We start from the raw sequence: 48287 nt of genomic DNA, 5'->3' as shown, positions 1-48287 counted from the left end.
GGGGGGGCCCCCCCGCCCCCCCCCCCCGCGCCCGCGTCGTCAGGTCCCTGGGACGACCTCGAACGGCGACTCAGTCAGAGGTGATGTGGACCGTGACCGTGCCGTACGCGTAGGCGTGCCGCGCGTCGCCGTAGTACTGGACGGTGTACTGGACGTCGCCCTTGGCCCTCGGACGGTCGGTGTAGCTGAACGTGCCGTCCGCGGCGACGTTCGCGGAGCCGATCATCGTTCCCTCGCCCGTCGAGGGGTCGTCGATCCGCCAGATGTCGACGGTGGTTCCCGCGCCGAATCCCACGGGCGCTTCGAGCTTGCCGGTGAGGGTGAGGTTCTGGTTCCGGGGTGACGAGGCGGGTGCCTGCACGGTGACGGTGGTGGCGAGCTGCGGGAAGTCCAGGACCTGCAGCGACAGGGACGAAGAGCTGCTGTCCTGGGTGACGGCGAAGATCCGGCTGCCGTCCGGGGACCAGGCCAGACCGCCGGACTGGAGTGTGTTGCTGGTGTAGGGGGACGCCGCCGGGAAGTCCCAGCTCTTGAAGGCCGTGGAGTCGCCCGGCGTGAACAGGTAGACGTCGGGCGAGGTGGCGCCGTTGATGCCCGCGGCGATCGTGCCGTCGGGGGCGACGGCCACCGCGTCGGGGTAGTGGCTGGTGGTGTAGGTGCCGTCGTCCGACAGGTCGGCGGTGCGGAACGCCTGGTGGTAGTAGGGCGAGGCGCAGGCGACGACGACCCGCTCGGCGTCCGGCGTCAGGGCGAGGTCCTGAAGGCTCGAGCACCCCTCCGCTCCCGGATCGACGCGCCGGGCCTGTGCGTTCGCCTGGCCGGTGCTCACGTCATACACCGCCAGGGTGGCGGCGTTGCCGTCGGACTCGGCGGCGACGAGGGTGTCCGGATGCTGCGGTGTGGCGGCCAGGCGGGGCGAGCCGCGGAACGTGTCGAGGCCCTGGCCCAGGGTCACGACGGGCTGCGCGCCGCTGAGGTCCAGGGAGCCGAGGGCGCCGTGCCAGGTGTCGGTGCTGTAGCCGAACCAGAGCTTTCCGCCGGCCGGCGCGAGGGAGGTCGGGCCGGCGTAGACGCCCGCGCCGGTGCCGGTGTCGTACCGGGCGGTCTCCTGCAGGGTGGCGGTGTCGATCGCGGCGATCGCGCCGGCGTCGCGGAGTGCGACGTACAGCGTCTTGGAGTCGCTGGAGAGCGTGAGTCCCCAGGCGCCGGCCTCACCGCTGATCTGCTTCACGACCTGGCCCGTGTAGTCCGTCACCACGACGCTGCCACCGAACGGGTCGCTGAGGAACACCTGCTGGTGAGCCGCGTCGACAGCGATGTCACGGTACGAGCTGATCGGCAGGGGGGTACTGGTGTCCGCGGCGGCCGTGGTCGCTCCGAAGCCGAGGAGCGAGAGGCCCAGGGCCGCGGAGAGTGCCGCTCTTTCTGCGAACTGTCTTATGCGCACGTGTTCGATCGCTTCCTTCGGTGAGGACGTCTGCAGGTGAGCTCCGCGCAAGGCGGCGGCGAGCAGGGCGGTTCGGCGCCTCGCTCGTCGCCGCCACTGTCTTGATCGACAGGCGCCACTTACCCAGCGCAGAGGTCCGGCGGGACGTCACACGGGGGCCAGGGTGATCGCTGTCGCCGTCCCCAGGGCGCCGTCCGTGGGGATCGTGCGCACGGTGGTGTCGCGGTCGGCGACGAGGCGGGCCAGGGCGGCGGCGTCCGGTTGCAGGCGGCCGTGTTCGAAGAGGACCAGGGTGACGCGGGTTCCCGGGGGCGGGGCCATGCCGCGGTACTGGGCGTAGGTGACGGCGTCGCAGCCCGAGTACCAGCCCATCTCCGGTTCGTAGCCGGTGACCAGCAGGCAGGGGCCGTCCGTCGCGAGCCGCTCGGCCACCGGGACGGTGGAGCGGCTGAGGTGGTGGGGGCCGGGCATGGCCTGGTGAGCCACCACCTGGGCCGTGCCCGCGGTGGTCAGGCCGGCCAGTCCGGCGACTGCGGCGAGCAGGCCCCTGTTCCTTCGCCCGGTCAGTTCCGTCAGGGCCTCGACTCCCAGGACGGTGAGCAGGATGACCGGGAGGTAGACGAACCGCGGTTCTCCGTCCGTCACCAGACCGAGGACGACGAAGACGAGGACGGACGTCGAGCCGAGGAACACACGGCGTCTCGCGCGCGCCCCTCCGTCTCCGCCGCGCAGGGCGCGTACCGCCAGGAGCAGCCCGCCGGTCATGACCACCGCTCCCAGGTCTCCGGCCAGGCGGTAGGGGAAGATCGCCAGGTAGTAGACGAGACCGTCGCCCACGTAGACGCGATTGGCCTGGGAACCCGCCCACAGGATCAGGCCGAGCGGCGATCCGGTGACCCACGTGGCGTGGACGAAGTGCGGCAGCAGGCCGAGCGCGAGGACGGCCAGCGCGGCGGCGAGGCGACGGCCCTGGGCGAGCCAGGCGCGCGGGCCGTAGGCGAACAGCGCGGCCAGGGCTGTCGCGAGGAGGTTGCCCGCGCTGCCGTAGCGCAGGTGAAAGGCGACCACCGCCACGGCGGCGGCCAGGGGCAGGGCGTGGGAGTGCCGGACTTCCTGGGCTCGCGTGAGGAGGAAGACGACGAGCAGCAGCAGGCCGGTGGTGCCGATGTCGTTGAGGAACTCCGGTACGCGGCGCAGGAATCCGAGGCCGGACAGCAGGAGAAGGACGACGACCACGGCACGGCGGGGCGTGGTCCAGTGGGCGGCGACGAGATAGGTCGTGGTGAGGGTGAGGAGGGTGAGCAGCAGGGCCACCGCGCGCAGGCTGCCCACGTCGTCGTGGACGGCGAGCGCCAGGCGCCCCAGCGCGGGGAGGCCGAGGGGGCGGTAGGAGCCCCAGCCCGCGTCGGGAGTGCCGTCGGCCCAGGAGCGGGCCTTGTTCGCGTACACGGCCTCCTCGTGTCCCAGGTACGGCTCGTGGTCCTGGAGCACGGCCCAGATTCCGGCCGTCATTGTCAGCGCGGCCACGAGGTACGCGGGGCCCGGTATGCGGCGCAGCACGCGGGTCGCCCGTCGCAGCGGCCGGGGAGGGTCGGCCTGCCGCCACCTCGGGCGCGCGAGCCACCAGGCCGGGGCCGCGCCCAGCAGGAAGGGCCAGGGCTGCCGGCCGGGCAGCGGGCCGCCCAGGCCGGCGATCAACAGGAGCTGCTGGCCCACCGCGGCGAGAGTCAGCGCGATCGCGACGACGAGGGCCGCTCGGGTAGTGCTCCTGATTGACATCCCTGCCACGCCTCCACCATGCTTGTACTAATTAATTAATACAAGCACACTGAGATCGTGGAAGGTGACGTGGTCGAGTACCGGATCGACCGTGGCAGCGGCGTACCGGCCTACGTGCAGATCGTCGAGCAGACCGAACGGGCGCTCCGGATGGGCACGTTGAAGGTCGGGGACAAGCTGCCCACGGCCAAGGAGGTGGTGGCGGCGACCGCCGTGAACCCCAACACCGTGCTCCGGGCCTATCGCGACATGGAGCAGGCCGGCCTGGTCGAACTCCGCCGGGGGCTGGGCACTTTCGTGACGCGGTCGCTCGCGCGGCCCGGCGCGCAGGACGACTCACCGCTGCGCGCGGAGCTCACCGACTGGACGGCACGCGCGAGGGCGGCGGGCTTGGAACGGGCCGACATCCTGGCCATGGTCACAGCCGCCCTGGACACCTACGACACCGAGCGACACAGCCACACCCCGGGCGACCGGGAGCAGAAAGAGGAGGACGCATGACCGGGCCTGACGCGCCGGCCGCACTGCGCGCCACGGGACTCGGATTCCGGCACCGGGCGCGCGGCGGCTGGGCCCTGCGGGACTGCGGGTTCACCGTGCCCAGCGGACGTGTCACCGCTCTCGTCGGACGCAACGGCGCCGGCAAGAGCACCCTGCTGCACCTGGCCGGCGGCCTGCTGCGCGCCGACGCCGGAGAGCTGCGGGTACTCGACGCCGTGCCGGGCACACCCGAGGCCCGCGCCCGGGTCGCCCTGCTCACCCAGGACAAGCCGCTCTACCCCCGCTTCACCGTGGCGGACACCCTGCGGATGGGCGAGAAGCTCAACTCCACGTGGGACCGGGCGGCCGCCGAGCGGACCGTCCGCGAGGGCGGCATCCCGCTCACCGCCCGCGTCGGCGAGCTGTCCCCCGGGCTGCGCACCCGCGTCGCGCTCGCCCTGGCGCTCGGCAAGCGGCCCGAACTGCTGCTGCTCGACGAGCCGATGGCCGACCTCGACCCCGTGGCACGGGGCGAGATCATGGCGGCGCTGATGACCGAGGCCGCCGAGCGCGGCACGAGCATCGTGCTGTCCTCGCACGTCCTGCCCGAACTGGAGCAGACCTGCGACTGGGTACTGGTGCTGCGGGAGGGCCGCGTCGAGCTGAGCGAGGACGCCGACGCGGTGCGCGAGAGCCACGCCGTGCTGACCGGGCACGCCGACCGGGCCGACACCCTGGCCGAACCGCACACCGTCGTACAGCGCCGAACCAGCGGCAGACAGCTGACCGCCCTGATACGGCGGCGCGGACCGCTGCGCGGCGACTGGCACGTCCAGCAGCCCCGGCTGGAGGACATCCTGATCGGCTACCTCCGGGCCGGTGACACGGTGCGCCCGGCCGACGCCGAGCGGACGGAGGCAGCGGCGTGAAGGGCTCCCTCTGGCTCGCCTGGCGTCAGCAGCGGCTGCTGGTCGGCGTCGGCGCCGTCGTACTGGCCACCGTCGCGGCGATCGCCGCGTACTCCCGCTCGGACATGCTGGACGCGCTGCGCAGCGGGCTGTTCGACCACTGCGGCACCGGGCCGCTGTACTGCACGCAGTCCGGCACCGGCCTGCCCCTGCTGCTGGACGTGGAGCCGCTGAAGTACCTCGGCGCGCTGAACATCGCCCTGCCCGTCGTCATCGGCGTCTTCTGGGGCGCCCCCCTGCTGGGCCGCGACCGGGAACTGGGCACGCACCGCATGGTCCTCGCCCAGGGCGTGAGCCGCGGCCAGTGGTTCGCCTCCCGGATGGCGCTCGCCGCGGTGACCACGGTGGCCGTCTCCGGCGTGCTCGCCGGGTTGTTCGCGTGGTGGTGGCGCCCGGCCGCGGACCGGAGCTACGGCCTGTTCTGGTACGAGAACACCGCCCTGAGCGGCTCGGGCCCACGCGTCGTGGCCGCGGCCCTGTTCGGCCTGGCGGCCGGCACGCTGCTGGGCCTGGTGGCCCGCCGGGTTCTGGCCGCCATGGGCCTTACCCTCCTGGTGACCGGGGCGACGACCCTCCTGCTGGAGTGGACGCACCGCACCCGCCTGCTGGTCCCGCCGCACACCTACACCAGCGCCGGCAGCACCCCCAAGCCGCCCATGGGCGAGAAGTGGTCGACCGGCCACTACGGCCTGGTCACCGCCTCCGGCCGCCGCGACGACGTGATGAACTGCCCCTTCCCCTCGGGCGCCCAGCTCAGGGAGTGCATGGACCGGCACGGTTACGTCGCCCGCTTCTACGAGGCCAACCCGGCCGGCGACTACTGGATGCTCCAGTGGGCCGACACCGCCGTCCTCGGCGGCCTCGCCCTCCTGCTCACGGCCCTCACCGTGGTGCTCCTGCGCCGCCGCGTCTGACCGCGCCGCCCCACCGCACCTGTCATCCCCTTCACCCGCTGACCCCGGGACCCCCTTCGTCAGGGTCCCTTGTCCTCGATCCCTTCTCCGGGGTCGCCCATGCACGGAGGTCGCTTCGCCATGCCCGCAGACGCCAAGTCACCGAAGAAACTGCGCAACAACCGCGCCGCCCTCACCCACAAGGCCGGCTACGCCCTGCGCCACCCCGGCCGTGTCGGCCCGTACCTGCGCCGGGCCGGCCGGGACGCCTGGCTGCGCCTGAAGCACCCCGACCACGTCGGCTACTACCGGGCCGTGATGGCCTCGGACACCCGCCGCAACCCGGAGGCCGCGGTCGGCAGCCAGACCCACGACCGCTGGCTGGCGCTCGGGCAGATGCAGTTCGACTACCTCGTCGAGCACGGGCTGCGCCCCGGACACCGCATGCTCGACATCGGCTGCGGCAACCTGCGCGGCGGCTGGCGGTTCATCGACCACCTCGACACCGGCGACTACTACGGCATCGACATCTCGCCCGACATCCTCATCGCCGCCAAGCGGACCCTCTCCGAGCGCCGGCTCCAGGACAAGCTGCCGCACCTGACCATCACCGGTGACCTCACCCTGGACTTCCTGCCCGGCGACCACTTCGACGTCGTCCACGCGCACAGCGTCTTCTCGCACTCGCCGTTGGACGTCATCGAGGAATGCCTCGCCCACGTCGGACGCGTGCTGACCGACACCGGGTTCTTCGACTTCACCTTCGACCGCACCGAGGGCACCGAACACCAGGTGCTGCGCGAGGACTTCTACTACCGCACCGAAACCCTTCTGGCCCTGGCCCGCAAACACGGTCTGCACGCCCGCTTCATGGAGGACTGGGAGGAACGCCCGCACGGTCAGTCGAAGATACGCGTCAGCCGAGGCGCCGCGTCTCGCTGATCAGCGGCGGAGGGCTGCGCCGAGCCGGTGGTGGAGCGCGTCCGGCCGACTACGACCGGGGCCGCGGGCCGGGATCCGACCTCACGGTCACCTTGCCCACCCGCACCTCATGCCGGTCCGGCGTGGACGCCCCTCCTGCCGCCGGCCGGGATGCCGCGGTCGGGCGTGGTCAGCCGAGGCACAGGACGAGTACGCAGAGCTCCGACGGTGCGGTGGAGGCGGGTGCCGGGTTCGCCTGAGACGTTCCCGGGGTCGTGGTTCCCGGGTCGGTGGCGTCGGTGGCGGTGGCGGCGGACCCCTGCGAAGTCGTCGTGTCCGCCGCGCCGCTGCCGCTGTTGCTGCTGCCGCCGCTGTAGCTGTCGGTGCCGTCGTACGCCGTTCCGCCGGAGGAGCCGGCGGTGGACTGCGACTGTGACTTCGACACGGTCACCGTACGAGGAGCGGCGGCGGCGTCCGCCTGGGCGTGCGACGGCGTGGTGGGGAGCGGGGCGCTCGCGTGCTGCCGGCGCGGTGTGTCGTCGGATATGGGTGTCTGGGGGGCAGACGCGGGCGAGGAGCGCTGCGCGTCGGGCTGTGCCGCCGTCGGGAGGTAGTCCTGCGCCGACTGTTCCTCGAGTGCGCCGTTGCCGGGGTCCTTCGGCGCCGTGGCCGCCTGGGTGTGGTCGCCGGACTGCCGGTCCATCGAGGCCAGGGTCAGACCGCCGCCGACGAGCGCGACGGCGGTCGCGACCACGGCCCGGCGCTGGCTCTTCTTCCAGCGGGCGCGCTGCCGACGCCGAGCGGCCCGCCCCTGCGGCGCGACCGGCACATCCTCCAGATCGCCGGACGGGTCGCTCGGCGGGGCCGCCTCCTCGACGCCGGACCGGAGCGCCGCCGCGTCCACCTCGTCACCGGGCCGGTCGTCGAGCCACGTGTCCCAGGCCGTGGGCTCCGGTGCGGCCGTCGTACGCAGCGACACGGTGGAGACCGGGGCCGGGACGATACGGCCGCCGGTGGTGGCCGGGGCGATGTCGGGGGCGTAGGCGCCGCACCCGGGACACACCAGGGCGCCGTTGAGATGCCGGTGACACGAGGAGCAGTAGTCCATCTGTGGTCTTCCTGAGTTGACGTGCCGTCGACCCGCCAGGCCACGGCCCGGTCACGTTCGTACGTGGGATCGAGCGGCTCGTAACACTAACGACGCCTTCGGAAAGCCATGTGCAGTCCGTGTGAGGCTCCTGCACGGATTCTCGGCGGCACCTCGCGGTGTCAGGAGAACGGCCGCTGCACCCCCCTTTTCCTGAAAGAAAGTCAATTCCCGCTCGGTAGGCTGGCAACTCCTGTGCACAACCCAGGAGTTGAAGGATCGGTGGACCGCTGTTCATTCCTCACCGCGGTCATCGATCCGGACTCCGCGACCCAGAGGGAACTCATGCGTAAATTGACGTCGGTCGTCGCCGGCGCCGTGCTGGCGTTCGCCGCGATGGCCGGGACGATCAGCACGCCCGCGCAGGCGGCGACGGAGCTGGAATACGTGGCTCTCGGTGATTCGTACGCGTCCGGGGTCGGCGCGGGGCACTACGACAGCTCCAGCGGTGACTGCAAGCGCAGCCTGCTCAACTACCCGTCCCAGTGGGCGGCCGCGCACCCGCAGTACAAGCTGAAGGACGTCTCCTGCAGCGGTGCGACCATCGCGGACGTGCGGAACAACCAGCTGTCCGCCCTGAGCGCCGGCACCAACTTCGTCACCCTCACGGTGGGCGGCAACGACGCCCAGTTCTCCTCCGTGGTCCAGGCGTGCCTCACCCAGAGCGACAGCTACTGCAGGACGGCCACGGACTGGATGTCGTCCTACGCGAAGAACCAACTGGTGACGGAGCTCGCGGGCCTCTACAAGGACATCAAGGCCCGCGCACCGAAGGCCCTGATCCTCGTCCTCGGCTATCCGCAGACGGTCTCCTCGTCCGGGGTCTGCCCCGTGATCGACCTCAGCCCGGCCAAGCGCACCGCCATGAACGGTCTGGCCGACGCGCTGGCCGAGGGCACCAGGGCCGCGTCGGTCAAGGAGCCGGTCTACTTCCTCGACATGCGTGAGCCGTTCAAGGGTCACGGGGCGTGCGGCGCCGACCCGTGGATCAACGACCTGACCGACCCGGCCTCGGTCTTCCACCCCAACCTGGCGGGTTACATGGCGGGCTACGCCGCGAAGCTCAACGCCACCTGGGGCTGATCCCCCGGCCGCCCGGGACGGACGGGACCGTCCCGGGCAGCCGCGCGGTCGCGGCCCACGGCGTACCGTGAGAGTCGGAATACTCGGACAAATGGCGCGACTCCGAAGGGACCCGGAGTGTGATGCCATGCTTCACCGCCGCACCGCCCCGCCCGGTGGCACCGGAGACATCCTGCGGACGCTCGCGGAACTGACCAGCCGGATACTGGACCGGATCAAGTTCCAGCAGGCCCGCGTGGAGCTCGCTGCCGCGCTGCAGCGCCAGGTCCTCGCCGCCGAGCTGCCGGTCCTGCCCGGTCTGCAGGCGGCGGGACGGTACGTGCCCGCGCGGACCGGGCTCGACATCGGAGGCGACTGGTACGACGGCTTCCTCATGGTGGACGGCTCGGTGGGTTTCGCGATCGGGGACGTGCAGGGCCACGATGTCGAGGCCGCGGCGCTCATGGGGCAGGTCCGCGCCTGCCTCAGGGCCGTCGCGACGGCTGCCACGGACCCGGCGGAGGTGCTCCGGCGCACCAACGACGTGCTCGTCGCCATGGACTCCGGGCTCTTCGTCACCTGTACGTTCCTGCGCTTCGACCCGGCCACGGGCGAGCTCGCCGAAGCTCGCGCCGGGCACGTGCCCGCCGTCTGGGCCAGGGCCGACGGCCGCTGCGACATCGTGCTGAACGACGGCGGTCTGCCGCTGGGCATCCACGCGGGCGAGAGCTACCCGTCGACCCGCCGTTCACTGACCGACGTGGGCGCCTTCGTGCTGATCACCGACGGCGTGGTGGAAGGCCCCGGCTACCCGATCGACGAGGGGCTCGAGCGGGTGGCGGCACTGGCCGGCAGCGCCTGTCGCACCGACCCCGACGAGCTGGCCGCGCGGATAATCGAGGTGGCGGACTTCACCCGCCACAGCGACGATGCCGCGGTCCTCGTCCTTCGCTACGGAGGGCTTCCGGAGCAGCGGCAGGGCGAAGGGTGAGCGGCATGCGCGGCCTGAACGACGTGTCCGACGCCGGTCCGGCACGCCCGCCCCGGCGCACCGGGGGCAGGCGGGCATGACCGGTGCGGCACGCGGTGCGCGGCTGCGGCCGTACGCCGTCGAGGGCCTGCGACTGGCCGCCGTGGCGGGCGCCTACTACGTCAGCGCCAGAATCGGGCTGCAGCAGCAACTGGTGCGGGGGCAGGTCACGCCGTTCTGGCCGCCCACCGGCATCGCCCTGGTCGCCCTGATGCTGTGGGGCCTTCGTGTGTGGCCGGCCGTCGCGCTCGGGGCGTTCCTGGTGAACGTGACGCTCGGGCCGTCGATCCTCCCCGTGCTCGCCATCACGGTCGGCGACACGCTCTCGCCGGTGTGCGCCTTCCTGCTCCTGCGGCGCGTGGGATTCCGTACCGCTCTGGACCGGCTGCAGGACGCTCTGGCGCTGGTCTTCCTCGGGGCCCTGACCGGGATGCTGCTCAGCGCGACCGTCGGCACGGGGGTACTGGTGGCCTCCGGTGCGCTGACGTCCCAGGACTTCTGGCCGGCCTGGTCGGTGTGGTGGACGGGCGACGCGATGGGTGTCCTGGTGGTCGCGCCGCTGCTGCTGGTCGCGCGCAACGCCTGGTGGCCGAGGGGGGTGCCCGTGCTGCGCTGGGCCGAGGCGGTGGCCCTGCTGGGCGGTACGGCAGCGGTCACCCTGGTGGCCACCAACAGCTCGGTCAACCTGCTCTTCCTCGTCGGCCCCTTCCTGATCTGGGCGGCCTTCCGTTTCCAGCTGGCCGGCGCGGCGCCCTGCGTGCTGTTCACCTCCGTGATCGCGATCCACGCGGGGGCCGAAGGCTCGGGCCCCTTCTCCGGTCACGATCTCCTCGCCCAGATGGTCATCCTGCAGGCCTTCAACGGCACCGTGTCGCTGACCGCGCTTCTGCTCTCGGCGGTCATCACCGAGCGGGACCGCACGCTCCGGGAGATCGAAGAGGCATGCGACCGCCTGACGGAGGCGCTGGCCCGGCTCGCGCCGGACGAGGCACTCGACCAGTGGCCGTCCTCCCGGCCGGAGGAACGGGATCACCGCAAGCGGAACCGCCCTTGACGCGCCAGGGCCCGACGTCACCGGCGTTCCGCTCGAGTGTCGGCTGAGCCAGGAGCCGCCCTAGACTCGAGGGAACGGTTCGGGGACGCGGGGCGCGGGCTGGGAGCCGGCCAGCCGGAGCGGGAACCGAGGGGGCGGCCACCCCAGGAGGACGCGATGTTGCGGCACACCAGACTGGCCGGGGAATCGGCGGAGTACCTCGAAGCCCGCGAAGAGCTCCGCACGGCCGAGATCGACCTCATGCGCCACCGCGAGAAGGTCGCGGCCCTACGACGGGCCCTCCCACAAGGCCCGCCCGTGGACGACTACGTCTTCCTGGAGGGCCCCGCCGACCTCGACGCGGGCGACACACCGGTCCGTGAGGTCACCCTGAGCGGGCTGTTCACCGCCCCCGACCGGCCACTGATCGTGTACCACTTCATGTACGGCAAGCTGCAGACCAGCCCCTGCCCGATGTGCACCCTGTGGATCGACGGCTTCAACGGCATCGCCCGCCACCTCGCCCGCACAGCGGACTTCGCCGTCGCCGCGGCCGCCGACCCACCCACCCTGCGGGAGCACGCCCGCGACCGCGGCTGGCAGCGGCTGCGTCTGCTGAGCTGCGGCGACAGTACGTTCAAGTACGACCTGGGCAGCGAGGACAAGGACGGCGAACAGGACTCCACGGTGTCCGTCTTCACCCGTGACGGCGACGGCACGATCCGCCACTTCTACTCCGCCCACCCCCGTATGGCCGACGACATCGACCAGCGCGGCATCGACCTCCTGACCCCCGTCTGGCACCTCCTCGACCTGACCCCACGGGGGCGTGGGGACTGGTACGCGGGCCTCGACTACTGACCGTCTTGTGCCTTCTCGGACGGCGAGGGGGGTCGAGCAGTGGGGAGCCGGTCACCACCCGGTGAACAGCAGGTGGTTCAGGAGCAGCGCGAGCAGCGCCTGGGCCGTCAGCCAGGCACGCGGACGAGTGAGGAACGCACAGGCCGGGAGCAGCCACATCGCGAAGGGGAGCCAGATGCGTTCCGTCTCCGCCTTGCTCATGCCGGACAGGTCGGCGACCAGCAGGGCGAGGAGGGCGGCGGACACGAGGAGCGCGAGGCGAACCTCGGCGGTCCGGTCGGGGAGGTCGCCGCGGTGCCGGACGATCACCGCGCCGGCCCGCCGCAGCCCCGCCGCCGTCGCCAGGCCCGTGATGAGCACCGTGCAGGCCAGGTTGGCCCACACCCAGTAGCCGTAGGGACGGATGCCGCCCACCCCCTGGTGGTAGCGCGTGACCAGCAGGCGGTACGCCTCCCACCAGTCGAACCCGGCGAGCGTGAACGCCGTCGGGACCACGGCCGGCCCGGCGAGCAGCGGCACCAGCAGGGCCGGGCGTCCCCGGATCCCGTGCCGGCCGAGCGTCAGCACCGCCGCCGCGATCAGTGCGACGAGCGTGAGGCCGTACGACAGGTAGCAGGTCAGGCCGAGCAGCAGACCGGACGCCCCCATCCACAGCAGGGACCGTCCGGTGACCGCCAGCGCCAGCAGCGCCACCGCCCACGCCGCCACCGCCGCGAAGTAGGCGTCGGCCGAGGTGCCCATCCACACGGCGGCCGGGGCCAGGACGAGGTAGGGCGCCGCCCTGCGCGCGAGTGCCTCGCCGGCCAGGGCCCGGATGGTGACCAGCACGGCCAGGCAGGCCGTCGCCCCGACGGTGATGCACCACACCCCGGCCCAGCCCCCGCCCCCCAGCCCGATCCGGTCGAGCAGGACGAAGGTGAGGGTGGCGGCGGGCGGGTGTCCGGCGATGTGGGCGGGCCAGTTGTCGGGGGAGTGCAGAAGGATGTGCTGGGAGAAGTCCCGCAGGGCTGCCGGGATGTCGTGGAAGCGGTCGACGACCTGGAGGTACTCGTGGCGGGTGGTGAGCCTGCCCGCGACGCCCCGGTGCCAGCCGTCGACCAGGGCCAGGGAGAAGATCCACGCCGTGGCCGCCCCCCATGTCGCCGGCAGCAGGGCCCGCCAGGGGAGACGGGCCGCGAGGGTGGGGCCGTACGCCACGGTGGCGATCGCCACGAGGACGGCCGCCGGAGTGCCGGGGCCCAGGTGGGGTTCCCAGGACGCCAGCAGCGGGGGCCAGTGGACGAACAGCGTACGGCTGGTCCCCTGGATGTGGCGGCCGACCAGCACGGCCGCCGTCACGAGCAGCACGGCGGCACCGGCGGTGTACAGATCACGGCGGAGGCCGCGGGGCACTCGGGAGTGCGTGGCGTCCGGCTCGGCGGAGGGCAGGGTGCGGATCACATCGGCACGCTAGGCCGCGCGGACGGTCACGGACCGCCGTCCGGGCCCGATGTCAGCGTTTCGTCATGGGTCGAGCGCCCTTTCCCGGGGTGGTCCCGGCCTACGGTCGGCTCATGCGAGACGATCCACGCGATCCGCGGCTCCCCACGTCCCCCGGTTTCTGGCGCAGCCCCCTGCGCGGCCCCTGGTTCACCTCTGTGCTGGGCCTCGTCCTGCTCGTCGGCATCACCGTGCTCTTCGTGACGGGCCTGGTCTCGTACGCCGCCTACAACCCGGACCTGTCGCCGGTGAACGACAAGACCCCGGACAAGGGGATCCTCGGCTTCTACCTCTTCGCCTGGCCGACGAACCCGCACTGGCTGTACCGGCTCAACCAGGGCGTCCACGTCACCCTCGGCATCACCCTGATCCCCGTCCTGCTCGCCAAGCTGTGGTCCGTGGTGCCGAGGCTGTTCGCGCTGCCCCCGGCCCGCTCGCTCACGCACGCCCTGGAGCGGATCTCACTGCTGCTGTTGGTCGGCGGCGGGCTGTTCGAGTTCGTGACGGGTGTGCTCAACGTCCAGCTCGACTACGTCTTCCCCGGCTCCTTCTATCCGCTGCACTTCTACGGGGCGTGGGTGTTCTTCGCCGCGTTCGTCGCCCACGCGCTCCTGAAGATGCCCACGGCGCTGCGCAACCTGCGGCGCCTGCGGGAGGAGAAGAACGACCTGGTGTCCCCGCGCCCCGCCGAGCCGACCGTCTCCCGGCGGGGTGCCCTGTGGTTCGTGGGGGGCGGCGCGCTGCTGCTGTTCGTGACGACGGTGGGGCAGAACTTCGGCGGCCCGCTCCGGCGCACCGCCCTCCTCGCCCCGCACGGCGGCGGCGATCCCGGCAGCGGCCCGAACGGCTTCCAGATCAACAAGACCGCCGGGTACGCCGGGATCGTCGCCGCGGAGACGCGTGAGGACGCGTGGCGGCTCGTCGTGACGGGGCGCACGGGCACGGTCCGCCTCCGCCGGGACGAACTGCTCCGACTCCCCCTGCACAGCGCGGCCCTGCCCATCGCCTGCGTGGAAGGCTGGTCGACGTCGGACCAGTGGTGGCGCGGGGTGCGGCTGCGCGACCTCGCGGCGCTCGTCGGGTACGACGAGGGCAACCTGCCGGACGTGTTCGTCGAGTCCCTCCAGCGGCACGGCGCCTTCCGGCGCGCCGCCCTGCGCGCGAACCAGGTGGCCGACCCGCGTTCCCTGCTCGCCCTGTACGTCAACGGCGAGGAGCTGTCCCCCGACCACGGCTACCCGGCGCGGATCATCGTGCCCGCGGCGCCCGGTGTGCTCAACACCAAGTGGGTGGCCCGGATGACGTTCGGAGACCTGTGATGCGCCGGCTGCGGATCCCTGTCGGGAGTCCCTTCCACCTTCTCCTCCTCGTCTGCTCGTTCGCGCTCGCCGCCTACGCGGGCGTGCGCCTCCTCGCCGACGACTGGTTCGGCGTGGTGCTCTGGCTCGTGGGGGCGGCACTGCTGCACGACCTCGTGCTGCTGCCGTTGTACGCGGCCGTGGACCGGGCGGTCGTACGAGGCCTGGGAGCGGCCCGGCGGCGGGAGTGGGTGCCGTACGTGCGCGTGCCGGCGGCCCTGTCCGGGCTGCTCCTGCTCGTGTGGTTCCCGTTGATCAGCGGCATGGTGGAGCGGCGCTACCGGTTCGGCACCGGGTTGCCGGCGGACGTGTTCCTCGCCCGCTGGCTGCTGATCACCGCCGTCCTGTTCGGTGGCTCGGCGCTGCTGCTGGCGCTGCGACTGCTGCGGTTGCGCAGGGCGGCGAAGCGCCGTCCGCCGGCCGTCCACTGATCGTCCTGCTTCCAGCCCCGTGCGTACCGGAGCAGGGCCCGCGTGCCGAGCCGTGCCCAGGGGAAGGGGGCGGCGGTCGCACCGCCGTCGGTGAGGTCGACGACCCGCACCTCGGAGCGCTCGTCGACGTCCACCGGGGCGGTCTCGGCGATCAGCAGGCCGCCGGGGCGCAGGAGCCCGGCCACCCGGTCCAGCAGGGCGCGTGGATCGCCGCCGATGCCGACGTTGCCGTCCATGAGCAGGACGGTGTCCCAGCGGCCCTCGCCGGGCAGCGGCTCGAAGACCGAGCGCCTCAGCGCCTGACCCCCGAGCCGCACGGTGTGGTCGACGGCGGCCTCGCTGACGTCGATGCCGAGGACGGCCCGGCCCCGGGCGGCGAGTTCCGCCACCAGCCGCCCGGGCCCGCACCCCACGTCCAGCACGGTTCCCTCGCACCGGTCCAGCACGTCCCGGTCGACCACGTCGGCGCCGGCGCACCAGCGCTCCACCTCCAGCGGCAGCAGCCAGCCGTCGGCGCGGCGCAGGAACAGCGGGCCGTGGCCGGCGCGCAGGGCGGCGGCGTAGGGGTCGGCGGCCGCCCAGGCGAGGGCGGTGGCGGGCGCGCGGCTCACCGGGGGAAGACCGGGCGCGGGGTCGGCTCCGCGGCGACAGGCCGGGATACCCGAGGAGAGCCCGGCCGCGCGTCGGGTGGAGCGTCCCCTCGCGTGTCGGGTGGGGAGTGCGGTGCGGCGGCCGGTGGGCGGTTTCGTCGCGCGTCTTGGGGGGAGTCCGGTGCGCCGGCTGTTGGGCGATTTCGTCGCGCGTCCTGGGGGGAGTCCGGTCCGCCGTCCCGTGGGGAGTTCGGTTTGGAGTCCGGCCCCGTGGCCGACTGCGGGTCCGGTCGGGTGTCCGGCCCCGTTCCCGGTTGCGGGTACGGTTCCCTGATCGGCCGTGCGTGCGGCCCGGCCGCCCGCAGCGAGTACGGCCGCGTGTCCGGCCCGGTGACCGGCCGCGACTTTGGCCCCGGCACCGCCGTACACCGGGCAAGCCGCGCCGCGAAGCCTCCCTGTGGGGCCAGGGCGGCGACGGCGTGGGCGTCGGCGGCGGTGTCGACGTCGCGCAGGCACGGCAGATCGCGCACCCGCAGACCGGCGGCGGTGAGCCGGCCTCGTTGGACCGCTCCCGTCGTGGAGGTCGACATGGGCACGCCCCGCAGCAGGGCGGGATCGGGCTCGGCCAGGCCGAGGGCCCAGAAGCCACCGTCCTCGGCCGGGCCGAACCACGCGTCGCAGTCGGTGAAGTCCACGGTGAGCAGTTCCGGTGTCACCTGGGGGGTGTCCATGCCGATGAGCAGGGCCGGGCCGTCGCAGCGCGCGAAGGCGTCCGCCAGCCGCTCGTCCAGCCCGCCCGCGCACTGCGGTACGACGTCGAAGCCGGGCGGAAGCCAGGGGCCGGGGGCGCCGTCGAGGACGAGGACGCGCCGGGAGGCGGGCGTGGCCGCCACGGCGTGCAGCGTGTCCGCGAGGGCCGCCTCGGCAAGCTCCGCCGCTTCCCCGGGCGTGAAGGGCGGGGTGAGCCGGGTCTTCACCCGTCCCGGCCGTGGCTCCTTGGCGATGACGAGGAGCGCGGGCAACGGACTGGAGGGACTCAGGGGGCTCAACGGACGGTTCCTCCTCCGTGCGCGGGTGTCTCGCTCAGCACGCGGCTCATGTCCCGTACGGCCTGCCAGGTGCCGCGCCAGGTGCCCGTCACCTTCGAGGCTCCGGCGCGCGGCAGGTACGGCACGTCGTGCTCGGCGATCCGCCAGCCGGCGTCGGCCGCGCGGACGACCATCTGGAGCGGATAGCCGCTGCGCCGGTCGGTGAGGCCGAGAGCGAGCAACGGCTCGCGGCGGGCGGCGCGCAGGGGACCGAGGTCGTGCAGGCGCAGCCCGGTGCGGCGGCGCAGCATCCGCGCGAGCGCGAGGTTGCCGGCCCGGGCGTGCGCGGGCCACGCGCCCCGGCCCTGCGGACGCCGCCGGCCGAGCACCAGGTCGGCCTCGCCGCCCCGCACTTCGCGGACGAAGGGGACGAGGAGCGACGGGTCGAGGGTGGCGTCGCAGTCGCAGAAGCACACCACGTCGGCGGTGGCGGCGGTCAACCCGGCGTGGCAGGCGGCGCCGAAGCCCCGGCGCGGCTCGGTCACGACGGTCGCGCCGTACGCGCGGGCGACCGCGGCAGAGCCGTCGGTGGAACCGTTGTCGACGACGAGGGCGCGCCAGCCCGGCGGGATCCGTTCGAGGACCCAGGGCAGGGCCTGGGCCTCGTCGAGACAGGGCAGCACCACGTCGACGTCTGAGGATGTCGTCGTCACGGTCCTCACCCTACGAATGCAAACCGGGCATATCGGACTCCTGGTCCTTACGAAACGCGGACGTCAGAGGCCAGGGCGGTGCTCGGGCGAGGCACCGGCGGCCGCGCGGTGCCAGGCTGGGGGGCATGCAGCAGCAGCCGTACGAGCCCCTGCGGGCACAAGCCGCCGGCGGGTCCCCCCGGATCCTGGTCGTCGACGACGATCCGACCGTCGCCGAGGTCGTCGCCGGGTATCTGGACCGCGCCGGTTACGCCGTCGACCGCGCCGACGACGGACCGACGGCCCTCACCCGTGCCGCCGCGCACCGGCCGGACCTGGTCGTGCTCGACCTGATGCTGCCCGGCATGGACGGTCTGGAGGTGTGCCGGCGGATCCGCGGTCACGGCCCCGTGCCGGTCATCATGCTCACCGCCCGAGGCGACGAGGACGACCGCATCCTGGGCCTGGAAGTCGGCGCCGACGACTACGTCACCAAGCCCTTCAGCCCCCGCGAGCTGGTGCTGCGCGTGGAGTCGGTGCTGCGCCGCAGCCGCCCCGCCGCCATCGGGCACCGGCTGGGGGCGGCCGGCCTGACCGTCGACCCGGCGGCCCGCCGGGCCACCAAGAACGACACCGAACTCGCCCTCACCCTCCGCGAGTTCGACCTGCTCTCCTTCTTCCTGCGCAATCCGGGGCGGGCCTGCAGCCGCGAGGACCTGATGCGCGAGGTGTGGGGATGGGACTTCGGCGACCTGTCGACCGTCACGGTCCACGTCCGCCGCCTGCGCGGCAAGGTCGAGGACGACCCGGCCCGGCCCCGCCTGATCCAGACCGTGTGGGGCGTCGGCTACCGCTTCGACCCCACCGGGCAGGCCGCACAGGAGGAGACCGGCTGTGCGTGACACCCTTCTCATCGCCCTGTACGCCTTCGCCGGCGCCGCCGCCAGCGGCCTGGTCGGAGCGGGCGTACTGCGTCTGATCCGGCGCCGCTCGCTCACCGCCTCGCTCACCGTGGTCGCGGCGGTCGGGGTCGTCGCGATGCTCGCGGGCACGCTCGCCGTGGCCTGGGCGATGTTCCTCTCGTCGCACGACCTGACCGTCGTCACGACCGTCGTCGCCATGGCGGCCGTCGTCTCCCTGGCCACCGCGCTGCTGCTGGGCCGCTGGGTCGTGGCCCGCAGCCGCGAACTCGCCGTGGCCGCACGCTCCTTCGGCGACGACGGCGACTTCGCCGCCCCCGACGGCCCGGCGACCGCCGAACTGGAGTTCCTGAGCCGCGAGTTGGCGGCCACCGGCGCCAGACTCGCCGAATCCCGTGCGCGGGAACGCGCGCTGGAGACCTCCCGGCGGGAACTCGTCGCCTGGATCTCGCACGACCTGCGCACCCCGCTGGCCGGACTGCGCGCCATGTCGGAGGCCCTGGAGGACGGCGTCGCCGCCGACCCCGACCGCTACCTGAAGCAGATGCGCACCGAGGTGGAACGCCTCAACGACATGGTCGGCGACCTCTTCGAACTCTCCCGCATCCACGCCGGCACCCTGCCCCTGACGCCCACCCGGATCTCCCTCTACGACCTGGTCGGCGACGCGCTGGCGGGAGCCGATCCGCTCGCCCGGGAACGCGGGGTGCGGCTGGTGGGAGGCCGGATCGAGCCGGTGCCGGTGGAGGTGGACGGCAGGGAGATGAGCCGCGTACTGGGCAACCTGCTGGTCAACGCCATCCGCCGGACCCCGGCCGACGGCACGGTCGCCATCGCCGCGGAGCGCTCCCCCGAGGGCGTGGTGCTGTCGGTGACGGACGGCTGCGGCGGCATCCCGCCCGAGGATCTGCCGCGCGTCTTCGACACCGGCTGGCGCGGCACGCACGCCCGGACGCCTCCGGCCGGCGCGGGCCTGGGCCTCGCCATCGTCCGGGGGATCGTGGAGGCCCATCAGGGCAGCGCCACCGTACGCAACATTCCCGGCGGTTGCCGTTTTGAGGTGGTGCTGCCCGTCGCCGCTTCCTGAATGCGGGCAGCACCACCGGTCCACCGCGACCGGCAGGGGGCTATGCGCCCCGCATGCCGGCCCGCGCGAATTCCGCCATCCCCGGCTCGAACCCGACCTCCGGCTTCCACCCCAGCTCGGCCCGCAGCCGCGAGGAGTCCGCGGTGATGTGCCGGACGTCCCCCAGCCGGTACTCGCCGGTGACGACGGGCTCGGGTCCGCCGTACGCGGCGGCCAGCGCCCGTGCCATCTCGCCGACGGTGTGCGGGTCACCGCTGCCCGTGTTGTACGCCGTGAGCACACCCCGGGCGGCCGCCGCCTCCAGCGCCACCGCGCCCGCCGCCGCCACGTCCCGGACGTGCACGAAGTCCCTGCGCTGCCGCCCGTCCTCGAAGACGCGCGGCGCCTCGCCCCGGGCGAGCGCCGAGCGGAAGAAGGAGGCCACACCGGCGTACGGGGTGTCGCGCGGCATCCCCGGCCCGTACACGTTGTGGTAGCGCAGCGACACCGCCGATCCGCCGGTGCAGCGGGCCCAGGCGGCGGCCAGATGCTCCTGGGCGAGCTTGGTCGTCGCGTACACGTTCCGGGGATCGGCCGGGGCGTCCTCACCGACCAGCCCGGGGGAGAGGTCCTGCCCGCACACCGGGCACGCGGGCTCGAACCGGCCCGCCTCGAGGTCGGCGACGGCACGCGGCCCGGGCCGTACGACCCCGTGCCGCGGGCACTCGTACCGCCCCTCCCCGTAGACCACCATCGACCCGGCCAGCACCAGATGCCGTACGCCTGCCTCCGCCATGGCGGCGAGCAGGACGGCCGTACCCAGGTCGTTGTGCGAGACGTACTCCGCCGCGTCGGCGACTCCGTTGCCGAGCCCGACCATCGCGGCCTGGTGGCACACGGCGTCCACGCCGGGCAGGGCGCCCGCGACGGCGGCCCTGTCCCGCACATCGGCGCCGGGATCCTCCCGCACGTCGAACACGAGCGGCTCGTGCCCGCGCTCCCTGAGCGCGGTGACGACATGGGACCCGATGAACCCGGCACCGCCGGTGACCAGTACACGCATACGGTCACGCTAGATCCGCACCGCCGCCGCGCCACGGGACCGCGCCCGTACGTCATGACTCCGTAAGGCCTGCGCGGGTGCGTCGGACCGGGACAAACCGGGCTTCCCGCGAGACGCTGCCCCCATGACCACCCCACCCTCCGCCGACGTCCCGGGCGATGCCGCGTACCGCTACGACGACCTGACCGCCCTGTACATCAACTGCACCCTCAAGCCGTCCCCGCAGCTCAGCCACACCCAGGGCCTGATCGACAGGAGCGCGGCGATCATGATGTCGTGCGGGGTCACCACGTCCGAGATCCGTGCCGTCGACCACGACATCGCGCCCGGCGTCCACCCCGACATGACCGAGCACGGCTTCGTGGCGGACGAGTGGCCCGCGCTGTACGAGCGGGTGATGGCCGCGGACATCCTGGTCATCGCCGGGCCGATCTGGCTCGGCGACAACAGCTCGGTGACGAAGAAGGTGATCGAGCGTCTCTACGCCTGCTCCAGCCTCCTCAACTCCCAAGGGCAGTACGCCTATTACGGCCGTGTCGGCGGCTGTCTGATCACCGGCAACGAGGACGGCGTGAAGCACTGCGCGATGAACGTCCTCTACAGCCTCCAGCACCTCGGCTACACGATCCCGCCCCAGGCGGACGCCGGCTGGATCGGCGCGGCCGGTCCCGGGCCGTCGTACCTCGACCCGGGCTCGGGCGGCCCGGAGAACGACTTCACCAATCGCAACACCTCCTTCATGACCTGGAACCTGATGCACCTCGCGGCGCTGCTGAAGCGCGCCGGAGGCGTCCCCGCCCACGGCAACCAGCGCTCGGAGTGGGACGCCGGCTGCCGCCCCGGTGCGGACAACCCCGAGCATCGCTGACCGGTTCCGGGGCGGACGCGAGGGTGCGCAGGCAAGCGGTGCGTCATCCGCCGCGCAGCCCCGGGAGGCCGCCCCGTTCCCGCGAGCCGTCGGTCCCGGCTCGCGTCGACCGCGAGGTGCACGAGCCCGGCGGCAAGCCGAACGGCGCCCGTCCCGACGGGACGGGCGCCGTTCGTGGCCGGGCCGGGCGAGTTGTGCTAGCCGGCCATGGAGGGGGCGTAGGGGGACAGGGCCGGAGCGAGTTGCACTCCGGGGGCCAGGCCGAGGGCGGTGAGCGCGTCGGGCAGGCCGTGTCCGACGCGTGCCGCCTCCATGGTGCCGGGGGCGGCCAGCGGGCGGCAGCTGGCGGCGATGATCTCGAACAGGTGCCGCACCCGGCCGGGTCCGCGGGGCAGCAGCTGGCCGTGGAAGTCCTCGTGGTGAGCGAGGACGAGGGCCGCGAGACCGGCGACGTGGGCCGAGGCCGTGCCGGTGCCGTCGAGGGCCGCGTATCCGCCCTGCGGCGAGCACGACAGGACGGCCACGCCGGGGGCGGCCGCGTCGACTCCGGGGCCGTAGCAGCTGAACGGCGCGGCGAACAGCCCTTCCGGGGTCAGCGGCGGGCCCACATGGGTGGCCTGGGAGCTGTCCGGTGGGAAGGATCCGAAGACCCCGAGCGCCCCCACGGCGAACACGGTGGGCAGGGAGGCCGGGAAGCAGACCGGTCCGCCGGAGTCGCCCGCCGGGGCGACGCAGGCGATGCCCGCCGCGCCCGCGTCGGCCAGTTTGCGCGAGACCAGCGCCGACGGGTACGGCGTCGCCACGGCGATGTGTGCGACGTCCACCTCGCGTTCGATGCAGTGGTCCAGGGCGGCGATGAGGTCGCTGAAGCAGCCGCCGGGCAGCACCTGGCAGACCTCGATCTCGGCGTCGACGGCGGTGCCGATGACGCCCTTGCCGGTGTCCGCCCCGGCGATGACGCCGGCCGCGTGGGTTCCGGTGCCCACCGTGTCGTGCGCCCAGCCCTCCTCCGTGCCGCGGACGAGATCGACCCCGCCGCGCACCCGCTGCTTCAGGTCGGGATGCTCGGCGGCGACGCCGGAACCGATGAGCGCGATCCGGATCCCGAAGGCGCGGAACGTGGGAGGCAGCCGGTCCAGCCGCATGGCCTGCTGGCCCCAGCCGTACTGCTGTCTCTCCTCCAGGCCCGGGTACAACTTGGCCAGCGGCGTGAGGGTGACGAGGTTCTCCTCGCTCGCCGACAGCTCCGGACGGTTGATCCAGCGGTCGGAGTAGCCGCCCACCGGCCGGACGTACAGGGACTGGACGGACTCCACGGTGTCCGAGGACAGCGTGACGGTGACCGTCCCGTCGGCCCCGGTGACGCCCTGGCCGGGCCACGACGACCCGATGAGGAACACTCCCGCGCCGGCCAGCGGTTCCCCTTCCGGGCCGCAGACGCGCAGCGAGATCTCCACAGGCTGCTCCAGCGGCAGGACCAGCCCCGGATCGCGCAGCGGCAGGACCCCCGCGGCCGGCGGGGCGGGGATTCCCCCCGCGGACAGCGGCAGGTCCGGCTCGATGTGCACGTGCAGTGTCCGCATCGCCGGCAGTTGGGTCTCGGGTGCCTCGACGACCGCGATCTCCGGGCAGGAGGGGGCCAGCCCGGCCGACTGCAGCTTCTCCGACGGCCGGAGTCTGCGGGTCACCGTGACCTCGGGCATCCGGTCCAGCCGGTCGCACACCGCGTCCATGCCGAGTTCGGGCACTCCGGGTGGGAGCAGATGCTGCGGCAGCGGTGTCACCATGTACCGCTCCCGGCGCGGCTGCACCTGGATCGGTGACCGCGCGCCCTTCGTACGCGGCTCCTTCTCCCTGTCCACGGGTCCGGGTGCGGGGCCGCCGGCCCCCGCGCCGCCCCCGGACCCGCTCGCGCGGCTGTTTCCGGGCCTTTCCTTGACCATCACGTCCACCTTCACCACGCTTACGTCGTAAATCGTGCTCCTGATCCGGGTGACGGGGCAGTCGGCGCCTCCGCCGGGAAACGCTTCCACGGAGAAACGTTTCCATGGTGACGCGGTGCGCCCGGGTACTGCTCCGGGCGCACCGCTTCACGCTGCCCTGGCTAGAGGTCAGCCGATACCGAACGGCTGACCCATCTGGCCGTAGCCGAAGCTGGGCTGCTGGTACTGGTGGCCGAACCCGCCGCCCCACTGCTGCGCGCCCTGCTGACCCTGCTGGCTCTGCTGGAGCAGCCCCACGATCGCGGTGGGCAGCGCCTGCTGTACGGACTGCTCCACGGCGTGGCGGATGCCCGCGTGCAGCGAGCGGTGCAGCGCCAGCGCCAGGTACGGGTGCGCCTGCTGGGCCATGCCCGGCTGCTGCTGCACCTGCTGCTGGATCTGCTGGATCTGCTGGAACGTCTGCTGCACCTGCTGCGCGACCTGCTGGGCCGTCTGCTGGCACGCCTGCTGGATCGTCTGCTGCACCAGCTGCGCGATCTGCTGCGGGCCGCCGAGCTGCTGGCCGCCGAGCTGCTGGCCGCCGAGCTGCTGGCCGCCCAGCTGCTGACCGCCGAACTGCGTGCCGTACTGCTGGAGGGGCTGAGGACCGGTCATCACCGACATGGATGCTCCTTCCGGTGTACTACGGGAGTGCCAATACAGGTTTATATCGGCACTATCGGGATAATTCCGACGTCCTGAAGCTACGGGTGCACAGTCACGCTCGCAATCGGGAGGGTCACTCTCCGTGATGCAGGGGGGCGCTCTGGTGCCCTCGCACGAGGCGCGCCCGGGTGCGCCGGCTCCCCCGGCTCGTACATTGAGAGGTGGGAAATCCGGGGGTCCGGGATGGCGGGCAGCAGCCATGCAGACATCGAGAAGCGCGTCGCGGATCGACTACGCGGCACTGTTCGCCGCCACGCCGAGCCCCTATCTCGTCCTCGGCCCGGATCTGGTGATCGTCGACGTCAACGACGCGTATCTGCGGGCGACCCGGCGTACCAGGGACGACCTGGTCGGGACGTACATCTTCGACGCCTTCCCCGACAACCCGGCGGACCCCGACGCGGACGGGGTGAGCAACCTCAGCGCCTCGCTGCACCGGGTCCTGGCCACCCGGCAACGCGACACGATGGCGCTGCAGAAGTACGACATCCCCGTCGTGGACCGGCCGGGCGCCTTCGAGGAGCGCTGGTGGTCCCCGATCAACACCCCGGTCACCGCCCCCGACGGGACCGTCGCCTGGATCATCCACCGGGTCGAGGACGTGACGGAGTTCGTCCACTCCGTCCGCTCACGCCGGGAAGAGGCGCACGACGAGCCGCCGGCCTCCGGCAGGAAGGTCCAACTGGAGGCCCTCGAGGCGGAGCTGTACGCCCGGGCGCAGGAGCTGCAGCGCCTCAACGAGGAGCTGCGCCGGGCCCACGCCCGCGAGCGCCAGGTCGCCGTCACCCTCCAGGAGGCGATGCTCACCTCCCCGGACCTGGTCCGCCACCCCGACATCGGGGTGCGGTATCTGCCCGCCGTGGGTTCGCTCAACGTGTGCGGCGACTGGTACGACGTGATCGACCTGCCCGACGGCTCCTTCGCGGTGTCGGTCGGCGACGTCGTCGGCCACGGCCTGGAGGCCGCCGTCGTCATGGGCATGCTCCGCAGCGCGCTGAGCGCCGCGACCCGTACCGTCGAGGGCCCCGCCCAGGCCCTGGAGGTGTTGTGCCGGTACGCCCTCTGCGTGGACGGGGCGCTCACCACCACCGCGGTCCACGCGGTGATCCACACGAGTGAACGCCTGATCGCCTACAGCAGCGCCGGCCACCCGCCCCCGATCCTGCTGCACCCCGGCGGCATCTGTGACCTCCTCGACCAGGCCACCGACCCGCCCCTCGGCGCGCACGCCGAGCACGTCCCCCGGACCGAGGCGCAGGTGCCCTACGCCGTCGGCGACACCCTCATCCTCTACAGCGACGGGCTCATCGAGCGCCGGGGCGAGGACATCGACGCGGGCCTGCACCGTCTGTGCGACGCGCTCTCCCACTCGGCCCACCTCGGCCCCGATCACCTCACGGACGCGCTCCTGGCCCGCTTCGGGGTCAGTGGCGGCGCCCGCGACGACATCGCGCTGATCGCCGTACGCCTCTGACCGCGCGGCGCTGAACGTGGCTCACCCGGTGGGCGGTCGTTCGCCCGGGTCAGCGGGTGCCGCCTCTGCGCAGGACCTTGTCCACACCGACGGCGACGACGACGAGGGTCCCGGTCGCGACGTCCTGATAGAGGCTGTCGATGCCCGCCTGGGTGAGGCCGGAGCGGAGCACGTTGACGATGAGCGCACCGATCAGCGTTCCGACGACGCTTCCCCGGCCGCCGAAGAGGCTGGTCCCGCCGATGACGACGGCGGTGATGCTCTCCAGGTTCGCCGCCTGGTACGCGTTGGGGTCGGCGTTGGGGATGCGGCCGAGGGCCGCCCAGGCGGCGATGCCGTAGAGGAGACCGGCGACGACATAGACCGACAGGACCGTGCGCGGGACGTTGATGCCGGTCAGACGGGCGGACTCGGGTGCGTTGCCGACGGCGTAGATGTGCCGGCCCCAGCCCGTCTTGGTGAGCACGTACCAGAAGAACGCGTACAGCCCCAGCAGCAGGAACGTCCCCCAGGTGACGAGTACGCCGCCGAGGTGGACGCCCTGCCCCCAGAAGTCGAGCAGATCGCTGGTCACCGGATAGCTGCGGGAGTCGGAGTAGAGCCTGCTCGTGGCGTAGACGACGCTCAGCGCGCCGAGGGTGACGATGAAGGGCGGCAGGCCCACCCTGGCCACGAGCAGGCCGTTGACGAGCCCGAGGAAGGCCGCCACGACCACGCCGAGCAGCAGCGCCGCCGCGGGGTCGCCGCCCTCGAAGACGAGCTTGGCCATGACGATCGTGCCGAGCACGGCGATGGCCCCGTTCGCCAGGTCGATGCCCGCGGTGAGGATGATCAGGGACTGCCCCAGCGCGAGGATGCCGATCACGATGGTCTGCTGCAGCACCAGCGAGAGGTTCCCCGGCGTCATGAACGTGTCCGTCGTGAGCGAGAAGACCAGTACGGCGACGGCCAGGGCGGCGAGGGGGCCGACCGCCGGTGCGCGCAGGGCGTACCGCAGCGCCTCCCGCAGCGGGGTGCCCGGCTCTCTCTCGGCGGCGCGGCTGGTGATACCGGGAGATCTCATGATCCTTTACTGGTTCCTTCCACCGGTCGGCGCCCCGGGGTCATCCCCAGCAGTGCTGGAGTCCCCAGTCCGTGTCGTGGGACGCCAGTCCCCGCACCGGCTTGTCGGTGATGAGTTCCGTGCCCGTGTCCGTGAAGCCGGACGGTTTCTTCCCGCTCTCGGCGAACTCGGTGACCGCGGCCACGCCCTGATCGGCCATCCTGACCGGGAACTGCATGACGGTGGCCGCGTACTTGCCGGCTCTGACGGCCCGCACGCCCTCGCATCCGCCGTCGATGGTGCCTATGGTCACCTGCCGGGTGAGGCCGCGGCCGGCGATGGCCGTGGAGGCGCCGTCGGCCACCGGTTCGTTGATGGTGTAGACCGAGTTCACGTCGGTGGTCCGCTGCAGCAGGTTCTCCGTCGCGGTCTGCGCCATGTTGCGGTCGCCGTTGGTGTTGGCCCGTCCGCGGATCGCCGGTGAGTCGTCCTTGATCTTGAAGCCCTCGAGGAACCCGTTGTGCCGGTCCTGGCTGACCGAGGAGCCCTCCGTGCCGTCCAGCATGAGCAGCTGGGGGGCCCGGCCGGCGAGTACGGCCCTGACGTAGGCGCCCTGGAGGCGTCCGGCCTTGAAGTTGTCGGTCGCGTACGTGGCGTCCGTGGCGTCCAGCGGTTCCGTGGCGCTGTCCAGCGCGATCACCAGGATGCCGCGCCGCCGGGCCTCCTCGATGGCGCCCAGGACCCCCGTCGTGTTCGACGGTGTGATCAGGATTCCCTGCACGTCGCGGGCGACGAGACTCTCCACCGCGGCGACCTGGCCCTCGTTGTCGCCGTCGAACCTGCCGGACAGGGCGATGAGCTCGGCGCCGTTCTTCTTCGCCGCGTCCGCGGCGGCCTTGCGCATGGTCACGAAGAACGGATTCGTCTCGGTCTTGGTCACCAGACCGATCGTGACCTTCCGCCCACCGTCCCCCGCCGAGTCCTGGCCCCCGCCACAGCCGGTGGCGAGCAGCAACACGCCCACCAGGAGGAGTGCGGCACCTTGCCCGGGGCGCCGGAGCCGACTGCGCTTGCGGACGGTGTGATGGTGCGCCATCGGTGCCACCCTCCTCCGGCCGGGTTCAGCGTAGGGAAGTCTCTGTTGGTCTACATGTGTGTCCAGATTGTTAAGAAATATCGCAGCACATACCCCTAAGTCTCTCCGTGTCGGCCTCGGCTGAGGAAGTTGCGGCCGTCCCGGGAGCGGCGAAAGATGGTGTTCCGGCGATCAGTGATCCACCGAGGCGGTGCGGCGTCACCGCGATCGGGCGGAGAAGGTGAGAGTCGCGTGACTGGGCCGCCCCTGCTGTCACTGCGCGGAATCTCCAAGCGATTCGGTGCCGTCCAAGCGCTCATGGATGTCGACCTGGAGCTCCGCAGAGGCGAGGTTGTCGCTCTGCTGGGCGACAACGGCGCCGGCAAGTCCACCCTCATCAAGGTCATCGCGGGCGTCGCCCCCGCCGACCGGGGCGTCATCGAGTGGGAGGGCCAGGCCGTCCACATCAGGACCCCCCGGATCGCTCAGCGCCTGGGCATCGCGACCGTGTACCAGAACCTGGCGCTGTGCGACGACCTCGATGTCGCCGAGAACCTCTTCCTGGGACGGGAACGGCGGTGCGCCGGTGTCCGGGGCCGTCTGTTCCGGTTGATGGACACCGACGGCATGCGCGGGGAGGCGCGACGGCAGCTCGACGCACTGGGCATCCGGGTGCCCGACGTACGTGCCCCGGTCGCCTCCCTGTCCGCGGGCCAGCGGCAGACCGTGGCGATCTCCCGGGCGCTTCTCAGCCGGCCGAAGGCCGTCCTCCTGGACGAGCCCACCGCGGCGCTGGGTGTCTCCCAGGCCGGCCATGTCCTCGACCTCGTCGACGAGCTCCGCGAACAGGACATCGGGGTGATCCTCATCAGCCACAACCTGGGAGACGTCAAGGCCGTGGCGGACGAGGCGGCGGTGCTGCGCCTGGGCCGCAACAACGGCTTCTTCCATGTGCCGACCACACCCCAGGACAGGATCTTCTCCTCCATCGTCGGCGCCACGAGCAACGACTGATCGAACCGTGCACTCCGACGGGGGTTGGGAACTGCTGCGCTGGGCGTGTTGCGAGTGTCCGGCCCGCTCGCGGGCCGGTGCGGCGTTCAGCCGCCGTCGTCCCCGAAACCGACCTTGGCGAGCGCCAGCATGTGCGCGGCCGTCAGCGCGTTCCGTGGATCGGCCGCTGTGGTCAGCAACCAGGTCGCCGCGGCGAACGACTCGCCGGGCGGGATGACCAGCAGCTCCCAGCGGCCCACGGTGTCGCAGTCCAGGGCGATGGCGTGCGCTTCGGCGTCCACGGCCGACAGGGCCACTTCGATCACCCGGCCGGGTGCCATGACCGTGCGCGGGACGTCGGGCCAGGCGACGGCGTCCACGGTGACGCGGGTGACGGTGCCGAGGCCGGGCCCCAGTGAGCCGACCAGCGCGGGCAGCTCCAGTTCCAGCATGTCGCAGCGCGGCCACCACGCCCCGTCGAGCGGGCCGTGGCCGACGCTCGGCGCGAGTGCCAGCCGGGCGACGGGCATCCGGTAGGTCCGTGCTCCGTCCGGGGGGACACCCTCGGCCGACGTTGCGGTGACGTCCATCGTGCGATCCCGTCCCGGACGGCGTCTGGGCCGCCCGTCGCCGTCGTTCGCCGGGAACGGCACCGCCTCGGTCGCGCTGCGCGTGATGCTCTCGGTGGACCCAGCGTACGTCCGGGCCACCGGCCCGCGCCGTCCGACGCCTGAACGGGCCGGGACCAACCGGAACGAACCGGAAAGGACCAGAAAAGACCAGAAAGAACCGGAGGGAACCAGGAAAGGACCGGAGAGAACCGGGGCCCACCGGAGAGAGCAAGGAGCCGGGGGCTCACTGGTCCGAATAGCCGATGTCGCCGATCGTCCACGCGCTCACGTCCTTCAGCGCGACGCGGTACATGCCTCCCGTGTCGGGGATGCCGAAGCTGCCCTGGAGGATCCGGGCGACGTGGAAGTGGAGGTGCGTGGGCCCTTCACCAGGCTCCGGGGGATGGTCGTCGCCGCCCTGGGACGGCCGGAACGCGGCGGCGAACTGCCCCAGGTCCTCGGAGTCCCGCAGGACTTCGGCCACGCGCTCCTTCCACAGGGCTTCCGGGGCCAGCCGTCCCGTGATGACGGCTCCCGGGATCACCACGGTCAGGGACATCTGGCTGCTGTGCCGCGACTCCACCATCGCGGCGATCGCGACGAGCAGGTCATCAGGGTGCCTCATGCCTCAGGAGCCTAGTCCGCGGACGTCGCCGCGTGGCGGGAACCGGGCGTCACAGGCCCAGCAGCCCCTCGTCGGCTCGCGCGTCCCAGGCCGGCGTGACCGCGGGCGCGTCGTGGCAGGTGAAGCCGAGGCGGGTCAGCGCCCGGCGCATCTCGCCCGTGGTGAAGTCGCGGCGGTCCTGTCGGGTGATCACTTCCCCGACCTGCATCACGGGGTAGACGCGGCGTCCGATGGTCACGGCCACGCCGGTGACAGGTTCGGGCGTGATGCCGCTCATCGACTGCTCGACCTCACTCTTGATCAGGTCGAACGGGAATCGGGCGATGACACAGCGCATGGTTGCCTCCACAGGGTCGGAGTGGAACACCGGAGGAATCGACCGCGCCCGTCACGGCGGGTGCGGTTGATGGGAGAACCTTCCTCGACGCGGCGTATCGAGGAATTCCGTCCCGCAGCGGGGAGCCGCACGAGGATTCACAGGAATGAGCCGAAGGAATGCGAGAACCGGGCGTCTCGGTGTGTTGAAGCCAGGGCTGTCAGTGATGCGGGAAATCCGGGAAATGCGGGGGAACAACGGGCTGGGGCCCGCACCCCGAGAGCGCGGGCCCCAGCCACATGGTTCGCGTCGGTGTCAGGCGGGAACGATGTTCTCGGCCTGCGGGCCCTTCTGGCCCTGCGTGACGTCGAAGGTAACCTTCTGGCCTTCCTGAAGCTCGCGGAAGCCGCTGGTGGCGATGTTCGAGTAGTGGGCGAACACGTCAGCGCCGCCGCCGTCCTGCTCGATGAAGCCGAAGCCCTTTTCCGCGTTGAACCACTTCACGGTGCCAGATGCCATATTGAATCTCCCTTGGGGCAGTGCCGGACTCCGCACTTCACGGATCCGAGTCGCCGCTGTGATCACCCCTCCGGAAAGATCCGGAAAGCCAGGCAAAGAAGTCTCTGGTAACCAAAACCGCAACTGCTGTCACGCTAACACAGGTCGGGTGGAAGCCCCCTGTGTTTTCAGGATCGCCCAGTATTTCTCATCGCGTGGCAGGCTGAATTTCTGTGCCGGCGGGACTAGGTATCCGCGCCGTGCTCGTCCATCTTCCGGCGCATTTCCCGGTTCGTGCGGAGGGCGTCGTCGAGCTGGTCCTCGAGAGAGATGATGCGGCACGCGGCCTCGATGGGGGTGCCCTGGTCGACGAGTTCACGAGCGCGGGCGGCGACGCGCAACTGGCTGCGGGAGTAACGGCGGTGGCCGCCTTCCGAACGCAGCGGAGTGATCAGGTCGGCTTCGCCGACGGCGCGGAGGAAGGCGGGTGTGGTGCCGAGAACGTCGGCGGCCCGCCCCATGGTGTAGGCGGGGTAGTCGTCGTCGTCGAGGTTCCCGGCGGCAGGGGCGTTCTCAGCGGGCATGACACCTTCGTTTCGGGGGTGCGGCAAGGGACCCGGGTCGTGCGCGTCACCCGTGCTCCGAAGGATTCGGCCCCGTCCGCCTCGTGCGACAACCCTAACCGCGGCAGGCGAGGACATGTGCCCTCGCCGTGACAGAGTTGCCTCCCGCGCAGGCCGTCAGCGGCGCGCCAGCCGGCGTTCGCCGTGGGCGCCCCGCCGGTACGCGAGGTCGTAATAGTGGAAGACCGTCTCCTCCTGCTCGGCGGGCAGGATGTCCTCCGTCCCGATCGAAGGCGCCTTGCGCACCGTCCCCTTGGGGTGGGAGACCCTGACGTAGCCGGGTCCCAGGACCGCCTCGTCGAGCGGGACGAAGACCAGACGCTGACGGGTGGGCAGCCCCGTACGCACCGTGGCCATGGCCGGTTCGTCCGTGGCCGTGTCCACGTAGACGCCTTCGAGTGTGCCGATCTTCCGCCCCTTGGGGTCGACCACGTCGTGGTCGCGCCACTCCCGGACGTCGGCCGCGCTGATCATGCCTGCTCCCTGTCTTTGGTGCCGACAGGGGCGGAGAGCGGCTCGGCACCGGTCTCGACGAGGATCCGCCCGGCCCCCTTGAGATTGTCGGCACGCACCGCCTGGGCCATCGCTGCCCGCGCGGCGCCGGGCGGCGTGTCCGGCGGTACGACGAGCAGGGAGAAGAGGTCCTGGTCGCCTCGGGTGACCAGGACGGTGTCGTCGCCCACGGACGACGCGTCGATGTGCACGACCCGGCCGTCGACGACCAGGCGCGTCGGCAGTCCGTCCCAGGCGCCGCGGTCCAGGCCGACCCGGGCGATCGGCCCGAGGCGTTCGGCGAGCGCGCTGACCAGACCGGGCAGCTCGACGGTGACGTCACGTGAGCGCGGCCACCACGCGCCGTCGAGGACTCCCCGGCGGTCATGTGTCGTCTCCAGCCGCAGAAGGGCCGTCCCGGGGCGTACGGACTCGTGGACGCCGTCCGGGAGGAGCCCCGTCGCGGGCGGGGGATCGGTACCGGGCACTGTGCTCACCTGCCTGTGCCGTTCCGGCGGCGGGCCGTGACGGCCGGCCTGTGCGGAACCGGCGGTGAGGCCGGGAGAAGCTCTCCGTGGCCTTCTTCGTCCCACGCTACTCCTGCTACCGGCCGTCGGCCGGGCTCGTCGGGCGCGTGCGCCGGGGCCTGGGAGCGGCCGTTCTCCAAGACCGTCGGCTGCCCCGTCCCGGCGATGCGGTCGGCACGCGTGTCACGGGCCGTCGAGACCTCGGGCTGACCCCGCGGCCTCCCTGTAGTACCCGCGGTGGAGCCCGGCGGCCGGGCTGTACTGCGTTCTCAGTAGCGGGGATTGTCGGCAGGCGCACGACGACAGGGCGGGTCCGTGCCCGAGAGCCTTGAAGACGTTCGGGAACCGGACGCATCCAGATGTGGAGACCCTCTGCCGTGGCTACTTTCCTGTATCGAGTGGGCCGTCTGGCCTTCCGGCGACGCTGGTACGTCGCCCTGGTCTGGGCGGCCGTCCTGGCCGCCGTCGGGCTGGGCGCCCTCAAGGCCCCCGGTGCCGCCGACGAGGAGTTCTCGATGCCGGGCATCGAGTCCCAGAAGGCGTTCGACCTGATGGAACAGCGCTTCCCCGGCGCCACGGCCGACGGTGCGACCGCCCGGGTCGTGTTCATCGCGCCGAGCGGTGAGAAGGTGACCGCCACCGAGAACAAGCAGGCCGTCGAGGAGACGGTGGCCGAGCTCGGCAACGGCACACAGGTCGCGAGCGCCGTCGACCCGTTCCAGGCGAAGGCGGTCAGCAAGGACGGCACGACGGCGTACGCGACGGTCACCTACAAGGTCGCGGCCACCGACCTCACCGACGCCAGCAAGAGCCACCTGGAGAAGGCCATCGACGACGCCCGGGACGCCGGGCTGACCGTCGAGGCGGGCGGGAGCGCGATGGACGACGGCGGCGGGGCCGGCGGAATCGCCGAGGTGATCGGCATCGCGGTGGCCGCGGTCGTCCTGCTGGTCACCTTCGGTTCCCTGGCCGCCGCCGGGCTGCCGCTGCTCACCGCCCTCATCGGCGTCGGCGTGAGCATGGCCACGATCATGGCCCTGTCCCACGCCCTCGGCCTGTCCACGACGACCGGCACCCTCGCGATGATGCTGGGCCTCGCCGTCGGCATCGACTACGCCCTGTTCGTCGTCTCCCGCTACCGGGAGGAGCGCGCCAAGGGCCGTGCGCCGGAGGAGGCGGCCGGGATGGCCGTCGGCACCGCCGGGTCGGCGGTCGTCTTCGCCGGCCTCACCGTCGTCATCGCCCTGGCCGGGCTCGCGGTGGTCGGCATCCCGATGCTCACCAAGATGGGCCTGGCCGCCGCCGGCGCGGTCGTCGTCGCCGTACTGATCGCGCTGACCCTCGTCCCGGCGTTCCTCGGGTTCTGGCCGAACGCGGTGCTCAAGCGCAAGGCCCGCAAGAGCGGCCGTGTCGAGGAGAGCGCCGAGGACAACGGGGGCACCCGCTGGGCGCGGTTCGTGCTGCGCCGCCCCCTGCCTGTGCTGCTGCTCGGCGTGGTGGGCCTCGGCGCCCTCGCCGTGCCGATGACGAACCTGCAGCTGGGCATGCCCGGGGACGAGGCCAAGCCCACCTCCGCCACCGAGCGCCGGGCCTACGACGCCCTCGCCGAGGGCTTCGGGCCGGGCTTCAACGGGCCGCTGACCATCGTCGTGGACGCCAAGGGCGCCGACGACCCGAAGGGCGCCGCGGCGACGATCGGCAAGGAGATCGGCGCCACCGAGGGTGTCGTGTCGGTCTCCCCGGCCCGCTTCAACGACGCCGGTGACACCGCGGTCTTCTCGGCCGTGCCGTCCACCGCGCCGACCGACGAGAAGACCAAGGACCTGGTGACGACCATCCGCGACGAGCGTCCCGGGGTCGAGTCCGAGACCGGGGCGACCTTCGAGGTCACCGGCACGACCGCGCTGAACATCGACATCTCCGACAAGGTCCAGGCCGCGCTGGTCCCGTACCTGATCGTCGTCGTCGGCCTGGCGATCGTCCTGCTGCTGGTGGTCTTCCGGTCCCTGCTCGTCCCGCTCAAGGCGGCTCTCGGCTTCCTGCTGTCGGTGCTGGCCTCCCTCGGCACGGTCGTCGTGGTCTTCCAGCAGGGTCACGGCGCCGGGATCCTGGGCGTGGAGCAGACCGGACCGATCATGAGTCTGATGCCGATCTTCCTGGTGGGCATCGTCTTCGGCCTCGCGATGGACTACGAGGTGTTCCTCGTCTCGCGGATGCGGGAGGCGTACGTCCACGGGGACTCGCCGGCCGAGGCGGTCACCTCCGGCTTCCGGCACAGCGCCCGTGTGGTCGTGGCCGCCGCGCTGATCATGATCGCGGTGTTCGCCGGGTTCGTCGGCGAGAGCGACTCGATGATCAAGATGATCGGGTTCGGTCTGGCCTCCGCCGTCCTCTTCGACGCCTTCGTCGTACGGATGGCGATCGTGCCCGCCGTCCTCGCCCTGCTCGGCGACCGGGCCTGGTGGCTGCCGAAGTGGCTGGACCGGATCCTGCCCCGCGTCGACGTGGAGGGCGAAGCGCTCAGCCGCCGACCCGAGACGGACCACGCCGCGGCCGACCGGCCCGACCTGGAACCGGCGCGCACCTGACCCAACCATCCCCCACCCCCCACCCCCCACCGGGGCCGTCCGTGGCGAAGCACACGGGCGGCCCCCGGGGCGTTCCCGCCCGAAGTCGACCACGATGGTCCCCAGCCCCACCGACCGGAGAGACCCGATGAGCAAGCGACCCCGGGAAAGCACGCCGCTCAGCCCGGAGCGGCGCTACGCGGATCGCCTCGAGGAATTCGCGGTCCGCCACCCGTTCCTCGTCGATCTGGCGATCGTCCTGGCCCTGATGGGCTGCGCGACCCTCGGCAGCTCGCTCACCTTGCCCGGCGCGGACCCGCCCAGTCAGGACAAGGCCGCCACCGTCCTGATGAGCGTGTCCTGCCTCGCCCTGCTGAAGCACCGCACCCACCCGCGCACCGTCGTCACCGTGACCGCCGTCTGCACGGTGGCGGCGGTCGCGTTCGGCTACCTGCTCACCCCGCTCCTGCTGGCGCCCATCATGGCGGCGCTCTACTGGCTCGCCGCCCTCACCGACCGCAGGACCACCCGCGCCTACGGCATCACCACCCTCGTGGCGGTGACCGTCGCGGCGGTGTTCTCCGACTCCATGGACCAGCTCTCGGTTTTGCTCAGGACGATCGGTCCGATCTTCTGGCTGATGCTGCCCCTCGCAGCCGGCAAGATGACCCAACTGCGCCGCGCCTACCTGACCGCGGTACAGGCCCGCGCCGAGCACGCCGAGCGCACCCGTGAGGAGGAGGCACGCCAGCGGGTCACCGAGGAGCGCATGCGCATCGCCCGTGAGCTGCACGACGTCGTCGCCCACCACCTGGCCCTGGCCAACGCCCAGGCCGGCACGGCCGCACACCTCGCCCTTAGCAGCCCCGAACAGACCAAGAAGATCCTCACCGACCTGACCGGCACCACGTCCTCGGCACTGCGGGAACTGAAGGGCACGCTGGGACTGCTGCGCAGGAACGACGACTCCGGCTCCACACCGCTGGAGCCGTCCCCCGGCCTCGCCCGCCTGCCGGAGCTGATCTCGACGTGCGAGTCCGCGGGCCTCGACGTCACCGTCACCACCGAAGGCGAGCCCCAGCCGCTCTCACCGGGGGTGGACCTGACCGCGTTCCGGATCGTGCAGGAGGCCCTGACCAACGTGACCAAGCACGCCACCACGGAGGCCGCCCACGTGCGCCTCGCGTACACCGGCTCCCGTCTGCTGATCACGGTCAGCAACGACGGCCCCGCCACCGCCACGGCCACCGAAGCCGTGCCGGTCCGTGGCTTCGGCGTCATGGGCATGCGTGAACGCGCCCACTCCATCGGCGGCGAACTGCGCGCGGGCCCCCGCCCCGAAGGCGGCTTCGCGGTCACCACCGCGCTGCCGTTGCAGCCTCACGCCGCCGAAGGAGGCGACACACCATGAGCGTGCGCGTACTGCTCGCCGACGACCAGGCCCTGCTGCGGGCCACCTTCCGGATCCTGATCGACTCCTGTGAGGACATGGAGGTGGTCGGCGAAGCCTCTGACGGCGCGGAGGCGATGCGCCTGGCCCGCGTCCACCACCCCGACATCGTCCTCATGGACATCCGTATGCCGGGCACGGACGGCCTCGCCGCGACCGCCGCCATCTGCGCCGACCCGGAGCTGTCCGCCACCCGCGTCCTCATCCTGACCACCTTCGAGACGGAGGACTACGTCGCCCAGGCCCTGCGCGCCGGTGCCAGCGGCTTCCTCGGCAAGGACGTCACCGCCGACACGCTCCTGGCCGGCCTGCGCACCGTGGCCTCGGGCGAGGCGCTCCTCTCACCCGGCGCCACCCGCTCCCTCATCACCCGCTTCCTCATGGCGCCCGCCCCCGGCACCCATCTGGCGCCCCCGGACCGCCTGGCCGACCTCACGGTCCGCGAACGGGAGGTGATGGCCCTGGCGGCCGAAGGCAGATCCAACACCGAGATCGCCGAGGACCTCACGCTCAGCCCGCTGACCGTGCGCACCCACATCCACCGAGCCATGACCAAACTGGGCGCCCGCGACCGCGCCCAGCTCGTCGTCATCGCCTACCAGACAGGTCTCGTACGGGCCGCTCCGCCCACCGGCTGACACCGGGACGGAGACGGGGACGGACCTCGGAGAGCCGCGAGCAACGGGGAAGGCCCCCGCCGGGAGGGCGGCGGGGGCCGGTCCGGGCAGCCGGCAAGGGGCCCGTCAGTGGGAGCAGGTGCTCGGGTTCAGCTTCTGCTCGACCTTGCTCTCCACGCCGTCGGGCTCCTTGGTGCCGTTCCAGGTCTTGATGAGCTGGTCGGAGGTGCCGTCGATGTAGTAGCCGTACGAGTAGATGCGCTTGTAGGAGGCGTCACGGCCGCGCCAGGTGCCGACCTGCGTGATCGAGCCGTTGGAGTTCTGCCAGGCGTACGAGCCGATCTCGATGACCGGGTTGACGCGCACCACCCGCTTGTACGGCTTCCAGGTCACGGCGATCTGGGTGCACGGCGGGATGGACTTCTCGCTGCGCCGCTCGAACGAACGGGTCTCCTCCCAGCCCCACTGGTAGCTGAAGTTGCCGCCGAGCTTGCCGGTGAAGATCTTCTTGGCGAGACCGAAGTCGATCGAGCCGCCGACGCTCTTCGACGAGGAGGTCTTGGAGGAGTAGCCGCGGACGAAGGTCTCCTTGTCGTCGGTGCGGCCCCGGTTGGCGATCCACTGCGAGATGCGCTCCTCCTTGCCCGTGAAGGTCCAGGTGGAGGCCTGCGGGTAGTAGCAGCGGCCGGCGAAGACCTCCCAGTCACCGAGGGGCGCGCGGTTCCTGCTGATCTTGCCGATGTAGTCCTTCTCCTTGCGGAACTCACCGGTCTTCACGTTGTACGCGCCGAAGTGGATGTCGTCCGGCTGCCCCTGGCTGCAGAACAGCTCTATCAGCCAGTCGGTGTTGCCCGGGTCCACTCCCCGGATGTTGTGGGCGCCCATCGGCCCCGCCGCCTGGGCGGGACCGGCGGTGGACAGCAGGCCGGCGAAGGTCATGACGCCGGCCGAAACGGCCACTCCCGCCTTCTTGAGTGCGATTCTCACGTCCGTACGCTCCTGGGTTCCTCGGTGGTGGGATCGGCGGCCGCTCGCGGAAGCGAGGAGGGTCGCCACGACACCGGCCGGGACCGGTGGCCGCCCGTGTGCCGTCACCGAGGTTGGCAACCGGAACGTTGATTGCCACCCCCCTTCCGCAGCGCGATCAATCAACTCCGTGGGTGGGACGGCGGCCGCGTCCCCCCTGGTCCGACGGCTCCACCCACCCTCTTGCTACGCGCCCGGGGCGCGGAAGGCGACCTGCCGGCGGGCGGCCTCGTCGATCTCGTCGAGGGTGAGGAGGGGGGTGGCCCGGGTCCGCAGGGCGCCGCTGGCCTTGACGGTCAGGCTGACTGCGGCCATGGAGACCGGGTCGGGGAAGTCGACGATGAGGACGATGTCGTCCTCCCCGAAGGCGAAGTACATGGTTTCCACCGAGCCGCCGAGGTCGGTGACGACCTGCTCGACGGCGGCGCGGCGGCCGCTCGCGCCCTCCTTGAGCAACCCCTTGGTGCCCTCGGCCGTGTAGGTCGCCTGGATGAGGAACTTCGGCATGAGGACACTCCCTGCCCATCGCTTCTCCGCTGTGCACGAGGGCCTTCCCGCCGTCGCACCGGCCGCCACCCACCGCACTGCCGGATTCACCCGTTTCCCCGTGCGGCCGAGCGACGAGGAGACGGCCGGCCCATGCCGTCGGGCCCGGCAGCCCGACCGGAGTGCGGGAGCCGGCCGTGGGACGGCCATCACGTGGCGGGCGTGTCGCCGAGGGCCTCCAGCACCTGCCGGAGGCCCTCGGCGGTCTTCCCGACCAGGTCGCGGTCCACGTCGGCGAGCAGCTGTGCGTAGTGCGCCAGATGGTCGGCGAAGGCGGCCCGGGTGACCTCGTGTCCGTACTCGGTGAGGCGGATCCTGACGGTGCGCCGGTCGTCGCCTTCGCGCACCCGCTCGACCAGGCCCTTGGCCTCCATCCTGTCGATGCGGTTGGTGATCGCGCCGGAGGTCACCATGGATTCCTTGAGGAAGGCCCCGGCGGTGAGGGCGTAGGGAGGCCCGGAGCGCTGCAGTGTGGTGAGCACGTCGAACTCGCCGTGCTCCACTCCGTGCGCGGCGGCCGTGGCCTTGGCGGACTTGTCGATCACTCGGGCCAGCCGCTGGATCCGCGCGAAGAGCTCGACCGGCCAGAGGTCCTCCACCACGTCGGGGCGCTCCTTGGCCCACTGTCCGATGATCGCGTCCACGACATCGCTCATCCCGCCACTCCTCTCAACGGACACCTTCTCAACGAGCATCATCTTAACGTTAAGAGACTTGACGCTGAGAGGGTCGAGCTGTTTTTATCTCAACGTTGAGATTATCAAGGTTGAAAGACAGGCAGGAGCGGTCCGGGGGCCCGGGGGCGCGCCGACCTCGCACACCTGCACGAAAGCCACTCGGAACACCAGGAGCGTGATCATGAACGAGAAGACCTCCACCACGTCCGCGACCAGCACCCCGCCCGCGGTGGTGCTGACCCGCCACGCGGACGCCGAGACCTGTTCCGACCCGAGCAGCGTGATGACCCTCCTGGCCGATTCGGACGGCACCCCGGGCGGCTTCACCAGCTACCGCTCCACCTTCACGAAGGGCGCGGCAGGGGCGCCGGCCCACTTCCACACCCGGGCGACGGAACTGTTCTTCGTGATCAGCGGGGCTCTGCAGGTCCTGGTGGGCGAGGAGGTCACCGTCCTGGAGGCGGGCGACTTCCTCGCGGTGCCGCCCCACACCCCGCACGCCTTCGCGGCCGCCCCGGGCCGTGAAGCGGATGTCCTGTTCGTCTTCACCCCCGGTATGGGCAGGTTCGACTACCTGCGCCTGCTCGGCCGGGTGATGCGCGGCGAGGCGGACCCGAAGGAGATCGCCGAGTCCTCGGAGCGCTTCGACAACCACTACGTCGACAGCCCTGTCTGGCGTGCCGCACTGGAGGGTTCGGCCTGATCGACTCCACGACCCGGATCCGGGTGGCCCGGCTCCCGCGCACAACTCCTCCGGGGACAGGTACGGCGTGACCGGCGCCGCCCCCATGGACCGGACGCCGTGCGTGCGGTGGCGGGTGGCAGGCGCCCGGTCGGGCCGCCGGCCCGGCCCGAGGCCGCGGTGGGCCGGATCCCGGCGGGCGGCGGCCGACGCGCACCGCGAGTGACTAGGATCCCGGTCATGGCCCTGACCATGAGCGACGTGGACCGGTTCGAGGCGTCCAGGCCCCGCCTGGAGGCCATCGCCTACCGCCTTCTCGGTTCCGCGAGCGAGGCCGAGGACGCCGCGCAGGAGACGTTCCTGCGCTGGCAGGCCGCCGACGTCGACCACATCGAGGTCCCCGAGGCCTGGCTGACGAAGGTTCTCACCAACCTGTGCCTCAACCAGCTCGCCTCGGCCCGCGCGCGGCGCGAGACCTATGTGGGCCAATGGCTCCCCGAGCCGCTGCTCGCCGGGGACCCGATGCTCGGCCCGGCCGACACCGCCGAACAGCGCGAGTCGGTGTCGTACGCGGTCATGGCCGTACTGGAGCGGCTGTCCCCGGGCGAGCGGGCGGTGTACGTGCTGCGGGAGGCCTTCGGCTACCCGCACCGGGAGATCGCCGAGATCCTCGACATCACCGAGGCCGCCAGCCAGCAGATCTTCCACCGTGCCAAGAAGCACGTCGCGGACGGCAAGGCCCGCGCCGAGATAGACGAGGCCGCCGCCCGGCGGATCGTCGAGGAGTTCCTCGCGGCCGCCACCAGCGGCAGGACCGAGCCGCTCGTGCGGCTGCTCACCCAGGACGCCATCTCGATCGGCGACGGCGGCGGGAAGGTTCCGGCCCGGGCCAAGGCGTTCGAGGGCGCCCTCGCGGTCGCGAAGTTCATGCGGGGCCTGTTCAAGCCGAGCAAGGCCAAGCGCTCCCTGGTCGGCGGCTCACCCGAGGTCTACGTCATGGACGCCAACGGCGAGCCCGCCGTCGTGGCGGTCGTCGACGGCCGGGTCGTCGGCGTCATGTGCCTGGAGATCACCGCCGAGGGCATCGCCGCGTTCCGCAACCAGGTCAACCCCGACAAGCTCGAACGCGCGACCCGGCGATGGGCGGCCGCCGACCACGGCGAACCCTTGCTCACCGCCTTCTGACCTGCTGCTCCTCAACGGCTTCCGACTCTGCTGCCCTGTGTGATGTGCTTCACATCGCGTTCTTGTCAGGAAACGGCGGGTTGCCCGGTTCAAGTGGCGAATCCGCTCAAGAGCCGCTCACGACAGGAGCCAGGAAATGCAGCACCGCATCGTCGTCCTCGGAGCCGGATACACCGGAGCCATCGCCGCCGGGCGCCTCGCCAGGCGGCTGCACCGCGAAGACGTCGCCATCACCCTCGTCAACGCCGAGCCCGACTTCGTCGAGCGCGTCCGGATGCACCAGCTCGCGACCGGCCAGGACCTCAGGCCCCGGCCGTTCAGCGAGATGTTCGCGGGCACCGGCGTCGAACTGAAGCTGGCGAAGGTCACCGGCGTCGACGTCGACCACAAGACGGTCGCCGTCATCGACGCGAACGGCGCCGGGGAAGCCGAGGAACTGCAGTACGACACCCTCGTCTACGCCCTCGGCAGCGGCTGGAACGACCAGGGCGTCCCCGGCACCGCCGAGCACGCACACGAGATCGCCGGCCGCGCCGGAGCGTTGCGGCTGCGTGAGCGCCTGGCCCGCCTGGACGCCGGGCAGCCCGTGGTCGTGGTCGGCGGCGGCCTCACCGGCCTGGAGGCCGCGACCGAGATCGCCGAGGCCCGCCCGGACCTCGCCGTCGCCCTCGCCGCCCGCGGCGCCCTCGGCGACTGGCTCTCGCCCAAGGGCCGCCGGCACCTGCGGAAGGTCTTCGGCAAGCTCGGCATCACCGCGTACGAACACGCCGCCGTCACCGGCGTCGAGGCCGACCGCGTCACCATCGCCGACGGCACGTCCATCCCGGCCGCGGTCACCGTGTGGACCACCGGCTTCGCCGTCCACCCCATCGCGCGGGCCACCACCCTGGAGGTCACCGACACCGGCCAGATCGTGGTCGACGGGACCATGCGCTCGGTCTCGCACCCGGACGTGTACGCCGTGGGCGACGCGGCCATGGCGATGGGCCCCGGCGACAAGCCGCTGCGGATGTCGTGCGCCTCCGGCACCCCCATGGCGTGGCAGGCCGCCGACGCCATCGCGGCACGCCTGACCGGCGGAAAGCTCCCGAACGCGCCGCTCCGCTACTTCAACCAGTGCATCTCGCTGGGCCGCAGGGAAGGCCTGATCCAGTACGTCACCGCCGACGACCGCTCCGTGGGGGCGGCCCTGACCGGACGGCTCGCCGCCGTCTACAAGGAAGTGGTCTGCAAGGGCGCGGCCTGGAGCGTCGCCAACCCGACCCTCGGGATGCCGACCCGGCCCCGCCGCGTCGTGCGGCAGCCGGCCCAGGCGGGCTCGACGGTCGAGGCGTCGGCCTGACACGCACAACAGCGGAGCGGGCCCCCTCGCTACGAGGCCACCCGCTCCGCCGGTACCGCCCGCCTTGTTGCTTTGCCGCCCGCCCTGCCGGTGCAGCCCGCTCCGCCGGTACCGCCGCGGCTTCCCCTCCGGCTGCCCGGTGTCCTGGCCTGCACCGGAGTCGTCGGGTCGGCGGTGGTGGCCGCGTCAGCGGCGCGCCGCCGCCAGGCGTACGGCGCCCTTCGACCCGAGGCGCGGCGGCGCCCCGCTCTTGCCGGACCACTTGGGGCGTTCTACTGTTTGAAGCCAAATGACCCGCCCGGACCGGAGCAGGCTCGGTGCCCGACCGCCACAGCCGATGACGGACAGGCTCGACGCGGCCCTGACGGCCCTCGAACAGGACAAGCTGCTCGCCGAAGCCCTCGGCGACCGCTTCACCGAGGTCGTCACGGCGCTGAAACGCCAGGAGCTCGCCCGCTTCCGACGGGCCGTCACCGACTGGGAGTTCCCCGCGTACTCGCGGATCCTCCGACCCGCCTCGACGACCCTGTGAACGGAAGAAGGCCCATGACGACTGTCCCCCGCATGCAGCTCGTGCTCAGCGAGAACTGGACGATGACCGGCGGCCGGGCCGACCTGCCCGCGGTGGTGCGCTGGGCGCGCGAGGCGGAGGACGCCGGGTTCGACTCCGTCATGATCAGCGAGCACATCGTCCTCGGCCCGGACGCGGGCGTGAAAGGCGTGATGGGCAACCCCCGCGACTACGCCCTGCCGGGCAACCAGGACCCGTACACACCCTGGCCCAACTCCCTGCTCCTGCTGGGCGCCGTCGCGGCGGTCACCGAGCGGATCGGCCTCGCCGCCTCCGCCGTGATCGCCCCCCTGCGCCACCCCCTCCTGCTCGCCCGCGAACTCGGCACCCTCGACCTGCTCTCCGAGGGCCGTCTGACAGTGCTGCCCAACGTCAGCTGGAGCCGCGACGAGTACGCGGCCCTCGGGGTGCCGTTCGCCCGGCGTGGCAGGCTGCTGGACGAACACCTGGAGATCTGGGCCAAGTTGTGGCGTCCGTCGCCGGCGTCCCACAAGGGCGAGCACTACGCCTTCGAGGACGTCTACTTCGAGCCGAAGGCGTACCGTCCCGACGGACCGCGCCTGTGTTTCGGCGGGGCCGGCATGCACGACGCCATGGTCCGCCGGATCGTCCGGTACGGCCACGCCTTCAATCCCCTCGGGCGTCCGACACCCGAGGAGATGCGCAAGCTGGCCGACGCGATGAGCGCCGCCGGACGGGACGTCGCGGACCTGGAGATGATCGGCGGCACCCGCGCGGTCTTCCCGGACGACACCTCGTGCGCCGACCTCGGCCAGGCGCTCGCCTGCGTCCCCGAGCAGATGGCGCAGGGCTTCACCACGTTCTGCGTCAAGCCCTCGCAGTTCATCGACGACCCCGACGGCGTCGGAGACTTCTGCCGCGAGGTCGTACGGCGGGTCTCCGCACTGGTCTGACAGACCACGGAAGGGACGAGCCGACGAGATGCACCGAAGAGACGCACCGAAGGGACGAACTCACGTGCGCGCCCTCGTCATCCGCCCCTCCTCGCCCGGGCAGGGAGCTCACCGTCGTCGCCGGTCCCCTCACCGCCGCGGAGCCCGGGCCCGGGACCGAGCGGCCTCACCCGCTTCCGCGACAGGCGTCGGTGTGAGGGCTCTTCCGCCCCGCGGTGGCCGGCAGCGTCCGACTGCGCGGCGAGCGGGCCACCGAGGAAACCGTCCGCGCCGTGGTGATCAGGCTCCCGCCGCCTGCCGTCCCATGGTGCTGGCTCGTGGGACGAGCCGGTGCGGGGCCCGGATCTCCATGCCGGGGACGGGAGTCGGACTGCCGATCCGTTTGAGCAGTCGTTCCACCGCTGTCTCGGCGATCACCTTCTTGTCCGGGGAGATCGTCGTGACGGACGGGTTGGAGTAGCGGCCGTCCTCGATGTCGTCGTAGCCGACGACGGCGACGTCCTCCGGGACGCGCAGCCCGCGGGAGGCCAGGGTGTGCAGGGCGCCCAGGGCGACCAGGTCGCTGTAGCAGAAGACCGCGTCGGGCGGTTCCTCCAGGTCGAGCAGGTGGGCCATGGCGCTCGCGCCGTCGGAGCGGTTGAAGCGCGGGGTGGAGACGATGAGCTCCTCCCGGACGGTCACACCGGCGCGCTCGTGGGCCAGACGGTAGCCGCGGGTGCGCAGTTGCGCCGCCTCGCCGGTGCGGTACGGCTGGTCGCCGATCGCGGCGACGCGGCGCCGGCCGAGGCCGAGCAGATGCTCGGTGGCCTCCAGGGAGGCGGCGACGTCGTCGATGCCGACATGGTCGAAACCGCCGTCGCTCACCCGCTCGCCGAGCACGACGAGCGGCAGGCTCGCGTCGCGCTCGGACAGGTCGGACTGGGCGAGGCCCAGCGGGCTGAAGATGACGCCGTCGAACAGCAGGGACTGGGAACCGCGGCTGAGGAACATCTTCTCGTGCTCGGCGTCGCCGTCCGTCTGGTCGATCAGGACGTTGTACCCCTGCACCCGGGCCGCGCGGATGATGCCCTGCAGCAGCTCGGCGAAGTACGGCGTGTCCAGGTACGGCACGACCACCGCGATCTGGCCGGAACGGCCGGCGGCGAGGTTGCGGGCCAGCACGTTGGGCCGGTAGCCGAGCTCGTCCACGGCCTGCTGCACCCGGGCCCGGGTGGCTTCGGCGACGGGCGCGTAGCCGTTGACCACGTTGGACACGGTCCGGCTGGAGACGCCGGCGAGCGCCGCGACGTCGCGGAGTGTGACGCCCTTTGCCATAGGTCACCTTCATCCCGGATGTCGGTTTCAGCGCTGCAATTTTCCCCCAAGAGAACTTCTGCGCCTCTTGCAGCGCGGCAAGTTCTCGGTTATCTCTTTTGCAGCGCTGCAGAGCGTAGCAGAAGGGGCCCGATCCAGCGGATCGCGTACCCCGAGGACCGTGACGACACCGCGTCGCGGACCGGATCCCCGAGATCCTCGCGGGGATTGACCAGTTGGAGCCGCAGTGGGAACAGCAACCTCTCAGGGGCCGGTAGCCGCACCGGTCCTGACGGGACACCACCCTTTACTCGTCGTGGGCTGAGCGCGTCCGCGCGCTGATCACCCGGCTGTCTCCCCCCTTCCCTTCCCCGTCGCACCTCTCATTCTCACCGACGTCACGCACGCCCACCCTCCCGCGTCAACTGACGTCCGCTCGCCAGGATCCGTCGGCGGGCAGCACACCCGAGCCGGCATACCCGCATGCCCTCGGCCCGCCGACGCCGTACCTCCGTGTGCCCGCGCACCTCTCCACACCTCGCTGTGCCTCCCCGTACCCCCTGTACTTCGTCGTACCTCCGTCCTCCTGCCCCCAGGGCACCTCACCCAGGAGATTCCTCATGTCCTCCAGCAGAAAGCCCAAGCTCCGTTCCGTCCGCCGGACCGCGGTCGCGGCGACCTCCGCCGCCCTCGCCGGCGTGCTCCTCGCGGCCTGTGGCGGCGGCGGAAGCGGCAGTGGGAGCGGCGCCGCGGGCAGCGGGCCGGTGCACATCAAGGTGTGGGCCTGGTACCCGCAGTTCAAGCAGGTCGTGGACGAGTTCAACAAGACGCACAAGGACGTCCAGGTCGACTGGGTGCAGGCGGGCGTCGGCCAGGACGAGTACACCAAGCTGAAGACCGCGCTGAAGGCCGGCCAGGGCGCCCCGGACGTCGTCATGCTGGAGTTCCAGGAGCTGCCGACCATCCAGCTCACCAAGGGCCTGCTCGACATGGGCAAGTACGGCGCGAACGACGACAAGGGCAACTACGTGGACTGGGCCTGGAAGCAGGCCTCCGACGGCGACCACGTCTACGCCATCCCGGTCGACGGCGGCCCGATGGCGATGATGTACCGGGCGGACCTCTTCAAGAAGTACGACCTGAAGGTGCCGACCACCTGGGCGGAGTTCAAGGAGCAGGCGGCCAAACTGCACAAGGCCGACCCGAACGCCTACCTGACCGACTTCGGCAGCGACCAGACCGCCGCCGGCTGGCGGCAGGGCCTGATGTGGCAGGCCGGTTCCCGCCCCTACACCTACTCGGCGAGCAAGCTGCCGGACATCGGGGTCAAGCTCAACGACGCGGGCGCCAAGAAGGTGTACGAGTACTGGGGCGACCTGGTCAAGAACAAGCTGGTCGACACCACGTCGTACGCCACCACGGACTTCTACAACGGCCTCAGCAGCGGCAAGTACGCCACCTACATCGCGGCCGGCTGGGGCCCCGGCTACCTCTCCAGCGTCGCCAAGAAGACCGCGGGCAAGTGGCGGGTGGCCCCGCTGCCCCAGTGGACGGCGGGCGGCAACGACCAGGGCGACTGGGGCGGTTCGAGCTTCTCGGTGACCACGCAGACCAAGCACCCCAAGGAGGCCACCGAGGTCGCCCGGGAGCTCTTCGGCACCTCCGAGGCCGCGTGGAAGATCGGCATCGACCAGGCCTACCTGTTCCCGCTGTCGAACCCGATCCTCAACGGGGCGTACTTCAAGGAGAAGAAGTACGACTTCTTCGGCGGTCAGCAGATCAACTCGGTGTTCGTGCCCGCCGCGAACGGCATCGGGGCCTTCGACTGGAGCCCGTTCCAGGACTTCGCCTACAACACCGACACCAGTGAGGTCGGCAAGGCCCTCCAGGGCCAGACCGCCTGGTCGTCCGTCTCGGACAACGTCCAGCAGCAGGTGACCTCCTACGCGACCAAGCAGGGATTCAAGGTCAGCCAGTAACCGGCCCGAGTCCCCGACTCCCCACTGCCCCCGCCGGCGGCGCCCGAGCGCCGTACGCCCGCCGCCGGCCGGGGCCCCGCGAGACGCGCAAGGAGATGTGATGAGCCTGCTCCGACAGCAGGGATCCGCCGCGGCCGTGCCCCTGGGCCGGCCCGCCACCAAGGGCGGTGGCACCCACGCCGCCGGCCGGAGGGCGGGCCGGCGCAGCGGAGGGCTGTCCGCCCGCACCCGCCACAAGGCCATGGGCCTGCTGCTGGTCACCCCGTTCGGCCTGCTCTTCGCGGCCTTCCTGGTGGCACCGCTGGTGTACGCCTTCTGGCTGAGCCTGCGGACCTCCACCCTGGTCGGCGGTGACCACTTCAGCTGGTTCGCCAACTACCGGCAGACCTTCACCGACCCGCACTTCCTGTCCGGTGTGCGCCGCGTGGTGGTCTTCGGCGTGGTGCAGATCCCGGTGATGCTGGGGCTGGCCCTGCTCGGCGCCCTGATCATCGACGAGGTCACCAGCCGCCTCGCCAAGGTCTTCCGCATGACGCTGTTCATGCCGTACGCCGTGCCCGCGGTGATCGGCGCGCTGATGTGGGGCTTCCTCTACAGCCCGACCTTCGGCCCGGTGAACTCCCTGAGCAACGCGCTCGGCCTGGGCAAGATCGACCTGCTCTCGCACAGCCTGATGCTCACGTCGCTGGGCAACATCGTGACCTGGCAGTGGACCGGCTACAACATGATCGTCCTGTACGCCGCCCTCCAGGGACTGCCCCGCGAGGTCTACGAGGCGGCCAAGCTCGACGGCGCCGGGCAGATCCAGACGGCCCTGCGCATCAAGATCCCGATGATCTCCTCAGCGATCGTCCTCACCCTGATGTTCACCATCATCGGCACCCTGCAGTTCTTCACCGAGCCGCGGGTGCTGGAGCCGACCGCCTCCCAGGTGATCACCCCGGACTACACGCCCAACCTGTACGCCTACAACCTCGCCTTCCAGTACTCGGAGTTCAACTACTCCGCCGCCATCTCCTTCTCGCTCGGAGCGGTGGTCTTCATCGGCTCCTACCTCTTCCTGTTCGCCACGCGCAAAAGGAGCGGACTGAAGTGACGACCGCCGCCGCCCCCGTTCCCGCCGTCGCCGCCGCCCGGGCGCCCCGCCGTACGTCCTCCGCCCGAGGACGCGTTACCGTCAACGCGGTGATGGTGGCGATGATCCTTTACTTCCTGATGCCGTTCTGGTGGCTGGTCGTCGCGGCCACGAAGAACAACGACGCGCTGTTCTCCACCGCCGCCCTGTGGTTCCACTCGCCGGGCTCGTTCTTCGACAACCTCCAGCAGCTGTTCACCTACAACGACGGCGAGTACCTGCGCTGGATGGGCAACACGGCGATCTACGCGGGCGTCAGCGGC

47 protein-coding genes and 1 pseudogene (1 of these 48 only partly in view) are annotated in these 48287 nt (G+C 71.7%); 25 read left to right on the top strand and 23 right to left on the bottom strand.

Annotated elements, in window-relative coordinates; genetic code table 11:
- Positions 1-70 precede the first annotated feature (70 nt).
- Both ACPT94_RS16010 and ACPT94_RS16005 read right to left on the bottom strand, forming a co-directional pair.
- Entirely contained in the window at positions 71-1447 is a 1377-nt protein-coding gene (locus tag ACPT94_RS16010; RefSeq protein WP_425246112.1) for a YncE family protein, read from the bottom strand.
- A 147-nt stretch (positions 1448-1594) separates the two neighbouring features.
- Complete coding sequence (locus ACPT94_RS16005) at positions 1595-3226, bottom strand: glycosyltransferase (RefSeq protein WP_425246118.1); 1632 nt, start codon at positions 3224-3226, stop codon at positions 1595-1597.
- A gap of 57 nt (positions 3227-3283) precedes the next feature.
- Here ACPT94_RS16005 and ACPT94_RS16000 point away from each other — a divergent pair, with 57 nt between their 5' ends.
- From ACPT94_RS16000 to ACPT94_RS15985, 4 genes are all read left to right on the top strand, one after another.
- Positions 3284-3727, top strand: coding sequence for a GntR family transcriptional regulator (locus ACPT94_RS16000; protein WP_425246111.1), 444 nt, complete (start codon positions 3284-3286; stop codon positions 3725-3727).
- A complete protein-coding gene (locus ACPT94_RS15995) occupies positions 3724-4635 on the top strand; it encodes an ABC transporter ATP-binding protein (RefSeq protein WP_425246110.1) in 912 nt (303 codons plus the stop codon). Before ACPT94_RS16000 ends, ACPT94_RS15995 begins: the two co-directional genes overlap by 4 nt.
- Positions 4632-5588, top strand: coding sequence for a transporter (locus tag ACPT94_RS15990; RefSeq protein WP_425246109.1), 957 nt, complete (start codon positions 4632-4634; stop codon positions 5586-5588). Before ACPT94_RS15995 ends, ACPT94_RS15990 begins: the two co-directional genes overlap by 4 nt.
- A gap of 120 nt (positions 5589-5708) precedes the next feature.
- Positions 5709-6509, top strand: a complete 801-nt coding sequence (locus tag ACPT94_RS15985) for a class I SAM-dependent methyltransferase (RefSeq protein ID WP_425246108.1) — start codon at positions 5709-5711, stop codon at positions 6507-6509.
- A 169-nt stretch (positions 6510-6678) separates the two neighbouring features.
- Here the strand turns inward: ACPT94_RS15985 and ACPT94_RS15980 are convergent, their stop codons facing one another.
- On the bottom strand, positions 6679-7596 hold the full coding sequence (locus ACPT94_RS15980) for an SCO2400 family protein (RefSeq protein ID WP_425246107.1): 918 nt from the start codon (positions 7594-7596) through the stop codon (positions 6679-6681).
- A 324-nt stretch (positions 7597-7920) separates the two neighbouring features.
- Between ACPT94_RS15980 and ACPT94_RS15975 the strand changes: the two genes are divergently transcribed.
- The 4 genes from ACPT94_RS15975 to ACPT94_RS15960 all read left to right on the top strand — a co-directional run bounded on the left by ACPT94_RS15975 (position 7921) and on the right by ACPT94_RS15960 (position 11621).
- Positions 7921-8718 carry an SGNH/GDSL hydrolase family protein gene (locus ACPT94_RS15975; protein ID WP_360345931.1) on the top strand — a complete coding sequence of 266 codons (798 nt, stop codon included), beginning with the start codon at positions 7921-7923 and terminating at the stop codon, positions 8716-8718.
- 127 nt (positions 8719-8845) lie between these two features.
- A complete protein-coding gene (locus ACPT94_RS15970) occupies positions 8846-9688 on the top strand; it encodes a PP2C family protein-serine/threonine phosphatase (RefSeq protein ID WP_360345933.1) in 843 nt (280 codons plus the stop codon).
- A gap of 76 nt (positions 9689-9764) precedes the next feature.
- Positions 9765-10781: an MASE1 domain-containing protein gene (locus tag ACPT94_RS15965; RefSeq protein ID WP_425246106.1), complete on the top strand. Its 1017-nt coding sequence runs from the start codon at positions 9765-9767 to the stop codon at positions 10779-10781.
- A 156-nt stretch (positions 10782-10937) separates the two neighbouring features.
- The gene (locus tag ACPT94_RS15960) at positions 10938-11621 is read left to right on the top strand and encodes a DUF899 family protein (protein ID WP_425246105.1); all 684 of its coding nucleotides are present in this window, start codon (positions 10938-10940) and stop codon (positions 11619-11621) included.
- A 51-nt stretch (positions 11622-11672) separates the two neighbouring features.
- On the opposite strand, the gene ACPT94_RS15955 is transcribed toward ACPT94_RS15960, so the two are convergent.
- Positions 11673-13061: a hypothetical protein gene (locus ACPT94_RS15955; protein WP_425246104.1), complete on the bottom strand. Its 1389-nt coding sequence runs from the start codon at positions 13059-13061 to the stop codon at positions 11673-11675.
- A gap of 113 nt (positions 13062-13174) precedes the next feature.
- Between ACPT94_RS15955 and ACPT94_RS15950 the strand changes: the two genes are divergently transcribed.
- Positions 13175-14419, top strand: coding sequence for a molybdopterin-dependent oxidoreductase (locus ACPT94_RS15950; protein WP_425246103.1), 1245 nt, complete (start codon positions 13175-13177; stop codon positions 14417-14419).
- A 316-nt stretch (positions 14420-14735) separates the two neighbouring features.
- Here the strand turns inward: ACPT94_RS15950 and ACPT94_RS15945 are convergent, their stop codons facing one another.
- The 3 genes and pseudogenes from ACPT94_RS15945 to ACPT94_RS15935 form a co-directional block, all read right to left on the bottom strand.
- Positions 14736-15500 carry a class I SAM-dependent methyltransferase gene (locus tag ACPT94_RS15945; RefSeq protein ID WP_360345941.1) on the bottom strand — a complete coding sequence of 255 codons (765 nt, stop codon included), beginning with the start codon at positions 15498-15500 and terminating at the stop codon, positions 14736-14738.
- 398 nt (positions 15501-15898) lie between these two features.
- Positions 15899-16501: pseudogene (locus tag ACPT94_RS15940) on the bottom strand (TIGR04282 family arsenosugar biosynthesis glycosyltransferase); the annotation flags it as partial.
- A gap of 23 nt (positions 16502-16524) precedes the next feature.
- Positions 16525-17229, bottom strand: coding sequence for a glycosyltransferase family 2 protein (locus ACPT94_RS15935; RefSeq protein ID WP_425246102.1), 705 nt, complete (start codon positions 17227-17229; stop codon positions 16525-16527).
- 116 nt (positions 17230-17345) lie between these two features.
- Here ACPT94_RS15935 and ACPT94_RS15930 point away from each other — a divergent pair, with 116 nt between their 5' ends.
- A complete protein-coding gene (locus ACPT94_RS15930; RefSeq protein WP_425246101.1) occupies positions 17346-18101 on the top strand; it encodes a response regulator transcription factor in 756 nt (251 codons plus the stop codon).
- On the top strand, positions 18094-19206 hold the full coding sequence (locus ACPT94_RS15925) for a sensor histidine kinase (RefSeq protein ID WP_425246100.1): 1113 nt from the start codon (positions 18094-18096) through the stop codon (positions 19204-19206). Before ACPT94_RS15930 ends, ACPT94_RS15925 begins: the two co-directional genes overlap by 8 nt.
- A 40-nt stretch (positions 19207-19246) precedes the next feature.
- Here the strand turns inward: ACPT94_RS15925 and ACPT94_RS15920 are convergent, their stop codons facing one another.
- Positions 19247-20248 (bottom strand): NAD-dependent epimerase/dehydratase family protein, encoded by a 1002-nt coding sequence (locus ACPT94_RS15920; protein WP_425246099.1) that lies wholly within the window; start codon positions 20246-20248, stop codon positions 19247-19249.
- A gap of 124 nt (positions 20249-20372) precedes the next feature.
- Here ACPT94_RS15920 and ACPT94_RS15915 point away from each other — a divergent pair, with 124 nt between their 5' ends.
- The gene (locus ACPT94_RS15915) at positions 20373-21116 is read left to right on the top strand and encodes a flavodoxin family protein (protein WP_425246098.1); all 744 of its coding nucleotides are present in this window, start codon (positions 20373-20375) and stop codon (positions 21114-21116) included.
- 197 nt (positions 21117-21313) lie between these two features.
- Here the strand turns inward: ACPT94_RS15915 and ACPT94_RS15910 are convergent, their stop codons facing one another.
- Positions 21314-22903, bottom strand: a complete 1590-nt coding sequence (locus ACPT94_RS15910) for a S8 family serine peptidase (RefSeq protein WP_425246097.1) — start codon at positions 22901-22903, stop codon at positions 21314-21316.
- A 324-nt stretch (positions 22904-23227) separates the two neighbouring features.
- Entirely contained in the window at positions 23228-23722 is a 495-nt protein-coding gene (locus ACPT94_RS15905) for a hypothetical protein (protein WP_360345955.1), read from the bottom strand.
- A gap of 241 nt (positions 23723-23963) precedes the next feature.
- On the opposite strand from ACPT94_RS15905, the gene ACPT94_RS15900 reads away from it, so the two are divergent.
- The gene (locus ACPT94_RS15900) at positions 23964-25238 is read left to right on the top strand and encodes a PP2C family protein-serine/threonine phosphatase (protein ID WP_425246096.1); all 1275 of its coding nucleotides are present in this window, start codon (positions 23964-23966) and stop codon (positions 25236-25238) included.
- A 49-nt stretch (positions 25239-25287) separates the two neighbouring features.
- On the opposite strand, the gene ACPT94_RS15895 is transcribed toward ACPT94_RS15900, so the two are convergent.
- Both ACPT94_RS15895 and ACPT94_RS15890 read right to left on the bottom strand, forming a co-directional pair.
- On the bottom strand, positions 25288-26301 hold the full coding sequence (locus ACPT94_RS15895) for an ABC transporter permease (protein ID WP_360345957.1): 1014 nt from the start codon (positions 26299-26301) through the stop codon (positions 25288-25290).
- A gap of 40 nt (positions 26302-26341) precedes the next feature.
- Positions 26342-27376, bottom strand: a complete 1035-nt coding sequence (locus ACPT94_RS15890) for a substrate-binding domain-containing protein (RefSeq protein ID WP_425246095.1) — start codon at positions 27374-27376, stop codon at positions 26342-26344.
- Between the two features lie 231 nt (positions 27377-27607).
- Between ACPT94_RS15890 and ACPT94_RS15885 the strand changes: the two genes are divergently transcribed.
- Complete coding sequence (locus ACPT94_RS15885; protein ID WP_360345961.1) at positions 27608-28369, top strand: ATP-binding cassette domain-containing protein; 762 nt, start codon at positions 27608-27610, stop codon at positions 28367-28369.
- Between the two features lie 86 nt (positions 28370-28455).
- Here the strand turns inward: ACPT94_RS15885 and ACPT94_RS15880 are convergent, their stop codons facing one another.
- The 7 genes from ACPT94_RS15880 to ACPT94_RS15850 form a co-directional block, all read right to left on the bottom strand.
- Positions 28456-28938 (bottom strand): DUF5994 family protein, encoded by a 483-nt coding sequence (locus ACPT94_RS15880; protein ID WP_425246094.1) that lies wholly within the window; start codon positions 28936-28938, stop codon positions 28456-28458.
- A 265-nt stretch (positions 28939-29203) separates the two neighbouring features.
- On the bottom strand, positions 29204-29584 hold the full coding sequence (locus ACPT94_RS15875; protein WP_425246093.1) for a hypothetical protein: 381 nt from the start codon (positions 29582-29584) through the stop codon (positions 29204-29206).
- A gap of 49 nt (positions 29585-29633) precedes the next feature.
- A complete protein-coding gene (locus tag ACPT94_RS15870) occupies positions 29634-29921 on the bottom strand; it encodes an SCO5918 family protein (protein WP_360345967.1) in 288 nt (95 codons plus the stop codon).
- 294 nt (positions 29922-30215) lie between these two features.
- Positions 30216-30419, bottom strand: coding sequence for a cold-shock protein (locus tag ACPT94_RS15865; RefSeq protein WP_007383480.1), 204 nt, complete (start codon positions 30417-30419; stop codon positions 30216-30218).
- 224 nt (positions 30420-30643) lie between these two features.
- Positions 30644-30982, bottom strand: coding sequence for a helix-turn-helix domain-containing protein (locus ACPT94_RS15860; protein ID WP_360345969.1), 339 nt, complete (start codon positions 30980-30982; stop codon positions 30644-30646).
- A 156-nt stretch (positions 30983-31138) separates the two neighbouring features.
- Positions 31139-31495, bottom strand: coding sequence for a PRC-barrel domain-containing protein (locus ACPT94_RS15855; RefSeq protein ID WP_360345971.1), 357 nt, complete (start codon positions 31493-31495; stop codon positions 31139-31141).
- On the bottom strand, positions 31492-32001 hold the full coding sequence (locus ACPT94_RS15850; RefSeq protein ID WP_360345973.1) for a DUF5994 family protein: 510 nt from the start codon (positions 31999-32001) through the stop codon (positions 31492-31494). Before ACPT94_RS15850 ends, ACPT94_RS15855 begins: the two co-directional genes overlap by 4 nt.
- Positions 32002-32417: 416 nt before the next feature.
- Here ACPT94_RS15850 and ACPT94_RS15845 point away from each other — a divergent pair, with 416 nt between their 5' ends.
- The 3 genes from ACPT94_RS15845 to ACPT94_RS15835 all read left to right on the top strand — a co-directional run bounded on the left by ACPT94_RS15845 (position 32418) and on the right by ACPT94_RS15835 (position 36695).
- On the top strand, positions 32418-34628 hold the full coding sequence (locus ACPT94_RS15845) for an MMPL family transporter (RefSeq protein ID WP_425246092.1): 2211 nt from the start codon (positions 32418-32420) through the stop codon (positions 34626-34628).
- Positions 34629-34755: 127 nt separating this feature from the next.
- Positions 34756-36018: a sensor histidine kinase gene (locus tag ACPT94_RS15840; RefSeq protein ID WP_425246091.1), complete on the top strand. Its 1263-nt coding sequence runs from the start codon at positions 34756-34758 to the stop codon at positions 36016-36018.
- On the top strand, positions 36015-36695 hold the full coding sequence (locus tag ACPT94_RS15835) for a response regulator transcription factor (protein WP_360345981.1): 681 nt from the start codon (positions 36015-36017) through the stop codon (positions 36693-36695). Before ACPT94_RS15840 ends, ACPT94_RS15835 begins: the two co-directional genes overlap by 4 nt.
- A gap of 105 nt (positions 36696-36800) precedes the next feature.
- Here the strand turns inward: ACPT94_RS15835 and ACPT94_RS15830 are convergent, their stop codons facing one another.
- The 3 genes from ACPT94_RS15830 to ACPT94_RS15820 form a co-directional block, all read right to left on the bottom strand.
- Entirely contained in the window at positions 36801-37661 is an 861-nt protein-coding gene (locus ACPT94_RS15830) for a hypothetical protein (RefSeq protein ID WP_425246090.1), read from the bottom strand.
- Between the two features lie 225 nt (positions 37662-37886).
- Positions 37887-38207, bottom strand: a complete 321-nt coding sequence (locus tag ACPT94_RS15825) for a GYD domain-containing protein (protein WP_360345985.1) — start codon at positions 38205-38207, stop codon at positions 37887-37889.
- 188 nt (positions 38208-38395) lie between these two features.
- Positions 38396-38902 carry a MarR family winged helix-turn-helix transcriptional regulator gene (locus ACPT94_RS15820; protein ID WP_360345987.1) on the bottom strand — a complete coding sequence of 169 codons (507 nt, stop codon included), beginning with the start codon at positions 38900-38902 and terminating at the stop codon, positions 38396-38398.
- Positions 38903-39104: 202 nt separating this feature from the next.
- Here ACPT94_RS15820 and ACPT94_RS15815 point away from each other — a divergent pair, with 202 nt between their 5' ends.
- The 5 genes from ACPT94_RS15815 (at position 39105) to ACPT94_RS15795 (ending at position 43617) form a co-directional block, all read left to right on the top strand.
- Positions 39105-39626 (top strand): cupin domain-containing protein, encoded by a 522-nt coding sequence (locus ACPT94_RS15815; RefSeq protein WP_425246089.1) that lies wholly within the window; start codon positions 39105-39107, stop codon positions 39624-39626.
- A gap of 219 nt (positions 39627-39845) precedes the next feature.
- Positions 39846-40790, top strand: coding sequence for an RNA polymerase sigma factor SigJ (gene sigJ, locus ACPT94_RS15810; RefSeq protein ID WP_360345991.1), 945 nt, complete (start codon positions 39846-39848; stop codon positions 40788-40790).
- 136 nt (positions 40791-40926) lie between these two features.
- Positions 40927-42132, top strand: coding sequence for an NAD(P)/FAD-dependent oxidoreductase (locus tag ACPT94_RS15805; RefSeq protein WP_360345993.1), 1206 nt, complete (start codon positions 40927-40929; stop codon positions 42130-42132).
- 337 nt (positions 42133-42469) lie between these two features.
- Positions 42470-42664: a hypothetical protein gene (locus tag ACPT94_RS15800; RefSeq protein ID WP_425246088.1), complete on the top strand. Its 195-nt coding sequence runs from the start codon at positions 42470-42472 to the stop codon at positions 42662-42664.
- A gap of 14 nt (positions 42665-42678) precedes the next feature.
- Entirely contained in the window at positions 42679-43617 is a 939-nt protein-coding gene (locus ACPT94_RS15795) for a TIGR03619 family F420-dependent LLM class oxidoreductase (protein WP_425246087.1), read from the top strand.
- Positions 43618-43896: 279 nt separating this feature from the next.
- Here ACPT94_RS15795 and ACPT94_RS15790 read toward each other — a convergent pair whose 3' ends face one another.
- Entirely contained in the window at positions 43897-44931 is a 1035-nt protein-coding gene (locus ACPT94_RS15790) for a LacI family DNA-binding transcriptional regulator (RefSeq protein ID WP_425246086.1), read from the bottom strand.
- Positions 44932-45530: 599 nt separating this feature from the next.
- Between ACPT94_RS15790 and ACPT94_RS15785 the strand changes: the two genes are divergently transcribed.
- From ACPT94_RS15785 to ACPT94_RS15775, 3 genes are all read left to right on the top strand, one after another.
- A complete protein-coding gene (locus ACPT94_RS15785; RefSeq protein WP_360346001.1) occupies positions 45531-46889 on the top strand; it encodes an ABC transporter substrate-binding protein in 1359 nt (452 codons plus the stop codon).
- A 100-nt stretch (positions 46890-46989) separates the two neighbouring features.
- Entirely contained in the window at positions 46990-47985 is a 996-nt protein-coding gene (locus tag ACPT94_RS15780; RefSeq protein ID WP_360346003.1) for a carbohydrate ABC transporter permease, read from the top strand.
- Positions 47982-48287, top strand: partial view of a carbohydrate ABC transporter permease gene (locus ACPT94_RS15775; RefSeq protein ID WP_360346005.1) — the 5' end (the start) only. The gene runs 600 nt beyond the window's last position; 306 of the gene's 906 nt are visible here — the first part of the coding sequence; its start codon is at positions 47982-47984; the stop codon falls past the right edge of the window. The genes ACPT94_RS15780 and ACPT94_RS15775 overlap by 4 nt, the downstream gene beginning before the upstream one ends.

This window comes from Streptomyces aurantiaciflavus, assembly GCF_049808595.1.
Classification (GTDB): Bacteria; Actinomycetota; Actinomycetes; order Streptomycetales; family Streptomycetaceae; genus Streptomyces.
The sequence above is the reverse complement of the archived record's forward strand: the minus strand, read 5'-3'. Positions and strand labels throughout refer to the sequence as shown.

Bases quoted from the DNA above. Each gene is read 5' to 3' on its own strand.
- ACPT94_RS15840 (WP_425246091.1), top strand. From the start codon at position 34,756: ATGAGCAAGCGACCCCGGGAAAGCACGCCGCTCAGCCCGGAGCGGCGC.
- ACPT94_RS15790 (WP_425246086.1), bottom strand. From the start codon at position 44,931: ATGGCAAAGGGCGTCACACTCCGCGACGTCGCGGCGCTCGCCGGCGTC.
- ACPT94_RS15815 (WP_425246089.1), top strand. From the start codon at position 39,105: ATGAACGAGAAGACCTCCACCACGTCCGCGACCAGCACCCCGCCCGCG.
- sigJ (WP_360345991.1), top strand. From the start codon at position 39,846: ATGGCCCTGACCATGAGCGACGTGGACCGGTTCGAGGCGTCCAGGCCC.
- ACPT94_RS15865 (WP_007383480.1), bottom strand. From the start codon at position 30,419: ATGGCATCTGGCACCGTGAAGTGGTTCAACGCGGAAAAGGGCTTCGGC.
- ACPT94_RS15895 (WP_360345957.1), bottom strand. From the start codon at position 26,301: ATGAGATCTCCCGGTATCACCAGCCGCGCCGCCGAGAGAGAGCCGGGC.
- ACPT94_RS15985 (WP_425246108.1), top strand. From the start codon at position 5,709: ATGCCCGCAGACGCCAAGTCACCGAAGAAACTGCGCAACAACCGCGCC.
- ACPT94_RS15900 (WP_425246096.1), top strand. From the start codon at position 23,964: ATGCAGACATCGAGAAGCGCGTCGCGGATCGACTACGCGGCACTGTTC.
- ACPT94_RS15800 (WP_425246088.1), top strand. From the start codon at position 42,470: ATGACGGACAGGCTCGACGCGGCCCTGACGGCCCTCGAACAGGACAAG.
- ACPT94_RS15910 (WP_425246097.1), bottom strand. From the start codon at position 22,903: ATGGTGACACCGCTGCCGCAGCATCTGCTCCCACCCGGAGTGCCCGAA.
- ACPT94_RS15825 (WP_360345985.1), bottom strand. From the start codon at position 38,207: ATGCCGAAGTTCCTCATCCAGGCGACCTACACGGCCGAGGGCACCAAG.
- ACPT94_RS15920 (WP_425246099.1), bottom strand. From the start codon at position 20,248: ATGCGTGTACTGGTCACCGGCGGTGCCGGGTTCATCGGGTCCCATGTC.
- ACPT94_RS15880 (WP_425246094.1), bottom strand. From the start codon at position 28,938: ATGGACGTCACCGCAACGTCGGCCGAGGGTGTCCCCCCGGACGGAGCA.
- ACPT94_RS15915 (WP_425246098.1), top strand. From the start codon at position 20,373: ATGACCACCCCACCCTCCGCCGACGTCCCGGGCGATGCCGCGTACCGC.
- ACPT94_RS15780 (WP_360346003.1), top strand. From the start codon at position 46,990: ATGAGCCTGCTCCGACAGCAGGGATCCGCCGCGGCCGTGCCCCTGGGC.
- ACPT94_RS15950 (WP_425246103.1), top strand. From the start codon at position 13,175: ATGCGAGACGATCCACGCGATCCGCGGCTCCCCACGTCCCCCGGTTTC.
- ACPT94_RS15785 (WP_360346001.1), top strand. From the start codon at position 45,531: ATGTCCTCCAGCAGAAAGCCCAAGCTCCGTTCCGTCCGCCGGACCGCG.
- ACPT94_RS15975 (WP_360345931.1), top strand. From the start codon at position 7,921: ATGCGTAAATTGACGTCGGTCGTCGCCGGCGCCGTGCTGGCGTTCGCC.
- ACPT94_RS15960 (WP_425246105.1), top strand. From the start codon at position 10,938: ATGTTGCGGCACACCAGACTGGCCGGGGAATCGGCGGAGTACCTCGAA.
- ACPT94_RS15965 (WP_425246106.1), top strand. From the start codon at position 9,765: ATGACCGGTGCGGCACGCGGTGCGCGGCTGCGGCCGTACGCCGTCGAG.
- ACPT94_RS15860 (WP_360345969.1), bottom strand. From the start codon at position 30,982: ATGCCCGCTGAGAACGCCCCTGCCGCCGGGAACCTCGACGACGACGAC.
- ACPT94_RS15820 (WP_360345987.1), bottom strand. From the start codon at position 38,902: ATGAGCGATGTCGTGGACGCGATCATCGGACAGTGGGCCAAGGAGCGC.
- ACPT94_RS15930 (WP_425246101.1), top strand. From the start codon at position 17,346: ATGCAGCAGCAGCCGTACGAGCCCCTGCGGGCACAAGCCGCCGGCGGG.
- ACPT94_RS16005 (WP_425246118.1), bottom strand. From the start codon at position 3,226: ATGTCAATCAGGAGCACTACCCGAGCGGCCCTCGTCGTCGCGATCGCG.
- ACPT94_RS15875 (WP_425246093.1), bottom strand. From the start codon at position 29,584: ATGAGGCACCCTGATGACCTGCTCGTCGCGATCGCCGCGATGGTGGAG.
- ACPT94_RS15980 (WP_425246107.1), bottom strand. From the start codon at position 7,596: ATGGACTACTGCTCCTCGTGTCACCGGCATCTCAACGGCGCCCTGGTG.
- ACPT94_RS15805 (WP_360345993.1), top strand. From the start codon at position 40,927: ATGCAGCACCGCATCGTCGTCCTCGGAGCCGGATACACCGGAGCCATC.
- ACPT94_RS15995 (WP_425246110.1), top strand. From the start codon at position 3,724: ATGACCGGGCCTGACGCGCCGGCCGCACTGCGCGCCACGGGACTCGGA.
- ACPT94_RS15905 (WP_360345955.1), bottom strand. From the start codon at position 23,722: ATGTCGGTGATGACCGGTCCTCAGCCCCTCCAGCAGTACGGCACGCAG.
- ACPT94_RS15890 (WP_425246095.1), bottom strand. From the start codon at position 27,376: ATGGCGCACCATCACACCGTCCGCAAGCGCAGTCGGCTCCGGCGCCCC.
- ACPT94_RS15835 (WP_360345981.1), top strand. From the start codon at position 36,015: ATGAGCGTGCGCGTACTGCTCGCCGACGACCAGGCCCTGCTGCGGGCC.
- ACPT94_RS15870 (WP_360345967.1), bottom strand. From the start codon at position 29,921: ATGCGCTGTGTCATCGCCCGATTCCCGTTCGACCTGATCAAGAGTGAG.
- ACPT94_RS15970 (WP_360345933.1), top strand. From the start codon at position 8,846: ATGCTTCACCGCCGCACCGCCCCGCCCGGTGGCACCGGAGACATCCTG.
- ACPT94_RS15795 (WP_425246087.1), top strand. From the start codon at position 42,679: ATGACGACTGTCCCCCGCATGCAGCTCGTGCTCAGCGAGAACTGGACG.
- ACPT94_RS15855 (WP_360345971.1), bottom strand. From the start codon at position 31,495: ATGATCAGCGCGGCCGACGTCCGGGAGTGGCGCGACCACGACGTGGTC.